51 protein-coding genes and 1 pseudogene are annotated in these 47577 nt (G+C 68.2%); 25 read left to right on the top strand and 27 right to left on the bottom strand.

The window, feature by feature from the left end; all coding sequences use genetic code 11:
* A pseudogene (locus CEX88_RS24840) lies at window positions 1–293 on the top strand (IniB N-terminal domain-containing protein); the annotation flags it as partial.
* Between the two features lie 63 nt (window positions 294–356).
* On the opposite strand, the gene CEX88_RS24835 reads toward CEX88_RS24840, so the two are convergent.
* The 3 genes from CEX88_RS24835 to CEX88_RS24825 form a co-directional block, all read right to left on the bottom strand.
* Window positions 357–1598: a glycosyltransferase family 4 protein gene (locus CEX88_RS24835; protein ID WP_094295520.1), complete on the bottom strand. Its 1242-nt coding sequence runs from the start codon at window positions 1596–1598 to the stop codon at window positions 357–359.
* 100 nt (window positions 1599–1698) lie between these two features.
* Entirely contained in the window at window positions 1699–3222 is a 1524-nt protein-coding gene (locus tag CEX88_RS24830; RefSeq protein ID WP_094295513.1) for a 1,4-alpha-glucan branching protein domain-containing protein, read from the bottom strand.
* Window positions 3219–3989, bottom strand: coding sequence for a class I SAM-dependent methyltransferase (locus CEX88_RS24825; protein WP_094295512.1), 771 nt, complete (start codon window positions 3987–3989; stop codon window positions 3219–3221). Before CEX88_RS24825 ends, CEX88_RS24830 begins: the two co-directional genes overlap by 4 nt.
* A gap of 194 nt (window positions 3990–4183) precedes the next feature.
* Between CEX88_RS24825 and CEX88_RS24820 the strand changes: the two genes are divergently transcribed.
* The 8 genes from CEX88_RS24820 (at window position 4184) to mnmA (ending at window position 11622) form a co-directional block, all read left to right on the top strand.
* A complete protein-coding gene (locus tag CEX88_RS24820; RefSeq protein WP_068198233.1) occupies window positions 4184–4975 on the top strand; it encodes an electron transfer flavoprotein subunit beta/FixA family protein in 792 nt (263 codons plus the stop codon).
* 45 nt (window positions 4976–5020) lie between these two features.
* Window positions 5021–5977 (top strand): electron transfer flavoprotein subunit alpha/FixB family protein, encoded by a 957-nt coding sequence (locus tag CEX88_RS24815; RefSeq protein ID WP_066845056.1) that lies wholly within the window; start codon window positions 5021–5023, stop codon window positions 5975–5977.
* A 159-nt stretch (window positions 5978–6136) separates the two neighbouring features.
* Window positions 6137–6880: an SDR family oxidoreductase gene (locus tag CEX88_RS24810; RefSeq protein WP_094295519.1), complete on the top strand. Its 744-nt coding sequence runs from the start codon at window positions 6137–6139 to the stop codon at window positions 6878–6880.
* On the top strand, window positions 6877–7548 hold the full coding sequence (locus tag CEX88_RS24805) for a nitroreductase (protein ID WP_094295511.1): 672 nt from the start codon (window positions 6877–6879) through the stop codon (window positions 7546–7548). The genes CEX88_RS24810 and CEX88_RS24805 overlap by 4 nt, the downstream gene beginning before the upstream one ends.
* Window positions 7549–7638: 90 nt before the next feature.
* Entirely contained in the window at window positions 7639–8487 is an 849-nt protein-coding gene (locus tag CEX88_RS24800) for a GNAT family N-acetyltransferase (RefSeq protein ID WP_094295518.1), read from the top strand.
* On the top strand, window positions 8484–9314 hold the full coding sequence (locus tag CEX88_RS24795) for a lysophospholipid acyltransferase family protein (protein WP_094295510.1): 831 nt from the start codon (window positions 8484–8486) through the stop codon (window positions 9312–9314). The genes CEX88_RS24800 and CEX88_RS24795 overlap by 4 nt, the downstream gene beginning before the upstream one ends.
* Window positions 9315–9358: 44 nt before the next feature.
* Entirely contained in the window at window positions 9359–10555 is a 1197-nt protein-coding gene (locus CEX88_RS24790; protein ID WP_094295509.1) for a cysteine desulfurase family protein, read from the top strand.
* Window positions 10555–11622: a tRNA 2-thiouridine(34) synthase MnmA gene (mnmA, locus tag CEX88_RS24785; RefSeq protein ID WP_094295508.1), complete on the top strand. Its 1068-nt coding sequence runs from the start codon at window positions 10555–10557 to the stop codon at window positions 11620–11622. Before CEX88_RS24790 ends, mnmA begins: the two co-directional genes overlap by 1 nt.
* On the opposite strand, the gene CEX88_RS24780 is transcribed toward mnmA, so the two are convergent.
* Window positions 11623–12267, bottom strand: a complete 645-nt coding sequence (locus tag CEX88_RS24780; protein WP_068198214.1) for a sensor domain-containing protein — start codon at window positions 12265–12267, stop codon at window positions 11623–11625.
* A 60-nt stretch (window positions 12268–12327) separates the two neighbouring features.
* Here CEX88_RS24780 and CEX88_RS24775 point away from each other — a divergent pair, with 60 nt between their 5' ends.
* The gene (locus CEX88_RS24775; RefSeq protein ID WP_068198212.1) at window positions 12328–13338 is read left to right on the top strand and encodes a uroporphyrinogen decarboxylase/cobalamine-independent methonine synthase family protein; all 1011 of its coding nucleotides are present in this window, start codon (window positions 12328–12330) and stop codon (window positions 13336–13338) included.
* Window positions 13339–13676: 338 nt separating this feature from the next.
* Window positions 13677–14591: a hypothetical protein gene (locus tag CEX88_RS24770; RefSeq protein WP_094295507.1), complete on the top strand. Its 915-nt coding sequence runs from the start codon at window positions 13677–13679 to the stop codon at window positions 14589–14591.
* Here CEX88_RS24770 and CEX88_RS24765 read toward each other — a convergent pair whose 3' ends face one another.
* The gene (locus CEX88_RS24765) at window positions 14592–16196 is read right to left on the bottom strand and encodes a 4-coumarate--CoA ligase family protein (protein WP_094295506.1); all 1605 of its coding nucleotides are present in this window, start codon (window positions 16194–16196) and stop codon (window positions 14592–14594) included.
* A gap of 38 nt (window positions 16197–16234) precedes the next feature.
* Window positions 16235–16639: an MmcQ/YjbR family DNA-binding protein gene (locus tag CEX88_RS24760; RefSeq protein WP_066845030.1), complete on the bottom strand. Its 405-nt coding sequence runs from the start codon at window positions 16637–16639 to the stop codon at window positions 16235–16237.
* Window positions 16640–16718: 79 nt separating this feature from the next.
* Between CEX88_RS24760 and ligA the strand changes: the two genes are divergently transcribed.
* Both ligA and CEX88_RS24750 read left to right on the top strand, forming a co-directional pair.
* Complete coding sequence (ligA, locus tag CEX88_RS24755; protein ID WP_094295517.1) at window positions 16719–18803, top strand: NAD-dependent DNA ligase LigA; 2085 nt, start codon at window positions 16719–16721, stop codon at window positions 18801–18803.
* Between the two features lie 79 nt (window positions 18804–18882).
* Complete coding sequence (locus CEX88_RS24750; protein ID WP_064416829.1) at window positions 18883–19137, top strand: hypothetical protein; 255 nt, start codon at window positions 18883–18885, stop codon at window positions 19135–19137.
* A gap of 4 nt (window positions 19138–19141) precedes the next feature.
* On the opposite strand, the gene CEX88_RS24745 is transcribed toward CEX88_RS24750, so the two are convergent.
* From CEX88_RS24745 to CEX88_RS24720, 6 genes are all read right to left on the bottom strand, one after another.
* Window positions 19142–20719 carry a polyamine aminopropyltransferase gene (locus tag CEX88_RS24745; RefSeq protein WP_094295505.1) on the bottom strand — a complete coding sequence of 526 codons (1578 nt, stop codon included), beginning with the start codon at window positions 20717–20719 and terminating at the stop codon, window positions 19142–19144.
* Window positions 20716–21171, bottom strand: coding sequence for a DUF350 domain-containing protein (locus CEX88_RS24740; RefSeq protein ID WP_094295504.1), 456 nt, complete (start codon window positions 21169–21171; stop codon window positions 20716–20718). The genes CEX88_RS24745 and CEX88_RS24740 overlap by 4 nt, the downstream gene beginning before the upstream one ends.
* Window positions 21172–21207: 36 nt before the next feature.
* Window positions 21208–21642, bottom strand: coding sequence for a DUF4247 domain-containing protein (locus CEX88_RS24735; RefSeq protein WP_094295516.1), 435 nt, complete (start codon window positions 21640–21642; stop codon window positions 21208–21210).
* Complete coding sequence (locus CEX88_RS24730) at window positions 21639–22142, bottom strand: DUF2617 family protein (protein WP_094295503.1); 504 nt, start codon at window positions 22140–22142, stop codon at window positions 21639–21641. The genes CEX88_RS24735 and CEX88_RS24730 overlap by 4 nt, the downstream gene beginning before the upstream one ends.
* Before the next feature lie 6 nt (window positions 22143–22148).
* Window positions 22149–22766, bottom strand: coding sequence for a DUF4178 domain-containing protein (locus tag CEX88_RS24725; protein ID WP_094295502.1), 618 nt, complete (start codon window positions 22764–22766; stop codon window positions 22149–22151).
* A gap of 79 nt (window positions 22767–22845) precedes the next feature.
* Entirely contained in the window at window positions 22846–23502 is a 657-nt protein-coding gene (locus CEX88_RS24720) for an ACT domain-containing protein (RefSeq protein WP_094295515.1), read from the bottom strand.
* Window positions 23503–23582: 80 nt separating this feature from the next.
* On the opposite strand from CEX88_RS24720, the gene gatC reads away from it, so the two are divergent.
* From gatC to gatB, 4 genes are all read left to right on the top strand, one after another.
* On the top strand, window positions 23583–23882 hold the full coding sequence (gatC, locus tag CEX88_RS24715; RefSeq protein WP_094295501.1) for an Asp-tRNA(Asn)/Glu-tRNA(Gln) amidotransferase subunit GatC: 300 nt from the start codon (window positions 23583–23585) through the stop codon (window positions 23880–23882).
* Window positions 23883–23896: 14 nt separating this feature from the next.
* Entirely contained in the window at window positions 23897–25360 is a 1464-nt protein-coding gene (gatA, locus tag CEX88_RS24710; protein WP_094295500.1) for an Asp-tRNA(Asn)/Glu-tRNA(Gln) amidotransferase subunit GatA, read from the top strand.
* Between the two features lie 78 nt (window positions 25361–25438).
* Window positions 25439–26470, top strand: a complete 1032-nt coding sequence (locus CEX88_RS24705) for an ATP-dependent 6-phosphofructokinase (protein WP_094295499.1) — start codon at window positions 25439–25441, stop codon at window positions 26468–26470.
* 23 nt (window positions 26471–26493) lie between these two features.
* Window positions 26494–27996 carry an Asp-tRNA(Asn)/Glu-tRNA(Gln) amidotransferase subunit GatB gene (gene gatB / locus CEX88_RS24700; protein ID WP_094295498.1) on the top strand — a complete coding sequence of 501 codons (1503 nt, stop codon included), beginning with the start codon at window positions 26494–26496 and terminating at the stop codon, window positions 27994–27996.
* A 75-nt stretch (window positions 27997–28071) separates the two neighbouring features.
* Here the strand turns inward: gatB and CEX88_RS24695 are convergent, their stop codons facing one another.
* Window positions 28072–28677, bottom strand: a complete 606-nt coding sequence (locus CEX88_RS24695; protein ID WP_066845011.1) for a TetR/AcrR family transcriptional regulator — start codon at window positions 28675–28677, stop codon at window positions 28072–28074.
* Window positions 28678–28776: 99 nt separating this feature from the next.
* Here CEX88_RS24695 and CEX88_RS24690 point away from each other — a divergent pair, with 99 nt between their 5' ends.
* Window positions 28777–29517 carry an SDR family NAD(P)-dependent oxidoreductase gene (locus CEX88_RS24690; protein WP_094295497.1) on the top strand — a complete coding sequence of 247 codons (741 nt, stop codon included), beginning with the start codon at window positions 28777–28779 and terminating at the stop codon, window positions 29515–29517.
* Between the two features lie 6 nt (window positions 29518–29523).
* Window positions 29524–29841 carry a DMT family transporter gene (locus CEX88_RS24685; RefSeq protein WP_066845005.1) on the top strand — a complete coding sequence of 106 codons (318 nt, stop codon included), beginning with the start codon at window positions 29524–29526 and terminating at the stop codon, window positions 29839–29841.
* Between the two features lie 21 nt (window positions 29842–29862).
* Here the strand turns inward: CEX88_RS24685 and CEX88_RS24680 are convergent, their stop codons facing one another.
* Window positions 29863–30984, bottom strand: a complete 1122-nt coding sequence (locus CEX88_RS24680; RefSeq protein WP_066845002.1) for a PQQ-dependent sugar dehydrogenase — start codon at window positions 30982–30984, stop codon at window positions 29863–29865.
* A 139-nt stretch (window positions 30985–31123) separates the two neighbouring features.
* Between CEX88_RS24680 and CEX88_RS24675 the strand changes: the two genes are divergently transcribed.
* Window positions 31124–31951, top strand: coding sequence for a DoxX family protein (locus CEX88_RS24675; RefSeq protein WP_094295514.1), 828 nt, complete (start codon window positions 31124–31126; stop codon window positions 31949–31951).
* On the opposite strand, the gene CEX88_RS24670 is transcribed toward CEX88_RS24675, so the two are convergent.
* Window positions 31948–32295, bottom strand: coding sequence for a PH domain-containing protein (locus CEX88_RS24670; RefSeq protein WP_066844999.1), 348 nt, complete (start codon window positions 32293–32295; stop codon window positions 31948–31950). The genes CEX88_RS24675 and CEX88_RS24670 overlap by 4 nt on opposite strands.
* A gap of 306 nt (window positions 32296–32601) precedes the next feature.
* Between CEX88_RS24670 and CEX88_RS24665 the strand changes: the two genes are divergently transcribed.
* The 3 genes from CEX88_RS24665 to ilvC are packed head-to-tail and all read left to right on the top strand — an operon-like array spanning window position 32602 to window position 36032.
* Complete coding sequence (locus CEX88_RS24665; protein ID WP_094295496.1) at window positions 32602–34470, top strand: acetolactate synthase large subunit; 1869 nt, start codon at window positions 32602–32604, stop codon at window positions 34468–34470.
* Window positions 34470–34979, top strand: coding sequence for an acetolactate synthase small subunit (gene ilvN / locus CEX88_RS24660; protein ID WP_066844993.1), 510 nt, complete (start codon window positions 34470–34472; stop codon window positions 34977–34979). The genes CEX88_RS24665 and ilvN overlap by 1 nt, the downstream gene beginning before the upstream one ends.
* A 51-nt stretch (window positions 34980–35030) precedes the next feature.
* A complete protein-coding gene (gene ilvC / locus CEX88_RS24655) occupies window positions 35031–36032 on the top strand; it encodes a ketol-acid reductoisomerase (RefSeq protein WP_197506030.1) in 1002 nt (333 codons plus the stop codon).
* A gap of 57 nt (window positions 36033–36089) precedes the next feature.
* On the opposite strand, the gene CEX88_RS24650 is transcribed toward ilvC, so the two are convergent.
* Complete coding sequence (locus CEX88_RS24650; RefSeq protein ID WP_094295495.1) at window positions 36090–36527, bottom strand: hypothetical protein; 438 nt, start codon at window positions 36525–36527, stop codon at window positions 36090–36092.
* Between the two features lie 133 nt (window positions 36528–36660).
* On the opposite strand from CEX88_RS24650, the gene CEX88_RS24645 reads away from it, so the two are divergent.
* Together CEX88_RS24645 and idi are read left to right on the top strand one after the other, a co-directional pair.
* Complete coding sequence (locus CEX88_RS24645) at window positions 36661–37497, top strand: MerR family transcriptional regulator (protein WP_066844984.1); 837 nt, start codon at window positions 36661–36663, stop codon at window positions 37495–37497.
* Between the two features lie 83 nt (window positions 37498–37580).
* Window positions 37581–38138 (top strand): isopentenyl-diphosphate Delta-isomerase, encoded by a 558-nt coding sequence (gene idi, locus CEX88_RS24640; RefSeq protein WP_094295494.1) that lies wholly within the window; start codon window positions 37581–37583, stop codon window positions 38136–38138.
* Here the strand turns inward: idi and CEX88_RS24635 are convergent.
* The 11 genes from CEX88_RS24635 to CEX88_RS24585 form a co-directional block, all read right to left on the bottom strand.
* Window positions 38099–38215: a DUF3140 domain-containing protein gene (locus CEX88_RS24635; protein WP_126315877.1), complete on the bottom strand. Its 117-nt coding sequence runs from the start codon at window positions 38213–38215 to the stop codon at window positions 38099–38101. The two genes, idi and CEX88_RS24635, sit on opposite strands and share 40 nt — an antisense overlap.
* 3 nt (window positions 38216–38218) lie before the next feature.
* Window positions 38219–38428 (bottom strand): hypervirulence associated TUDOR domain-containing protein, encoded by a 210-nt coding sequence (locus CEX88_RS24630; protein ID WP_094295493.1) that lies wholly within the window; start codon window positions 38426–38428, stop codon window positions 38219–38221.
* Between the two features lie 38 nt (window positions 38429–38466).
* Window positions 38467–39474 carry a Rieske (2Fe-2S) protein gene (locus tag CEX88_RS24625; protein ID WP_094295492.1) on the bottom strand — a complete coding sequence of 336 codons (1008 nt, stop codon included), beginning with the start codon at window positions 39472–39474 and terminating at the stop codon, window positions 38467–38469.
* Entirely contained in the window at window positions 39471–40982 is a 1512-nt protein-coding gene (locus CEX88_RS24620) for an FAD-dependent oxidoreductase (protein WP_094295491.1), read from the bottom strand. The genes CEX88_RS24625 and CEX88_RS24620 overlap by 4 nt, the downstream gene beginning before the upstream one ends.
* On the bottom strand, window positions 40979–41710 hold the full coding sequence (locus tag CEX88_RS24615; protein WP_094295490.1) for a class I SAM-dependent methyltransferase: 732 nt from the start codon (window positions 41708–41710) through the stop codon (window positions 40979–40981). The genes CEX88_RS24620 and CEX88_RS24615 overlap by 4 nt, the downstream gene beginning before the upstream one ends.
* Window positions 41707–42036 carry a lycopene cyclase domain-containing protein gene (locus CEX88_RS24610; RefSeq protein WP_066844967.1) on the bottom strand — a complete coding sequence of 110 codons (330 nt, stop codon included), beginning with the start codon at window positions 42034–42036 and terminating at the stop codon, window positions 41707–41709. The genes CEX88_RS24615 and CEX88_RS24610 overlap by 4 nt, the downstream gene beginning before the upstream one ends.
* Window positions 42033–42377: a lycopene cyclase domain-containing protein gene (locus CEX88_RS24605; protein ID WP_094295489.1), complete on the bottom strand. Its 345-nt coding sequence runs from the start codon at window positions 42375–42377 to the stop codon at window positions 42033–42035. Before CEX88_RS24605 ends, CEX88_RS24610 begins: the two co-directional genes overlap by 4 nt.
* A 2-nt stretch (window positions 42378–42379) precedes the next feature.
* Window positions 42380–43327 carry a phytoene/squalene synthase family protein gene (locus tag CEX88_RS24600; RefSeq protein WP_094295488.1) on the bottom strand — a complete coding sequence of 316 codons (948 nt, stop codon included), beginning with the start codon at window positions 43325–43327 and terminating at the stop codon, window positions 42380–42382.
* Window positions 43324–44832, bottom strand: coding sequence for a phytoene desaturase family protein (gene crtI / locus CEX88_RS24595; RefSeq protein ID WP_094295487.1), 1509 nt, complete (start codon window positions 44830–44832; stop codon window positions 43324–43326). Before crtI ends, CEX88_RS24600 begins: the two co-directional genes overlap by 4 nt.
* On the bottom strand, window positions 44832–45896 hold the full coding sequence (locus CEX88_RS24590; protein WP_094295486.1) for a polyprenyl synthetase family protein: 1065 nt from the start codon (window positions 45894–45896) through the stop codon (window positions 44832–44834). Before CEX88_RS24590 ends, crtI begins: the two co-directional genes overlap by 1 nt.
* Before the next feature lie 194 nt (window positions 45897–46090).
* On the bottom strand, window positions 46091–47521 hold the full coding sequence (locus tag CEX88_RS24585) for a phytoene desaturase family protein (protein ID WP_094295485.1): 1431 nt from the start codon (window positions 47519–47521) through the stop codon (window positions 46091–46093).
* Window positions 47522–47577: the final 56 nt, after the last annotated feature.

The following is a 47577-nucleotide window of genomic DNA, read 5'->3' as shown; positions in this document are numbered from 1 at the left end:
GCAACGACGGCGGCAACGCCACCGGTGGGGCCGGCGGCTCGGGTGGCGGGATCGTGATCAACGACAACGACACGACCACCACCAATGTCGATGGCAACCAGACCAATGTCGGCGATATCGACGGCAGCGTGACCGGCGGCATCTCGGGCGGGTCGAGCATTGAGGACAACTCGGTGGACAACTCGGTCGACAACTCGGTCGACAACTCCGGACAAGACAATTCGACTGACAACTCCGGTCAGGTCAACACCGATGTCGATGTGAGCACCACCGTCGACACCGGCCTGTTCTGAGCCCAACCACACAACGCCGCTGGCGGGGATCAATCCACGATCCCCGCCAGTCGGCACGTCTGATCAGCGGCCGGGCAGGGCGTGTTCGATGATGGGTCGGCGCCGATGTGGTTCGCGCTCACGGCGTTTGGCGGCCAGGTACACCTGCGCGGTTTCTTCTGCGATCGCGTGCCATTCGAACTGCGAGGTGAGCCGCTCGCGGGCGGCGATCGCGCGTTGCTGGGCGGCGTGCGGGTCGTCGAGAACCGAGCGGACAGCCGCCGCCAAGCGCGCGGTATCGCGTGGCGGAAAGGACATTCCGGTTTCACCGTCGATGACCGCCTCGCCCAACCCGCCGACGTTCGAGGTCACCAAGGGGATTCCGGTCGCCGCAGCTTCCAGTGCGACGATGCCGAACGGCTCGTAGTGGCTGGGCAATACGGCTGCGTCGGCGGTGTGCAGCAGGTTCACCAACGCGTCGTGGTCGAGGTGTCCGGCGAACGCGGTCGCCTTGAGCACCTTGTGCTTTCGCGCCTGATCGACGAGCCAATCGAGCTGGGTGCCCTCGCCGGCGATCGTCAGCGTGGTACCGGGGTGGGTGCGCCTGATTCGGGGTAGCGCGGCGATTGCGTCGTGGATGCCTTTCTCATACTCGAGCCGACCGAGATACAGCAATCGGGCAGGTCCGGTCCGGGGCTTGCGTTGAGCGAATGGCCAGCGACTGCAGTCGATCCCGTTGCGGATGACATACGACTCGGCCAGGCCCGGCCCGAAGAGCTCCGAGACCTCATCGCGCATCGAGGCCGAACAGGTGATCAGCGAATCGGATTCGCGCACCAACCACGATTCCACCGCGTGGACCTGTCTGCTGATGCGGCCCGACACCCACCCGGAATGTCTGCCGGCCTCGGTGGCGTGGATCGTGGATACCAGTGGTACATCGAAGAATTCGGCCAGGGCGATCGCGGGATGTGCGACCAGCCAGTCGTGTGCGTGTACGACGTCGGGGCGCCAAGGGCGGCCGCGTCGCGACTTCAGCGTCAAACCGGTTCTGACCATCGCGTGGCCCATCGCCAACGTCCAGGCCATCATGTCCTTGCCGAAATCGAACTCGTGCGGATCGTGCGCCGCCGCGACCACGCGCACGCCTTCGGCGATCTCGTCGGTGGTCGGATGCGTGGCGGGGTCGGTGTTCGACGGTCGCCGGCTCAGCACGACGACCTCGTGGCCCGCTTCGGCGAGCGCGGTGGCGAGATGATGGACGTGCCTGCCGAGTCCGCCGACCACGACCGGCGGGTACTCCCACGACACCTTGAGGATCTTCACGGTCGCTGACTCCTGTGCGAGTGACCGGAAAATGTACACGCGGAGCGGCGTGTCGGTGTGCAAACACGGTCGCTCGCGGAAGTGAAGGCTGGGGGTGGGGTCATCGCGGTAACCGCCGGGCGTCCAGCGCGCCGAACAGACCGTCGGCACGATTCCAGTCGGCGGCGAGGCGCTGTGCATGCTCATGGCGACCGGACGCCGCGGCGTCGGCGATCTCGCGGGTGGCGTGGGCGTGCAGATGCGCACGGTAGCGGGCATAGTCGGCCGCGGAGTCCTTGCTGACCATGAACGGCCAGTCGCTCGACACGGTCAGCAGCGTCTCGCGCAGGATCTGGTCGGCGACGAAGTTGCGTGCAGGCGGAGCGTCGGTCTCGCCGAGTGCCTTGTCGATGGTCGCCAGCGCGGTATCGACGACCTCGGTGTTCAACTGGACCAGGTCGGCGACCTGCTCACCGGCCCACACCTGCCAGTCCTTGCCGGAACCCCATGAGCTGGGCGGCAATTCGACAGGCGAGCCGACGAAACCGTCGGCCTTGGCGTCGCTCAGCGTGCCGACGCGCACACCGGCCTCGGGCAGCGCGCGCAGCACCCGCTCGAGCCACACGGGGCCCTCGTACCACCAGTGGCCGAACAACTCGGTGTCGAATGCGGCGATGACGTGTGCGGGGCGCCCGATGCGTTCGCTCTCGTCGCATAGTCGCTGCCGGACCACCGCGACGAAATCGGCGACATGGGCGTCGATCGCTCGGTCGGCGCGCTCCGGGTCGTACGGCGCCTTGGCCTCCGACGGCACATTGCGGCCCGTCACCCGGGCCGGCTTGAGTCCGGTCGTGTGGTCGTAGGTGTGGAAGTCGCGGTAGGCGGCGTGCCCGGGGTAGCCGGACTTCGGCGACCACACTCGATAGCTGACGTGCAGGTCCCGGCCGAATGCCACCACGTCGGAGGATCCGACCGGACGGCCGAGCGCGGTGTCGCCGTGCAGGGACGGGCCGTCGACCATGAAGTGGCCGACACCGGCTGAGGCGTAGTCGGTTTCCATGCCGGGCGCGTAGGCGCATTCCGGGGCCCAGATGCCGACGGGTGTGTGCGCGAACCGCAGGCGGGCATCGGCGAGCCCCTCGTGAAGCGCGAATTCCCGCAGCCTCGGGTTGAGCAGCGGCTGGAACGGATGCGCGAGCGGACCGCCGAGCAGTTCGATGGTTTCGGCGTCGATCACCTCGCGCAGCAACGGGCTGCCGCCGTGCGCCCACAGCGTGGCGAAGTCCTCGATGGCCTGCTCGGCCTCGGCGTGCTCGCGAACACCGAACTGGCGCAACGGATCACCGAGAGTAGTCGCCTCGAGCGCGCGCAGCTGCCAGTTCGCCAGCCAGTGGTGCATCCCCGTCAGGCAGTACGGGTCGTCGAGTTGTGCGGTGACCACCGGCGTCATGCCCAGCGTCAACTGGTGGCGGCGGCCTTCGGCCGCCAACGTGCGCAGCACCCGCATCAGCGGGAGGTAGCACGCCGACCACGACTGGTAGAGCCATTCCTCGCCGACGGGCCAGCGGCCGTGATGAGCCAGCCAGGGCAGGTGGGTGTGGAGAACGAGCGTGAAGAGGCCCGGAGCCGGGTCGGCGGATGTCACGGCCGCACCGCGATCGCGACCAGATCGAGGCTGTCGTCGATGTTCCGATCGCGCGCGTCGACCAGATCGAAGTCGTCGCTGCGCACGGAGGCCACGTCGGCGAGCAGATCCTCGGGCCACGGCGCATCGGCTATTGCCCGCGCGATCTGGGCGTCGATGATCGAGCCGCCGTGTCGGGCGTCGAGTTCGACGAGCCGCGGCCCGTGAAAGACCCCGTGCACGCCTTCGACCGCGAACCCTTCGGTGGTGAGCAGTTCGGTCAACTCGGCGGCGTTGAGTTCGCGGGTGTGGAACGGGTTGACCGGGGTGTCCCGACCGGGGGAGAACGTGATTCGGTTCGGCGTCGACATCAGCAGACGCCCGCCCGGCCGCAGCACACGCAGGCATTCGCGCACGAATTGCCCCTGATCCCAGAGGTGTTCGATGACCTGGAAGTTCACCACGACATCGACCGAGCCGTCTGCGAGCGGCAATTCGGCCAGGTTGCCGTGGCGCATGTCCACGCGCGGATACCGCGCACGCACGTGGGCGACCGCTGTCTCGTCGTAGTCCAGGCCGATCACGCACCGGGCGACGTCGGCGATCAGGTTGGCCCCATAGCCCTCGCCGCATCCTGCCTCGAGCACGTCGCGATCCGCACAGCGGTGGGCCATCTGCTCGTAGACGACCTCGTGGCGGCGGAACCAGTAGTTCTCCTCCGCGAGTCCCGGAACCGTGCGTTCCCCGGTGAGGGGGAGGTCGGGTCCATCAGTAACAAAAGCGCTCATTGGAAGGCAGGCTAACGTGAAACGGCCCACAGACGAATGGTTCACCCCCTACGTGCTGCTAGAACACGAACTTCGACCCGCTACAGTGTTCCTGCGAACCGCCACAAGTTACCCGCGAGTAACATGGTGGTTGTTGCTCAAAGCGTGTTATGCGGGCCGATCATCGGTCCCTTCGAGGAGGACGAACCAGACTCATGACGAACATCGTGGTCCTGATCAAACAGGTCCCTGACACCTGGTCGGAGCGCAAGCTCACCGACGGCGACTTCACTCTCGACCGCGAGGCGGCCGATGCGGTGCTCGACGAGATCAACGAGCGCGCCGTCGAGGAAGCGCTGCTCATCAAGGAGAGGGAAGGCGGCGACAGCACTGTGACGGTGCTGACGGCCGGCCCCGAGCGCGCGACCGAGGCGATCCGCAAGGCGCTGTCGATGGGTGCCGACAAGGCCGTGCACCTCGTCGACGAGGGCATGCACGGCTCGGACATGGTCCAGACCGGTTGGGCCCTGGCACGTGCGCTGGGGACCATCGAGGGCACCGAGCTGGTCATCGCCGGCAACGAGGCCACCGATGGCACCGGCGGCGCGGTACCCGCGATCATCGCCGAGTACCTGGGTCTGCCGCAGCTGACGCATCTGCGCAAGGTGACCGTCGAGGACGGCAAGGTCAGCGGCGAGCGGGAGACCGACGACGGCGTGTTCTTCGTCGAGGCTCCGCTGCCCGCCGTGGTCAGCGTCAACGAGAAGATCAACGAGCCTCGCTTCCCGTCCTTCAAGGGCATCATGGCCGCCAAGAAGAAGGAAGTCACCAAGCTCACGCTCGCCGAGATCGGTGTCGAGGGCGATGAGGTCGGTCTCGCCAACGCCGGGTCCAAGGTGTTGTCGTCGACGCCGAAGCCGCCGAAGACCGCCGGCGAGAAGGTCACCGACGAAGGCGACGGCGGAACCAAGATCGCCGAGTACCTGGTCGCCCAGAAAATCATCTAGGCCCCAGACCGAGACTGCGAAGAACAAGAGACGAGAGAAGAACTCATGGCTGAAGTACTCGTGCTCGTTGAGCACGCCGAAGGTGCACTGAAGAAGGTCACCTCGGAGTTGATCACCGCGGCTCGCAAGCTCGGCGAGCCCTCGGCCGTCGTCGTCGGCGCGCCGGGCACCGCAGAACCGCTCACCGACGGCCTGAAGGCCGCGGGCGCGGCCAAGATCTACGTCGCCGAGTCCGACGACGCGGAGAACTACCTGATCACCCCGCAGGTCGACGTGCTGGCATCGCTGGTCGAGTCGGCGTCGCCCGCCGGTGTTCTGCTGTCGGCCAACGCCGACGGCAAGGAGATCGCCGGCCGGTTGGCGGCCCGCACCGGTTCCGGTGTGCTCACCGACGTCGTCGACGTCCAGGAGGGTGGCAAGGCCGTGCACTCGATCTTCGGTGGTGCATTCACCGTCGAGGCCGAGTCCACCGGTGAGGTTCCGGTCATCACGCTGCGCGCAGGAGCCATCGACGCTGAACCCGCCGACGGTGCGGGCGAGGTCGTCAACGTCGAGGTGCCCGGCCAGGCCGAGAACGCGACGAAGATCACCAAGCGCGAACCCGCCGTCGCGGGTGACCGCCCGGAGCTCACCGAGGCGACGGTTGTCGTCTCGGGTGGCCGCGGTGTGGGCAGCGCGGAGAACTTCAACGTGGTCGAGGAGCTGGCGGACTCGCTCGGCGGCGCTGTCGGCGCGTCCCGTGCCGCCGTCGACTCCGGCTACTACCCGGGCCAGTTCCAGGTGGGCCAGACCGGTAAGACGGTGTCGCCGCAGCTGTACATCGCCCTGGGCATCTCCGGCGCGATTCAGCACCGCGCGGGCATGCAGACGTCCAAGACGATCATCGCGGTGAACAAGGACGAAGAGGCGCCGATCTTCGAGATCGCCGACCTCGGCATCGTCGGCGACCTGTTCAAGGTCACACCGCAGCTGACCGAGGCGGTCAAGGCTCGGAAGGGCTAAGTTTCCGCGCGACAGGCCCCCGGACACTGTCCGGGGGCCTTTTGCATGCCGTCCCGAGGGCGTACGAGGGTGAGCGCTCGGACTACGGACTTTCAAGGGCTCGATCGCCGCCACCGGAGTGCCAGTCTTTTCGTGACAGGCACGACGAAAGGTTCCGAGATGAAGATCACCGTGTTCGGCGCGACCGGACTCATCGGCTCGAAGGTGGTATCGATCCTCACCGCGGACGGCCACGAGGTGGTCGCCGCGGCGCGCTCCACCGGATTGGACGTTTTGACCGGCGCCGGGGTGGCCGAAGCGGTCGCCGGCGCGGATGTGGTGATCGACGTGACCAACTCGCCGTCGTTCGAGGACGACGCGGTCATGGACTTCTTCACGAGGTCGACGACGAATCTGGTGGGTGCCGCGACGGCCGCGCGGGTGGGCCACGTCGTGGCGCTGTCGATCGTCGGCGCCGACGGGCTTCCCGAAAGCGGTTATCTGCGTGCGAAGGTCGCGCAGGAACGCATCATCAAAGATTCCGGACTGCCATTCAGCATCGTGCGCGCCACGCAGTTCCACGAATTCGCCGAGGCGATCACCGAATCGCTGAGCGGCAACGGCGAAGTGCGGGCGCCCGATGCGCTGATCCAGCCGATCGCTGCCGATGAGGTCGCCGCCGAGGTGGCCCGGACAGCCGTAGCGACCCCGAGCAACGGTCACGTCGATATCGGCGGGCCCGACAAGATGCCGTTCGCCGAGCTCGCGGGTGCGGTGCTGGCCGCACGCGGTGACGAGCGGCCGGTCGTGGTCACCACCGAGGCGACGTACTTCGGCACTCCGCTCGACGAGCGGAGCCTGGTCACCGGCGACGGCGCCGTCATCGCCGCAACGCACTTCACGGATTGGCTGGCACGACGATGACCTCCGCGGCGCCCGAGAGCGACCTGGACCGGGCTGTTCGCGAGCGGCACTGCACACGGAAGTTCCTGCCCGACAAGCCCGTACCGCGCGTACTCCTCGACGAGGCATTGGAGCTGGCGATGCGTGCACCGTCGAACTCCAATATCCAACCCTGGCGGCTGTTCCTGGCCACCGGCGCGCGCCGCGACCAACTCGTCGAATCATTGCTGCACCGCGCGTCCGCCGGTTTTCCCGCGACCATGGGGATTCCGGAGAGCTTCGCACCGCTGCGGCAGGAGTTGGGCGCGTTGGTCTACGGCTCGATGGGTGTGCCCCGTCACGACGCCGAGGGGCGACGTCTCGCACAGCTGCGCAACTTCGAGTTCTTCGGCGCCCCAGTGGCGGGAGTGGTCTGCATGCACCGCGATCTCGGACACGCGGACAGCCTCGCGGTCGGGATGTTCCTGCAGACGCTGGTGCTTGCGCTGACCGAACGCGGTCTCGACACGTGCGTGCAGGTTTCGGTTGCGCACTTCCCCGAGGTGCTGCGCGAACAGCTGGACATCCCCGCCGAACTGCGGGTGTTGTGCGGACTCGCGATCGGGTACGCCGACCCGAACTTCCCGGCCAACCACGTGCGCACACCCCGCAACGCGGTAGCCGACAACGTCGTGCTGCTCGGCGACTGACGTCTCGCCGGGGCAATTCGTCACCTGGCGCTCATCGACACGTCACGCCTGCGATGCCGCCCGGAGATGCGGCTGGGCGAGCGTGCAGCCATGAGCACTGCTTCTGTACTCATCGCCCCCGAGGAGATCGACCGCGGCCGGACCGGGTCCGCAGGTCCCGCGCCGCGCTACACCCTGCTGCTGACGACGGATGCCACGCTCATCGAAGCGGCGCAGCGGCTGCGCCACGGCGTGTTCACCGCCGAGCCCGGATTCACGCTGACCGGTTCCGCCGACGGCCTGGACGCCGACCGCTTCGACGAGCACTGCGACCACCTGCTGGTACGCGAGGACGTCACCGGCGACCTTGTCGGATGCTATCGAATGCTGCCACCCGCGGGCGCCGTCGCCGCCGGAAGCCTCTACAGTGCAACCGAATTCGACGTGCGTGCGCTCGACCCGCTGCGGCCGGGCCTGGTCGAGATGGGCCGGGCTGTGGTGCGAGCGGATCACCGCAGCGGAGCCGTCGTGCTGCTGATGTGGGCCGGGATCCTGGCGTACCTCGACCGCTGCGGGTACGACTACGTCACCGGTTGCGTGTCGGTGCCCGTCCACGGCCCCGACGGTTACCCGCCGGGCGCACAGATCCGCGGGGTCCGCGACTTCGTCCGTCGCCGCCACGCCGCACCGGCGCTCTATACCGTGCACCCGTACCGGCCGGTGACCGTCGGCGGCAAGGGCCTCGACGACATCGAGCCACCGGAGAGGCTCGTCGTACCACCGTTGATGCGCGGCTACCTGCGGCTCGGCGCGCAGGTGTGCGGCGAACCCGCCTACGATCCCGATTTCGGCGTTGGCGATTTCCCGGCGTTGCTCGACAAGCGTCGGGCCGATACGCGCTACCTGCGCAGGCTGCGGTCCGTCGCAGCCGCCGCCCTGGCCGGCGGGATCGCGCCGTGAGCACCCTCGGCACCTGGGTGCCGAAGGCGTCGTGCGATGCGAGCTGCGTCGGCGCAGACGCCGCGCGGTCCGGGCCACGGGTGATCGTGACCTGCCGCGCCGCGGTACGGGTCACCTCCGCCCTGCTGGTCCTGCTGCTGGCGCCGATGCTGGCCGTCCCCGCCCCCGGCCGATCCCATCTGCAGCGCGGCTACTGCCGGTTGCTGCTGTACTGCCTTGGTGTGCGGACCAGGGTGTCCGGGGGCCCGATCCGCAACCTGAGCGGCGTTCTGGTGGTCAGCGGCCACATTTCCTGGGTGGACGTCTTCGTGGTCGGCTCGGTGCTGCCAGGCCGGTTCGTCGCCAAGTCCGAGCTCGTCAGCTGGCCGGGCCTCGGACTGCTGGCTCGGCTGCTCAAGGTGATCCCGATCGAGCGGTCGGACCTGCGGCGCCTGCCCGACGTGGTGGGCGCCGTCACCCGCAATCTGAGTGCGGGCCGTACCGTGATCGCGTTTCCGGAGGGCACCACCTACTGCGGACTGGCGTACGGCCGCTTCCGCCCCGCCATGTTCCAGGGCGCCATCGACGCCGGCAGGCCGGTCCAGCCGTTGCGTTTGGCGTATCACCACGCCGACGGCGCCACCTCCACCGTCGCCGCCTATGTGGGCGATGACACACTGCTCGACTCGATCCGGCGACTGGTCACGACGAGGCGCACGGTCGCGCGGGTGCACGTCGAGTCGCTGCAGCTACCCGGAACCGACCGCCGCGACCTGGCCAATCGCTGTGAGACGGCGGTGCGGGGTTACACCACCAAACACCCGTCCGGTCACGCGCTCGTGGCCTGAGCGGATCGGGGGAGTCCCGGCTCGACGGCTATTCTGGACGGGTTATGACCTCGGATCAGCCGGTCTACCTCGATCACGCCGCCACCACCCCGATGCACCCCGCTGCCATCGAGGCGATGACGGCCGCGATGGCGACGGTCGGCAACGCGTCGTCGTTGCACGGCACGGGCCGCACGGCCCGGCGGCGGATGGAGGAGTCGCGCGAGACGCTGGCCAATCTGCTGGGCGCCCGCCCGTCGGAGGTGATCTTCACCGCGGGCGGCACCGAGAGCGACAACCTTGCGGTCAAAGGCATCTTCTGGGCCCGCCGCGACGCCGATCCGCGCCGCAGGCGGATCGTGACCACGCCGGTCGAGCACCACGCCGTGCTGGATTCGGTCGAGTGGTGCGTCGAGCACGAGGGCGCCGAGGTGACCTGGCTGCCCGTCGAGAAGGACGGTTCGGTCACGCCTGCGGCGCTGCGACAGGTGCTGCAGGACCACGACGACGTGGCTGTGGTGTCGGTGATGTGGGCCAACAACGAGGTCGGGACGATCATGCCGATCGCCGAGCTCGCCGCTGTGGCAGCAGAATTCGACGTGCCGATGCACAGCGACGCCGTTCAGGCCGTCGGCCACATTCCGGTCGACTTCGCCGCGAGTGGGCTTTCGGCGATGAGCATCGCGGCGCACAAGTTCGGCGGCCCCACCGGGATCGGTGCGCTGCTGCTGCGCCGCGACACGGCCTGCGTCCCGCTGTTGCACGGCGGAGGCCAGGAGCGCGACGTCCGCTCCGGCACACCGTATGTGGCGGGAGCAGTCGCGATGGCCGCAGCGGCGAGAGCCGCGGTCGACGGGCTCGAGACCAACGGTGCGCGGGTGTCCGCGCTTCGTGACCGCTTGATCGAAGGCGTGTTGGCTGCCATCGACGACGTCGAGGTGAACGGCGCGACGGGTGCCGCTCGGCTGCCCGGCAACTGCCACTTCACCTTCCGCGGCTGCGAGGGCGACTCGCTGCTGATGTTGTTGGACGCCAAGGGTATCGAGTGTTCGACCGGTTCGGCCTGCACGGCAGGCGTCGCGCAGCCCTCACACGTGCTGATCGCGATGGGTGCCGACCCGGCGAGTGCGCGGGGTTCGCTGCGACTCTCGTTGGGGCACATCAGCAGTGAGGACGACGTCGATGCCGCGCTCGCGGTGCTGCCCGCCGCCGTCGAACGGGCCCGGCAGGCGGCGCTGGCAAGTTCGGGAGTGGTCGAGTAGTGCGGGTACTCGTGGCGATGAGCGGCGGCGTGGACTCCTCGGTCGCCGCCGCCAGGATGGTCGACGCCGGACATGACGTCGTCGGTGTTCACCTGGCACTGTCACCGTCTCCTGGCACACTGCGCACCGGATCGCGCGGCTGTTGTTCGAAAGAGGACGCCGGTGACGCGCGTCGGGTCGCCGATATCCTCGACATCCCGTTCTACGTCTGGGATTTCGCCGACCGGTTCAAAGAGGACGTCATCGACGACTTCGTGTCGTCATACGCCCGCGGGGAGACCCCGAACCCGTGTGTGCGCTGCAATGAACGGATCAAGTTCTCCGCGTTGGCCGCCCGCGCGCTGGCGTTGGGATTCGACGCCGTGGCCACCGGACACTATGCCCGGCTGTCGGACGGTCGACTGCGGCGCGCGGTCGACGCCGCCAAAGACCAGTCCTACGTGCTCGCGGTGCTGACCGCCGAGCAACTGCGGCACGCGGTGTTCCCGGTCGGCGACACCCCGAAGCCGCAGATCCGCGAGGAGGCTGCGCGTCGCGGGCTTGCGGTCGCCGAGAAACCCGACAGCCACGACATCTGCTTCATTCCCTCCGGTGACACTCGCGCGTTCCTCGGGGCCAAGATCGGTGTGCGACGCGGTTCGGTCGTCGACGCCGCAGGGACGGTGCTCGCCGAACACGACGGCGTGCACGGATTCACGGTGGGTCAGCGCAAGGGTCTGGGCATCGCCGGGCCGGGCCCGGACGGACGGCCGCGCTATGTCACAGGGATCGACCCGCAGACCGCGACCGTGCGGGTCGGTGGCGCCGACGACCTCGACGTGTGGACCTTGACCGGCGAGCGGCCGATCGTCACCTCCGGTGTCGCGCCTGCGGGCCCGATCGAATGCCAGGTGCAGGTCCGCGCGCACGGCGGTGTCGCAGACGGCGTGGCCGAACTGCGCGACGACCGGCTCGTCGTCGAGTTGCGCGCGCCCCTGCGCGGCGTGGCTCCCGGCCAGACGATGGTGCTGTACCGCCCCGACCCCTCCGGCGACGAAGTGCTGGGCAGCGCGACGATCACCCGGTAGTTATCCGGGGACGTTGGCCAGGATGTTGGACATGACGATCTCGGGCACCGAGTCGGGAAACCGGCACGCGGTCACCTCCACCAGAACGACCGCCTTCACGCGGTAGTCGCGACCGCAGGCGCCCGAGGGCCGGGTCTGCAGGGTGTCCGCGCCGACCCTCCACTCGCCGACGAACATCGGTCCCAAAGGCGTTGCGCTGCAACCGTCGACGAGAGCAACGAGCGAGTCGAACGCCCGCCGGGCCGTCGCGGCGTCGCGATAGGCCGCCGCGCCCTCGGAGATCAACCCGCCTTCGGGCGGGTGCTGGAACGTGGTCTTGCGGAACTCCTCGACCTCCGGTCCGAATGTCTGCGTCTCGGCGAAGATCCATTGGCACGGCAGGGGAGTGGTCTCGGCGAGCGGCTCGATGTCGACGGGGATCTTGCCGTCCATGGTCGGGATGATCGTGAGATCCTCACCGGCCCCGGTGATCGCGCGCATCTGTGACTGGTCGAGCATGATCGTCTCCACATCGACCGGCGACAGCGATCCGTCGTCGATGCCCGGCGTCGCCCGCATCGCGTGTCCGTCGATGACCTGAGTGCACCCCGAGGTGATCGCGACCGCCACGCACCACAGCACGAGCGACCGGAGCGCTGCGGGCATGGCCTGTCCTTCCCCAACCCTTTCGGGATGAGATTAGCCCCATCGAATACTGTCAAACGAGTGAGTGCTTTCGCCGCAGCCACCGGCATCGGGTCCTGGCCCGGAACGTCGGCGCGCGAGGCCGCCGAGGTCGTCGTCGGCGAACTGCCCACCTTGCCGCATCTGGTGGAACTGCCGGGCCGTGGCGTGGGTGCCGACATGATCGGCCGGGCCGGTGCGATTCTGGTGGACATCGGTATGGATACCGTGCCCCGCGGATATCGGATCGCGGCGGGCCGCACCGCAGTGCTCAGGCGGGCGAGGAGCCTGCTCGAGGAGGACCTCGACGCGCTCGAAGAAGCCTGGGAGAAAGCAGGTTTACGCGGCGCTGGGCGCACGGTCAAGGTTCAGGCGCCGGGACCGGTCACGTTGGCGGCGCAACTGGAGCTGCCCAACGGCCATCGCGCCCTGACCGATCGAGGCGCGGTGCGCGACCTCACCGCGTCGCTGGCCGAAGGGATCGCAGCGCACCGCGCGACTGTGGGCCGGAGGCTCGACGCGGCGGTCGTCGTTCAATTCGACGAACCGCTGTTGTTCTCCGCGCTCGAAGGCCGGCTGACCGGGGTCACCAGTTTGACGCCCGTGCACGCCGTCGACGAGGCGCAGGCCATCGGTTTGCTCGACGAATGCGTCGCCGCGGCGGACGTCCCAGTGGTCGTGCACAGCTGCGCCGCAGGTGTGCCGTGGAATGTGTTGCAGCGCAGTTCAATCGCCGCGGTTTCCGTCGACGTGTCCACACTGGCGGCCGACGACCTCGACGGCGTCGGAGAGTTCGTCGACTCGGGTCGCACGGTGGTGTTCGGCGTGGTGCCCTCGACAGCGCCGGAGACCCGTCCTTCGGTCGAGGAGATCGCCAAGGCCGCGGTGTCGCTGACCGACCGGCTCGGCTTTCCCCGATCCGTGCTCAGGGAGCGGACCGGCATCTCGCCGGCGTGCGGTCTGGCGGGCGCCACCACCGAATGGGCGCGCACCGCGATCGGATTGGCGCAGAAGGCGGCGGATGCTTTCGCCGAGGACCCCGACGCGATCTAGCCAGCGAAGCGGCCGAGGTGATCCGGTCAACCGGCTGGCAACGACCAAACCGTTGGCGTCAGCCGGCTTGGTGAGCAGCCGGCGCAGTGGCCGTGAACGCATCTGGCGGATGTGGCCCGCACTCCTCGCCGACGCCAGCGAGTCCCTGGAGACGGTTTCGCGAGCCGTGGATCGCACCGTCGAGCGACCCACGGGCGCACGCCGCGGACCACGGAAAACGCGCTTCGCTGAACTATTTGCGGCGTTCCTGCCGGACACCTCGTATTACGCGGCTACCCATGCGAGAATGCTCCGCAGGCGGCGTCGATCGCCTTTGCCGAGAAGGGAATGGTGTCCGGATGAACGCGCGCCTCGCCGCAGGTGCCGGCGTGGTGTCCGTATTTCTCCTGGTGAGCGGATCGGGTGCGGCGGTCGCATACGCCCACCCGGGTGATTCGCGCGGCTCGGACCGGGGCCACAGCGCCGACCGCGGCGGCGGCCACCACAGCCGCGGGTCCGGCAACGGCAAGCACGACAACGACCGTCGCGATGGTAAGCGCACGACCGGCAGCAAACGGGGCGGGGACACCAACGGGCCCGGCGCGGCCCCGAAGTCGCGGGTCGGATCCGGCCGAGACGGGCTCGCGCAGCCGTCGCCGGATAGCCGGCCGGGCGCTGTTATCGCCCCGGAATCGGCCGGCCGCACCGCCCCGGACTCGGCAGGCCGCGCCGCCGCGCCCGACGTATCGGCCAGCCGTGCGGCTGCGCCCGACTTATCCGCCAGCCGTGCGGCTGCGGCGCCCGACGTATCCGCCAGCCGGTCGGCCGTCGGCGCGACGCCACCGGCCGAAGCGCCGGTGAACACCGCGTCGTCGGCCGCCCCGGTCGCCTCTGGTGGATCCGGTGCTGCGGGTGCGCCGGCCCCCGCCTTCGAGCCGCCGCAGGTGGCGTTCGGCAACGGACGCGTGCCGCACAGCCGCGACCTTCAGCCCGAAACCGGTTGGCAGCCACCAGCACTGGCACCCTCAGCGCCGGTGCCCGCGCAACCGATCCCGACGACGCCGCTCTCACCGGCACCGCGCGCACCCGCTGTGTTGGACCCAGTGGACACTCCGCCCGCGGTGGTGCGCCAGTTCGTCGTCGCGCCCGGCGCCGGGACCAGCGACCCGCTGTGGGGGCTGGCCGGGTTGCTGCTCATCCCCGTGGCGGGCGCCGCGCTGGGCTATCGGCAGGCGCGAGCGGCGCAGGCCGCCGAACGGATCGGCCGGCCCTGATCAGCCGCGCAGGTCCTTGCGCAGGATCTTGCCGGACGCCGATTTCGGCACCGCGTCGATGAACGCCACTTGGCGGACCTTTTTGTAGGGAGCCACCTCGCCCGCGACGAACTCGATCACCTGTTGCTCGCTCAGCTCGGCTCCGGATCGCTTGACCACGAACGCCTTCGGTACCTCTTCGCCATCGGCGTCGACGACTCCGACCACGGCCGCGTCGGCGATGTCGGGATGAGTCAGCAGCACGGCCTCCAGCTCGGCGGGCGGCACCTGATAGCCCTTGTACTTGATCAGCTCCTTGAGCCGGTCGACGATGTAGACGCAGCCATCGGCGTCGACCTGTGCGAGGTCACCGGTGTGCAACCAGCCCTGGTCGTCGATGGTCTCCTTGGTGGCCTTCTCGTTGCCGAGGTAGCCCGCCATCACGTTGGGGCCCTTGAACAAGAGTTCGCCGGTTTCGCTGAGACCCTGTGTGGGCGGGTCGATCTCGTCACCGGTTTCGGGGTCGACGATCTTCGACGCGGCGTTCGACACCGTCCAGCCGACCGAGCTGAGCGGGGCCACCATGTTCATCTCGTGTTGGCCGCCGTCGAAGGGCGTGATGTGGCTGACCGGGCTGAGCTCGCTCATGCCGTAACCCTGGATCACGCGGCAGCCCAACCGCTCGGCGACAGCGTGGCCGAGGTCGGCGTCCAACGGGGCCGCACCCGACATCACCACATTCAGCGACGACAGGTCGTACTCGTCGACCAGCGGATGCTTGGCCAGCGCGACCGCGACGGGCGGGGCGATGAACGCGATGGTGCAGGCATGGTCCTGGATGTTGCCCAGGAAGTCGCCGAGATCGAAGCTCGGCATGATGACCAGCCGGGCCCTGGCGTGCAGTGCCGCGTTGAGCAGCACGGTCATCCCGTAGATATGGAAGAACGGCAGAACGGCCAACACGGTGTCGTCGGCGACCATGCCATGCAGCGGCCGGATCTGGGCGACATTGGCCACCAGGTTGCGGTGGGTGAGCATGACGCCCTTCGGGTTTCCGGTCGTTCCCGAACTGTAGGGCAGCACCGCCAAGTGCGATGAGGGCGCGAAGCTCACCTCAGGCGGTGGATGGCCCGGCCCCATGAGGTCGGCGGCGTTGGGATGCCCGTCGGAGGACAGGCCGGGTCCGTCGAGCACGATGAGCCCGTCGTCGGGAATGCCGACCGCCGCGGCCGCTTCCTGGGCTTGGGCCAGCAGCGGCGACACCGTCACGAGCATCTTGGCGTTGGAGTCGGTCAACTGCTTGGCGATGTCCTTGGCGGTGAACAACGCGTTGACGGTCGTGGCCGTCGCGCCCGCGCGCAGGATGCCGTGGAATGCGACCGCGAATCCCGAGCTGTTCGGTGAGAGCAGGCCGACCACATCGCCGACGCCGATCCCGCGTCCGGCGAGCGCACCGGCGAACGCGTCGACGCGCGCGATCGTTTCGCGGTAGGTGGTTTCGCGCCCCGATTTCGCGTCGACAAGCGCGACGCGGTCGAGGTCGTCGTCTGCGATATCACCGAACAAGTAGTCGTAGACGCTGGTGGACGGGATGTCGACCTCGGGGAAGGGGCTCGCAAAACTCATGGCGTCTCCGATCGAATCATGGCCTGCCTGCTACCTGTTCAGCCTTCGTCGAGCTGTTTGACGAGTTTCCTGGGCGCGGTCAATCGGAATGACGCGTCGATCAGCTCGCGTATCTCGTCCCAGTCGATCTTTTTGTCTGCCGACAGGTCGAGCCCGAGCCACCCCGACGGTGCGAGGTAGGCGGGCGAGAAGAATCGGGCGTCCTGCTGCAGCGCCTGGCGTTCACTGTCGTCGACCTTGACCAGGATCGATTGCGGGTACTGGATGTAGTCGCCCTTGGTCGCGGGTCTGACGCTGCCGCCGTACATGGCGAACATCTTGGCGACGAAGAACGCGGGCCGTCCGTGCGAGACCTTCTCGTAGGCCTCGGGGAACGCCAGCGCCATTGTCCGTACCCGCGCCAGCACCGGGTCGTCGTCGCGGAACATGATCGGGTGCGGCATGGGGCCAGGGTAACGGTGCGGTGCTGTCGGGCCGCTCGGTTAACCTGCGAAGGTGACCTCCAAGGGTGCGGAAGACGCGCTGGCCGCACAGGCCGACGACGCCCCCGACGCCGACGTGCGTCGTCGCTGGCAAGAGCTCGCCGACGAGGTGCGTGAGCACCAGTTCCGCTACTACGTGCGGGACTCGCCGATCATCACCGACGCCGAGTTCGACACGCTGCTGCGTGAACTGCAGGCCCTCGAGGAGGACCACCCCGAACTGCGGACCCCGGACTCGCCGACGCAGTTGGTCGGAGGGGCCGGCTTCTCCACCGACTTCGCCTCCGCCGAACACCTCGAGCGGATGTTGAGCCTGGACAACGTGTTCACGCCCGACGAGCTCTCGGCATGGGCGGGCCGGCTCAAGAGTGAGCTGGGCCCCAACGTGCTGCAGGAGGCGAACTTCCTGTGCGAACTGAAGATCGACGGGGTGGCGCTGGCCCTGGTGTACCGCGACGGCCGGTTGGAGCGTGCGGCCACCCGGGGTGACGGCCGCACCGGCGAGGATGTCACGCTGAACGCCCGCACCATCGGCGACGTGCCCGAAAAGCTCACGGAGAGCGACGAATTCCCGCCGCCAAAGGTCCTCGAAGTACGCGGCGAGGTGTTCTTCCGCGTAGCCGACTTCGAGGACCTCAATGCCGGTCTGGTGGCGGACGGTAAGCCACCGTTCGCCAATCCGCGCAACAGCGCCGCGGGCTCGCTCCGGCAGAAGAACCCCGCCGTCACCGCGCGTCGCAAGCTGCGGATGATCTGCCACGGTGTGGGCCGCGCCGAGGGTTTTCGGCCCAAGACCTTGCACGACGCCTATCGCGCGCTGGCGGCCTGGGGGCTGCCGGTCTCCGAGCACACCGCCCAGGTGACGGGAATCGACGCGGTCACCGAACGCATCGCGTATTGGGGCGAGCACCGCCACGACGTCGAACACGAAATCGACGGCGTGGTGGTCAAAGTCGACGACGTCGCGTTGCAGCGCAGGCTCGGCGCGACATCGCGGGCGCCGCGGTGGGCCATCGCCTACAAGTTCCCGCCCGAGGAGGCGCAGACCAAACTGCTCGACATCAGGGTCAACGTCGGGCGCACCGGCCGGGTCACGCCGTTCGCGTGGATGGAACCGGTCAAGGTGGCCGGCTCGACGGTCAGCCAGGCCACGCTGCACAACGCCTCGGAGGTCAAGCGCAAGGGCGTGCTCATCGGCGACACGGTGGTCATCCGCAAGGCGGGTGACGTGATCCCCGAGGTGCTCGGCCCGGTCGTCGATCTGCGCGACGGTTCCGAGCGCGAGTTCATGATGCCGACCCACTGCCCCGAGTGCGGAACGAAGCTCGCGCCGGCCAAGGAGGGTGACGCCGACATCCGCTGCCCCAACACCCGGTCCTGTCCGGCGCAGTTGCGCGAGCGCGTGTTTCACGTCGCCGGCCGCGGCGCGTTCGACATCGAGGGTCTGGGCTATGAGGCGGGCACCGCTCTGCTGCAGGCCGGTGTCATCACCGACGAGGGCGACCTGTTCACGCTGACCGAAGAGGACCTGCTGCGCACCGACCTGTTCACCACCAAGAACGGACAGCTCTCGGCGAACGGTAAACGCCTGCTGGCCAACCTGTACAAGGCGAAATCCCAACCGCTGTGGCGGGTGCTCGTCGCGTTGTCGATCCGGCACGTCGGGCCGACGGCGGCGCGCGCACTGGCCACCGAGTACGGCAGCCTCGACGCCGTCATGGCGGCTTCGGAGGAGGAGCTGTCGGTTGTCGAAGGCGTGGGCCCGACGATCGCGGCCGCGGTGACCGAGTGGTTCACCGTCGACTGGCACCGGGCGATCGTGGACAAATGGCGTGCCGCGGGCGTGCGGATGGCCGACGAACGCGACGCGAGCATCGAACGGACCTTGGAGGGGTTGTCGATCGTGGTCACCGGGTCGCTGGCCGGTTACTCACGTGACGAGGCCAAGGAGGCGATCGTCGCCCGCGGTGGCAAGGCGGCCGGCTCCGTGTCGAAGAAAACGGCGTACGTGGTCGCTGGTGATTCGCCGGGCTCGAAGTACGACAAGGCCGTCGAGCTGGGCGTGCCGATCCTCGACGAGGACGGGTTCGCCCGGTTGTTGCAGAACGGGCCCGACGGCGTCTGAGTCGCTGCTTGTGACTACGGCTGCGTTTGTCGGCCCCGCTCACCGGGCACTCGACTGGGCGAATCGACAAGGAGTTGTGATGGCGATCTGCGATACCTGTGGCAACGACTACGACAAGGCGTTCACCGTGACGTGGCCCGACGGCCGCAGCGCGACGTTCGACAGCGTCGAGTGCGCGGCGGTCCAACTGGCTCCGGAGTGTGCCCACTGCGGGTGCCGAATCCTCGGTCACGGCATCGAGACAGAAGAAGCGATCTTCTGTTGCGCGCACTGTGCCCGCAAGGACACCAACGCCGACGTCAACGACCGCTGGCCGGTGCCTGCGGGCGGCTGACGGGTCAGCGGTATCCGCGCCGCACGTCGTCGACGACGCGCGGGTGGTCGAGCGTCGAGGGCTCCAACGACTGGGGCCGGATGTCGCCGCCGAACACGGTGGCGGCATCCAGCGTCCGCTGGTCGAGGTAGCGCAGCGGCGGGGCGTCGGCCGGAATCGTCGACTTCGGCGCCGTCGGGCCCCGGCGCGCCAGGACGAATCCCCAGTCGCCGAATGTCGGCACGTGCACGTGATATGGGGTCACCGAGTAGCCGGCGGCACGGATCGTTGACACCGTGCGCCAGAACGCGGCCGGGGTGGAGAAGGGACTGCCCGCCTGCACGGCCAGCAGACCGTCCGGCGCCAGAACGCGGCCGATCAAGGCGTAGAACTCCACCGAGTACAACCGTCCCAACGCCGGGTTGTCCGGGTCGGGCAGGTCGGCGATCACCGCGCCGAAGCCGCCGGGCTCGACGTTTCCGGGGGCCGCACGCAGCCATGTCATCGCGTCGTCGATGACCACCTGCATCCGCGGATCGTCCAGGGCGCCGGCGTTCGCGTCGCGCAACGTAGTACGCCCGACCTCGACCACGGCGGGGTCCAACTCCACCTGCACGATTGTCTCGATGTCCTCGTCTCGCAACACTTCACGTGCCACCAGGCCGTCACCGCCACCGAGGATCAACACCGAGCGAGGGTCACCACCGAGTGCGGGGTAGACCAGGCTCTCGGTGTAGCGGTACTCGTCGCGAGTCGAAAACTGCAGTCCGCCATCGAGATACAGCCGAACGTCGTCACCGCGCCGGGTGACGACGATCTCCTGGTACGCCGACTGCTCGTGGGCGATGATCGGATCGGCGTAGAGGCGCTGGCGGGTCGAGGTCTGAATGCCGTCGGCGCGCACCAGAAGCGTGACAAGCAGCGCCAGCGCGGCCGCCAACACCGTCAGCGACACCGCCAGTTCGCGCGTAGTGACGATGCGTCGCAGCAGGAGCACCGCCACGACGGCCGCCGCGACGAGGTTGACGATCCCGGTGGCGGCGGCGCCCCGGATCATGCCCAGCTGCGGCAGTAGGAGAAACGGCCAGACCAACCCGCCGATCAGCGCGCCCAGGTAGTCGGCGGCGTTCAGATTGGCCAGCACCCGACCGGTATCGGCGGCGCCCGCGGTGCGTCCACGCTGCAGCAGGGTCATCAGCAACGGCACCTCGGCGCCGACCAGGCAGCCGATCACGGCGGTGCCGATCGCGAGCACCCACAGCGAGCCGCCAACGAAAGCGAACGCGACGTACAGTGCGGCCGCAGACAACCCGCCGACGATCGCCAGCGTCGTCTCGACGGCGATGAACGTGACCGCGGCACGGTGCAGCAACGGCTTCACCAGCAGCGCACCGACGCCCAACGCGGCGACATAGCCCGCGACGATCAGCGACATCGCCACGATGCCCCCGCCGTGCAGGCTGGTCGACAGGGTCAGCAGCGCCAGTTCGTAGATGATGCCGCACGCCGCGCACGCCGCCACGGCCGCGAACAACACCGCGCGCCACCGCCGGACCGATCCGGCCAGCCGCGGTGCGGGTGCGTCGTGTTCGGTCGCCGTCATGACAGCGCGGCGGCGTTCACCCCTCCCACGGCGAGCAGCGTCACGGCGGTCGCGATGGCGGCCGGGTGCAGCCGCTCCTCGGTGATCAGGTCGCGGAAACGCCCGGGCACCACCACCTCCAGCACGATCAGCGCCAGTCCTTGCAGCACAACGCCGACGAGGCCGTACACCGCCGCGTCGACGAGCCCCTGGCCCAGTTCGTTGGAACTGGCCACGATCGCCGAGATCACCACGATTGCCAGGGCTGCATACATTCCCGATGCGACCGCGACGGCGTTGGGCCGCCGCTCGACGAACACCAACCGACGCAGGTTCCCCGGGGTCAGCACGTCGGCCATGGCGAATCCGGCTGCCAGGACGCCGACACCCACCAGGAAGTACAGGATCGCTGCGACCACATTCTGGGCGAGGCTCTCGCCGCTGATGCTGCCGAATTCGACCGCCAGATTCATGGGGTTCTCCTTACCTGATTGGCTCTGGTGCGCGCGTCATTTCGTTCCGCCCGGGCCGCCGGAGCTACCGCCCGCGCCCCCCGCCGGTGCACCGGGGAAGAACCCGGGCCCGAGGAAGATGAAGGCGCCCCCGCTGTATCTGCTGCCGCGAACGTCCTCGACCCGGATCGTGCATGGTCGGTTGCCGTCCGGCCCGATGATCACGATGTCGTCGTCATAGCGCAGGTACTCGATGCCGCGATCGGTGGCCCGCGCCTCGGGAGCCCGATAGTCGGCAAGACGGTCGGCCACTTCGCTGGGCGACCCGCTGCACTCGTAGCTGCTGGCCTCCGAACCGTGCGAGTACGCGGCGTAGTTCTCGGCCACATATGTACGAATGTCGCGGTTCTGCAACGAGATACCGAGAACCAGGCATGCGATCCCCGCCACGGCCAGCCCGCCGGCCAGCCAGAACAACGTGGTTCTGCTCACGGTCGCCACCGACTGCGGGTGTAGACGACGGTGCCGCCCGCGGCTCGGTCGGGGTACAGATGCCATGTCCGCCAGCGCCATCCGGGCCCGTCCGGTTCGGCGGCCAGCGCGGTCAGTGCGGCGTCGTCACCCGGGAACGCACCACCGAGCCAGCCGCCCTCGCGCTCACAACTGACCCGCAGCATCTGCGCGAGCCTGCGAAATTCCGCCTCGCCACACGCTTCCGTCCGGGACTCGATCCGGTATCCGGGCGCTTCGGCGCGGCCCGGAAGCTCGGCATCCGTGCGCGCCGTGCACGAAACCTCTTCGGAGAAGGTGTGTTCGGAATGCTTGACGGTGACCACGTGCGACGCGCCGAGCACGCCGAGCACCAAGGTGCCGTCGGCGGGATGGGGCAGCGAGCACGCCGCCAGCGGCGACGGTACGCACGCATTCAAGGCCAGCCGAAGTCCCCTGCCGGACACGTCAGCCGGAGTCACTACCAGTCGGTGAAAGGGCACGGTTTCCTATTCGCTGGGCGGCGGCGCGGGGTAGACCGTCAGCTCGCCGGCCCGCACGGGCTTGCCGGTCGACACTTCCCACGGCATGTCGGGCGCCCAGCGTTCGAACCCGAGAAGCGATGTCTCGTCGGCGTTCGCGTAGTCGACGAACTCCATCTCCCCACCCGCGGGCAGTCCGGTGGTGCCTTCGGTGGTGAACGACGCGCTGCCGCGTTCGGTCTCGCGATAGGCGATTCCGTCGACGGCGAGTTCGCCGCCCGGCTGCAGTGCCGCATCCTTGCGTCGTGTCCACATCACCAACTCGAGTCGGCCCTCGTCCTCCTCGACGCTGAACCACAGCGGCTCCGAATCGGAATCACCTTCCAGCAGGTGCTCCCACCAGACGAACGGGCCTTGGCGCAACGTCACCGAGCCGCGGACCACGTAGTCGATGCCGCCGTGGGAGACGATTGCGCCGGGTCCGAGTTGGCGCGGGCCGAACTGCGGCATGGTGGCGGCGAACTTGAGCGGATCTTCCCGCGTGGTAGGGGTCTTCGGCGTCTTCGGCCGCTGAAGTGCCTTCACCAACACGACGATCGCCGCGATGAGCAGGATGGCGGCCAGCACGATTAGCAGCGTTTCCACGCGAAACCTTCCGGTCGACGTTGAGCGGTGCGGTTGATGGGATTGCGGCCAACCGTAACAGCTGCCCGGCCGCGTGGACTCAGCGCAGAATCGTGGCGACGATGCCCGCCAAATAACCCAATCTGGCGACCTCGGACGGCCGGAACTGCGGCCCGCCGGGGCGGCCCAGCACCACCGCGGTGCGCGGATCGCCGAGCGGGGCGGCGGCCAGGGTGGTCGCCATATCGCGCCAGACCTGGGGCACCCACGCGGCGTCGCCGTCGAGGGCCTCGGCCCGGTTGAGTGGCAGCCACGGGATTTCTGCCGCCTGCGTCTCGGGGGCGCCCGGGCTGCCGACGACACGTTGCGGCCCGCCGTCGGTCAGGTGCATCACGGTGGCCCAACCCACCCGCAACACCCGAGGCGCTTCGTCGGCCAGGACCTGCAACTTGTCCTTGCGGTGCGCCGCCGCGATGTGGTCGATGAGCTCGAGTTCGCGATGCGCCTCGAGCAGGCCGGTGTGCGGCCGGACCGAGTCGACGTAGACACCCTTGATCTGTTCGGCGGCGGTGATCAGCATGTCCGGCATGGCGCCGGCGGGCAGTTCGACCACGAGATCGTCGACGGCGTAGCCGGCCGAACGTTCCACCACGTCGAGCGACAGAATGTCGGCGCCCACCGACCCGAGCGCCACGGCAAGGGAGCCGAGGCTGCCGGGCCGGTCCTCTAGCTGGACACGCAGCAGGTACGTAGGCACGCGCAACACTTTTGCACAGCGGGAGGGTGTGGGCATTCCGGCCTCGGCGGCCGCAACGGCGATGACTAGGCTTGCTTGTCGTGTCGCAGATCTCCCGAGACGAGGTAGCCCATCTGGCGCGTCTGGCCCGCCTCGCCCTGACCGAAGACGAGCTGGACAACTACGCCGGGCAGTTGGACGCCATCCTCGGTCACGTCAGCCAAATCCAGTCCGTCGACGTCGAAGGGGTCAAACCGACCGGGAACCCGCTCACCGACGTCAACGTGTTCCGGCCGGACACGGTCGAGCCGTGCCTGACGCAGGAGGAGGCGCTGGACCAGGCGCCCAAGGCGGCCGAGGGCCGGTTTGCGGTGCCGCGGATCCTGGGGGAGGCGCAGTGAGCGATCTCACCCGAATGGACGCCGCGACGCTCGGAGAAAAGATCGCCGCAAAAGAGGTGTCGTCGACGGAGGTCACCCAGGCACACCTGGACCAGATCGCCGCGACCGACGACCGCTACCACGCGTTCCTGCACGTCGCGGAGGAGCGTGCGCTGGAGGCCGCCGCGCGCGTCGATGCGGCCGTCGCGGCCGGCGAGGATCTGCCCTCGCCGCTGGCAGGGGTGCCGGTGGCGCTCAAGGACGTCTTCACCACCACCGACATGCCCACGACCTGCGGATCGAAGATCCTCGAGGACTGGACGTCGCCCTATGACGCGACCGTCACCATGCTGCTGCGTGCTGCCGGCCTGCCGATCCTCGGCAAGACCAACATGGACGAGTTCGCGATGGGGTCGTCCACGGAGAACTCCGCGTACGGGCCGACGCGCAATCCGTGGGACGTCGAGCGCGTGCCCGGCGGCTCCGGAGGGGGAAGCGCCGCAGCGCTGGCGGCGTTCCAGGCGCCATTGGCAATCGGCACCGACACCGGTGGTTCGATCCGCCAGCCGGCCGCGCTGACTGCGACGGTCGGCGTCAAACCGACCTACGGAACCGTGTCGCGCTACGGGCTGGTCGCGTGCGCGTCCTCGCTCGACCAGGGCGGCCCGTGCGCGCGCACCGTCCTCGACACCGCACTGCTGCACCAGGTGATCGCCGGGCACGACGCGAAGGACTCCACGTCGGTCCACGCCGCGGTGCCCGACGTCGTCAGCGCCGCGCGGACCGGAGCGGCCGGCGACCTGGCGGGCGTGCGGATCGGTGTGGTCAAGCAGTTGCGTGGCGACGGCTACCAGCCCGGTGTGCTGGAGTCGTTCAACGCCGCCGTCGAACAGCTGACCGCGCTGGGCGCCGAGGTCAGCGAGGTGGACTGCCCGCACTTCGACTACTCGCTGCCGGCCTACTACCTGATCCTTCCATCGGAGGTCTCGAGCAACCTCGCGCGCTTCGACGCGATGCGCTTCGGGATGCGCGTCGGTGACGACGGCACGCACAGCGCCGAGGAAGTCATGGCGTTGACTCGTGCCGCCGGCTTCGGCCCGGAAGTCAAGCGCCGCATCATGATTGGCACCTACGCGCTGTCGGCGGGGTACTACGACGCGTATTACAACCAGGCGCAGAAGGTGCGCACGCTGATCGCGCGCGATCTCGACGAGGCATACGAGAAGGTCGACGTGCTGATCTCGCCGACGACGCCGACGACGGCATTCCCGTTGGGGGAGAAGGTCGACGACCCGCTGGCGATGTACCTGTTCGACCTGTGCACGCTGCCGTTGAACCTGGCGGGCCACTGCGGAATGTCGGTGCCTTCGGCGCTGTCACCCGACGACAGGCTGCCCGTCGGACTGCAGATCATGGCACCCGCGCTGGCCGACGACCGGTTGTACCGCGTCGGCGCGGCCTACGAGGCGGCACGCGGGCCGCTGTCGACGGCGGTTTAGGGGCCGCGAGCGCACGTTTGTTGGACGCAAACGCCGACAGAGGGCGCAAACATCCGCGCGCTCGGGGAGGATGTAGCCATGCGGATCGGAGTGCTGACCGGTGGCGGTGACTGTCCGGGACTGAACGCGGTCATTCGGGCCGTGGTGCGCACGTGCGACGTGCGCTACGGCTCGTCGGTCGTCGGATTCCAGGACGGCTGGCGCGGTCTGCTGGAGAACCGTCGCATCCAACTGGCCAACGACGACCGCAACGACCGGTTGCTGGCCAAGGGCGGCACGATGCTCGGCACCGCCCGCGTGCATCCGGAGAAACTGCGCGCCGGGCTCGACCAGATCAAGCAGACGCTCGACGACAACGGCATCGACGTTCTGATCCCGATCGGCGGCGAGGGCACGCTCACCGCCGCGCACTGGCTCTCCGAGGAGAACGTTCCCGTCGTCGGCGTGCCGAAGACCATCGACAACGACATCGACTGCACCGATGTCACGTTCGGACATGACACCGCGCTCGGGGTGGCCAGCGAGGCCATCGACCGCTTGCACAGCACTGCGGAGTCACACCAGCGCGTGATGCTCGTCGAGGTGATGGGCCGCCACGCGGGCTGGATCGCGTTGAATGCGGGGTTGGCGTCCGGTGCGCACATGACGCTGATCCCCGAACAGCCCTTCGACGTCGAAGAGGTTTGCCGACTGATCAAACAGCGCTTCGTGCGCGGTGATTCGCACTTCATCTGCGTGGTGGCAGAAGGCGCGAAGCCGGCCGAGGGGTCGATGCAACTGCGGCAGGGCGGACTCGACGAGTTCGGCCACGAGCGTTTCACCGGCGTCGCACAGCAGCTCGCCTTCGAGGTGGAGAAGCGAATCAACAAAGAGGTGCGGGTGACGGTTCTGGGCCACGTGCAGCGCGGCGGCACGCCGACGCCCTTTGACCGCGTGCTGGCCACCCGCTTCGGTGTCAACGCCGCCGATGCCGCACACGCGGGCGAGTACGGGATGATGGTGTCGCTTCGCGGCCAGGAGATCGGCCGCGTCTCGCTCGCCGACGCCACCCGCCAGCTGAAGCTCGTCCCGCAGAGCCGGTACGACGACGCCGCGGAGTTCTTCGGCTGAGCCCGCTTACTAAGATCGGCGTCATGACTGCTGCGACCGCCGACCTGCTGGACTACGACGACGTCGTCGCGCGCTACGAGCCCGTGCTCGGATTGGAAGTCCACGTCGAACTGTCCACCGCCACCAAGATGTTCTGCGGTTGCGCCAACAAGTTCGGCGCTGAACCCAACACTCAGGTGTGCCCCGTCTGCCTGGGACTGCCCGGGTCGCTGCCCGTGCTCAACGAGAAGGCCGTCGAGTCCGCGATCCGGATCGGGCTCGCGCTGAACTGCGAGATCGTGCCGTGGTGCCGGTTCGCCCGCAAGAACTATTTCTATCCGGACATGCCGAAGAACTACCAGATCAGCCAGTACGACGAGCCGATCGCGATCAACGGTTACCTCGACGTGCCGCTCGACGACGGGTCGAACTGGCGGGTCGAGATCGAGCGCGCCCACATGGAGGAAGACACCGGCAAGCTGACCCACCTCGGCAGCGAGACGGGCCGCATCGAAGGCGCCACGACCTCGCTGATCGACTACAACCGTTCCGGTGTGCCGCTGATCGAGATCGTCACAAAGCCGGTCGAAGGCGCCGGCGAGCGCGCCCCCGAGATCGCCCGTGCCTACGTGACGGCGCTGCGGGATCTGCTGCGCGGCCTCGGCGTCTCCGATGTTCGCATGGACCAGGGTTCGATGCGCTGTGACTCCAACGTCTCGCTCAAACCGATAGGGCAGAAGGAGTTCGGCACCCGCACCGAAACCAAGAACGTCAACTCGCTCAAGAGCGTCGAGGTCGCCGTCCGCTACGAGATGCGCCGGCAGGCAGCGGTTCTCGAGTCGGGCGGTCGAATCACCCAGGAGACCAGGCACTTTCACGAGGACGGTTACACCTCACCGGGACGCAGCAAGGAAACCGCCGAGGACTACCGGTATTTCCCCGAGCCCGACCTCGAGCCGGTGGCACCCGATGCGGAGTGGATCGAGCGGTTGCGGGCGACGATTCCCGAGCTTCCGTGGCTGTCCCGCAAGCGAATTCAGGACGATTGGGGAATTTCCGACGAGGTGATGCGCGACCTCGTCAACATCGGCGCGCTGGACCTGATCGCCGCCACCGTCGAACAGGGCGCATCCAGCGACGCGGCCCGCGCGTGGTGGGGAAACTTTCTGGTGCAGAAGGCCAACGAAGCCGGTGTGGAACTCGACGAGCTCCCGATCACGCCCGCGCAGGTGGCCGCGGTCGTCAAGCTCGTCGACGACGGCAAGCTGTCCAACAAGCTCGCCCGGCAGGTGGTCGAGGGCGTGTTGGCCGGCGAGGGCGAACCCGAGCAGGTGATGAAGGGTCGTGGGCTGGAGGTCGTGCGCGACGATTCGGCGTTGCAGGCCGCCGTCGACGAGGCGCTGGCGGCCAATCCCGGCATCGTCGAGAAGATTCGGGGCGGCAAGGTGCAGGCCGCGGGCGCGATCGTCGGCGCCGTCATGAAGGCCACCAAGGGACAGGCCGACGCGGCACGGGTGCGCGAGCTGGTCTTGGCGGCCTGCAGCTAGCACCGAAACTGCACACAGGGTCGTGCGCGAAGCTCGACCACGGCCCTGGCTGCATTCTGGAAGCATGGCGGCGTGTCAGGACCCGGTCAGGCCCTCCCAAGCTGCGATGGCCGCTTCGGCGATCGCCGATAACTTCTCTCGGTCCGCGCCGTCGCGGGCTTGTATCGCCATCCCATGGTTCACGGTGTTGTAGAACGCGGCGATGGTCGCGGCGTCGGCTCCGGCCGGGACGTCGCCGTCGGCGATCCCCCGGTCGACCCGGGTGCGGAAGGCGTCCTCGGTGGCGACGCGCCACTCGGCGAGGTGTTCGTGCACTGAACGAGTGCGTTCGGTGCAGGTGGTGGCGGCGAGCACGATCATGCAGCCGCGGGGTTTGTCCGGATCGCAGAACACCTCGGCGTGGTGGCGCAGCACCGCGGCGATGGCCTCACGTGCGGTGGGCCGATCGCGCAACTCGGCTGCCGCGGTGGCGCCCAGCGTCTGGTCGTAGCGAGCGACCGCCTCGCGGAACAGCTCCTCCTTGGACCCGAACGCCGCATACAGGCTCGGCGAATTGATGCCCATCGCCGCGGTCAGGTCGCTCATCGACGTGCCCTCGTAACCGTGCTGCCAGAACACCTCCATGGCGCGTTCCAGGGCTTCGGTGCGATCGAAGGTGCGTGGTCGGCCGCGTGACACCATGCCCCCGCACCCCCTTCTGTATCGAACGTCAAAGAAATCGTTGACAAGTATACGCAGGCCCGATAATTATGTATCGAACGATACATAAAGGAGGTCGAGATGTCGGAATTGGAAGGGAAGTCGGCGCTGGTCACGGGCGGCAGCAGGGGGATCGGGGCAGCCATCGCGGCCCGCCTCGCCGAACGCGGCGCGGACGTCGCCATCACCTACGCGCGGACTAAGGAGCGCGCCGACGAGGTCGTTGACGGGATCGCTGCGCGCGGCAGGCGCGGCCTGGCGATTCGTGCGGACAGCGCCTCCGCCGACGACGTGCCAGCGGCCGTGGAGCAGGCCAATGCGCAGTTCGGCAAGCTCGACATCCTGGTCAACAACGCGGGCGTCTTTCCCTATGGTCCGATCGAGGCGGTATCGGTCGAGGAGATCGACCGCACACTCGCCATCCACGCCCGTGCGGTGTACCTGGCCAGTCAGGCCGCCGTGCGGCACATGCCCGGCGGCGGCCGGATCATCAGCATAGGAAGCAATCTGGCCGAGCGGGTGCCCTCTGCAGGGGTCACGCTCTACTCGATGAGCAAGGCCGCGCTCATCGGGTTCACCAAAGGCCTTGCGCGCGACCTCGGGGCACGCGACATCACCGTCAACCTTGTGCAGCCCGGCTCGACCGACACCGACATGAACCCCGCCGACGCGGCCGGCGCCGACGAGCAGCGCGCGCTCAGCGCTCTCGGCCGCTACGCCGCCGCCGACGACATCGCCGATTCCGTTGCGTTCCTTGCGGGTCCGGGTGCATCGAACATCACCGGCGCGGTTCTCACCGTCGACGGTGGAACGAATGCGTGACCCGCGATGGCGTGGCTGATCCTGGTTGTCGCGGGGCTGCTCGAGATCGTCTGGGCGATCGCGCTCAAGCAGTCCGAGGGGTTCAGCAGGCTGGGCCCCAGCGTGCTCGGCGTCGGCGCCGCGTTGCTCAGCTTCGTCCTGCTGACCCTGGCACTTCGTCAGTTGCCCGCAGGCACCGGCTATGCGGTCTGGGTGGGCATCGGCGCCGTCGGTGTCGCGGTCGCGGGAGTGTTCCTGCTCGGTGAGCCGGCCAGCGCGGCGCGCGTGGCGTTTCTCGCCGTGATCGTCGTGGGCATCATCGGCCTGCGCATCGTCGAGAGCTGAAGGTCCTAACCGCGCAGTCGATCAGGTGTTGTCCGCCGGGTTGCGCGGGAAGCCGCCGCCCTGCGGGAACAGCGGGAAGACCACGTCGTCGAGTTTTTGGGCATCGCCCGCCGTCTTGTTGATCGTGCCACCCCAGATGTTGCCGTCGGGCGACATGGCCAATGCCCAGGCGTGGCCGTGCTGGTCCTGGCGCACCACCTCGGGATCGCCGGTCACCGCACCGGTTTCGGGAGCGAGCCGCACGGCGACGGTCTGCTTGGTGTTGACCAGATTGACCAGAACCGACCCGTCCAGCGCGGCGCAGCCCGCAACACCGGGCCGGTCGGGCCAGGTCCACACCGTGGACGTCTTCGAGTCCTTGGTGATGCGCTGCAACCTGTCACCGGATGCGGCGCGGTCGGTGATGTACAGCGACCCGTCCGAGTGGTCCAGGCACATGCCGCCCGCGGCGCCCAGACCCGACAGGGCGGTCGTCGTCGGGGCCTGATCGACCGTGGTGGGCTGCTCGATCCGCAACACCTTTCCGGCCAGCGACCCAGGGTTCGCGGCATCGGCGGCATTGCCCGCGTCGCCGGTCTGCACGAGCAGCGTCGTCGGGCTGGTGAAGATCAACGCGCCGGTGTTGCCGGTGGCGCCCTTCGGGATGCCGGTCAGGATCGGCTTGGGGATGTCGCCGTCGGCAATGCGGATGACGCGGTTGTCGGTGGGGGTGCTGACGTAGGCGTACATCAGCCGGTCCTGTTGATAGGTCGGTGACAGCACGATGTCCAACAGCCCGCCATCACCCGACCCGTCGACCGGCAGCGTCGTCTTGACCTTGGGTTCGGCCCGCACCGAGACCTCTTTGACCACGCCGGTCGTGCGCTCGGCGACCAGGGCCGACTGGCTGTCGGGCAGCATGATCAGGCCGCTGGTGCTTTCCAGACAACCCTGCATGACGCCGGGCGCCGGGCACTCCTTCGGAAACGGCGTCGGGGGCAGCGGCGGCGGTGGCGGCGGTGACGACGTCGGACCGGGCTCGAGCTGGGGCTCAGTGGTGAACGGTTGCGACTGCAGATCGTCGAATCGCGCACAGCCCGACCCGACGAGCAACGCCGCGCACGCCACGGCGAGCGCACCCCGCATCGGCCGGCGCAGTTTCATGCGAGCCAGGTTACGGATCATTCGGATGTGTTCGCCACGCGCACCCGCTGGGCCGCGCCCCGAACCGTCGGCGAATTAAGGCCCCGAAAGCACCGCGCCAATACCCGGCTACCGGGTGACAAGCACTTACGCTGGCATGGTGACCAGTCATTCCAATGACCCACGCGCCTGGCAGCGGCCCGACGACGCGGCCGGGCGGCCCGCGTCGGCGAGCCTGGTCGACCCCGAAGACGACCTCCCGTCGGCCAACTACGCCGGCGACTTCGAGACCACCGCGATCCCGCACTACGACTCGAACAGCGGCGCGCCGGTCTCCACCGGTTTCGGACTGCTCAACGATCCCGAGCCGCTGCCGTACGTGCAGCCCGGCGGCAGGCACGCACTCGACTACTCGGCCGATCCGGCGGAGATCGGCCCCGATCCGTTCCGCGCCGCACCGGAGCGCCGCGGCACGCTCGACCTCGGCCTTCTACTGTTGCGCCTCGCAGTCGGTGCCCTGTTCATCGGCCACGGCCTGCAGAAGGCGTTCGGGCTGTGGGGCGGGCCCGGGCTGGGCGGATGGGAAGCCCAGCTGTCCGATATGGGCTTCCGCTACGCCGACATCCTGGCCTACGTCGGCGCGTTCGGGCAGATCGCCGCGGGCGTGCTGCTCATCCTGGGTCTCTTCACCCCGGTGGCCGCCGCCGGCGCGCTGGCGTATCTGGTGACCGGCGTACTGGCCGAGGCGATGGTCGCCCACGAGGAGGCGCGCCTGTCGGACTTCCTCACCGACGGGCACGAGTACAACGTGTTTCTGACCTGCGCGGTGGCCGCGCTGGTGTTGACGGGCCCCGGCCGGTACGGATTCGACGCCGGACGCGGTTGGGCACGCCGGCCCTTCCTCGGATCGCTCGGCGCGCTGGTGCTCGGCGCGGGCGCCGGTGTGGCTCTCTGGGTGCTGCTCAACGGCGGCAACCCGTTCGCCTAATCCTTCGCGTACGGATTGGGCACACGCCCCTCGCTGGCCTCGGCCAACAGCGGCAACGTCGCGAACGTCACCGCGGGCAACCGCAGGTCTCTGCCGTCCTTCAAATGGGCGTAAGCCGATGATCCCTTGCCGAAGCGCAGGCCGTCGATGTCGCCCCAGCCGACGGTCTCGCTGCCCAACAGCGTGCGCGCGGTCACCTGATCGTGGTCGGCGACGGTGCGGTAGCGCGCGACGAACACCGACAACACGATCGGAATGATCAACAGGGCCGCCACCCAGGTGAGGCCCGCCAGAACCAGCGAAAGCATGCTGAACGCCAGAAAGGCGACGGCGAAATGCGCCATGGGAGAGATCCGGATGACGACGGGAGCGGGAGCGGCGTTCGAACTCACCCCGCCATCTTCGCACCGTGCCGCAATTTGACCTGTGACCAGTGCAGAGGCTACCGTCGACGGTTATGCAGGCCCAGGGGTTGCTCGTAGTAATCGGGAAGCGCGTTGATGCCGCGCTCGCCCTTACTCGGGCATAACTCCGGCATCAGCGCGCGACCCTCGTACAGCAACCCAGCTGACGGGGGTTTTTTCTTGCCCGACCACCGAATTTGAGACCCTAGAGACGGATCCGAAGAAGGATTTAGGAGAACGAACACCGTGAGCGCACCAACAACCCGACCGCTGGAGCAGGTGGCGGCAACCGTGCCCGACGACGGACATGCCACCCACCCGACGGCCAAATCTGCGCCCGCACCGGCCAAACGCGCTGAGCCGCAACAGATGACCGGCGCACAGGCAGTCATCCGGTCGCTGGAGGAACTCGACGTCGACACCATCTTCGGGATCCCCGGCGGGGCGGTGCTGCCGGTGTACGACCCGCTGTTCGACTCCAAGAAGCTGCGCCACGTCCTGGTCCGTCACGAGCAGGGCGCCGGGCATGCCGCCAGTGGTTACGCCCACGCGACCGGCAAGGTCGGCGTGATGATGGCCACGTCGGGGCCCGGTGCGACCAACCTGGTGACACCGTTGGCCGACGCGCACATGGACTCGATTCCGGTGGTGGCGATCACCGGTCAGGTGGGGCGCGGCCTGATCGGCACCGATGCGTTCCAGGAGGCCGACATCTCCGGCATCACGATGCCGATCACCAAGCACAACTTCCTCGTGCGCAGCGGCGACGAGATCCCGCAGGCGATCGCCGAGGCGTTCCACATCGCGGCCTCGGGCCGCCCCGGGCCGGTGCTGGTCGACATCCCCAAGGATGTTCTGCAGGGGCAGTGCACCTTCAGCTGGCCACCGCGCATCGACCTGCCGGGTTACAAGCCGAACACCAAACCGCACAACCGTCAGATTCGCGAGGCCGCCAAACTGATCGCCGCCGCACGCAAGCCGGTGCTCTACGTCGGCGGCGGGGTGATCCGCGGAGAGGCCACTGAGGAACTGCTGGAGCTGGCCGAGCTGACCGGAATTCCGGTCGTGACCACGCTGATGGCGCGCGGGGCGTTCCCCGACAGCCATCCGCAGAACATGGGCATGCCCGGAATGCACGGCACGGTGTCCGCGGTGGCCGCCCTGCAGCGCAGCGACCTGCTGATAGCGCTGGGCACCCGGTTCGACGACCGGGTGACCGGGCGGCTGGATTCCTTCGCGCCGGAGGCCAAGGTCATCCACGCCGACATCGACCCCGCCGAGATCGGCAAGAACCGCCACGCCGACGTGCCGATCGTCGGTGACGTCAAGGCCGTCATCGCCGATCTGGTCGTGGCCCTGCGCCGGGACGGCACCGCCGACGCGATCACGATCGACAACTGGACGGAGTACCTGGGAGGGGTGCAGGCGACCTACCCGCTGAGTTACGGGCCGCAGAGCGACGGCAGCCTCTCACCGGAGTACGTCATCGAGACGCTGGGCAAGATGGCCGGTCCCGACGCCGTGTACGTCGCAGGCGTCGGCCAGCACCAGATGTGGGCCGCGCAGTTCATTTCCTACGAGAAGCCGAAGACATGGCTGAACTCCGGCGGCCTCGGCACCATGGGCTACGCCGTCCCCGCGGCGATGGGGGCCAAGTTCGGCCGCCCGGAGGCCGAGGTGTGGGCCATCGACGGCGACGGCTGCTTCCAGATGACCAACCAGGAGCTGGCCACCTGTGCCGTTGAGGGTGCGCCGATCAAGGTGGCGCTGATCAACAACGGCAACCTCGGCATGGTGCGCCAGTGGCAGACGCTGTTCTACGAAGAGCGGTACAGCCAAACGGATCTGGCCACGCACTCGCGGCGCATCCCCGATTTCGTCAAGCTGGCCGAGGCGCTCGGATGTGTCGGATTGCGTTGCGAGCGAGCCGAAGACGTCGAGGACGTGATTCGGCAGGCCCGCGAGATCAACGACCGTCCCGTGGTGATCGACTTCATCGTCGGCGCAGACGCCCAGGTATGGCCCATGGTCGCGGCGGGCACGAGCAACGACGAGATCCAGGCCGCGCGCGGCATCCGCCCGCTGTTCGACGATCCGGAAGAAGGCCACGCCTGATGGGTACCAACGCTACGCAGACGTTGTCGGTTCTGGTCGAGGACAAACCGGGTGTCCTGGCGCGCGTCGCGTCGCTGTTCTCCCGGCGCGGCTTCAACATCCAGTCCCTGGCGGTCGGTGCGACCGAGCAGAAGAACATGTCGCGGATGACGATCGTGGTCAGCGTGGACGAAGCGCCGCTGGAGCAGATCACCAAACAGCTCAACAAGCTGGTGAATGTGATCAAGATCGTCGAGCAGGAGGAAGAGAACTCGGTTTCGCGTGAGCTCGCGCTGATCAAGGTGCGCACCGACGCCTCGACCCGCGGTCAGGTCATCGAGGCGGTGAACCTGTTTCGCGCCAAGGTCGTCGACGTGTCGACCGAGTCGCTGACGGTCGAGGCGACCGGTACACCCGAGAAGCTCGAGGCGCTGCTGCGGGTGTTGGAGCCCTTCGGAATCCGCGAGATCGTGCAGTCCGGTGTGGTGTCGCTGTCGCGCGGCCCGCGCAGCATCGGGACCACCAAGTAACCCAAATCGCCAAACCAAGTGAGTAGATAAGGAAATTCAGTGGCAGTAGAGATGTTCTATGACGACGACGCGGACCTGTCGATCATCCAGGGACGCAAGGTCGGCGTCATCGGCTACGGCAGCCAGGGTCACGCCCACTCGCTGAGCCTGCGCGACTCCGGCGTCGAGGTGAAGGTCGGCCTCAAAGAGGGCTCGAAGTCGCGTGAAAAGGTCGCCGAGCAGGGGCTCGAGGTCGACACGCCCGCCGAGGTCGCCAAGTGGGCCGACGTCATCATGTTGCTGGCGCCCGACACCGCACAGGCCGAGATCTTTTCGAACGACATCGAACCCAACCTCGAGGACGGCAATGCGCTGTTCTTCGGCCACGGCCTCAACATTCACTTCGACCTGATCAAGCCGCCGGCCAACGTCACGATCGGCATGGTCGCCCCGAAGGGTCCGGGACATCTGGTGCGCAGGCAGTTCGTCGACGGCAAGGGCGTGCCGTGTCTGATCGCGATCGATCAGGACCCCAAGGGCGAGGGCCAGGCGCTTGCGCTGTCGTACGCCAAGGGCATCGGCGGCACCCGCGCAGGCGTCATCAAGACCACGTTCAAGGACGAGACCGAGACCGACCTGTTCGGTGAGCAGGCCGTGTTGTGCGGCGGCACAGAGGAACTCGTCAAGACCGGGTTCGACGTGATGGTCGAGGCCGGTTATGCGCCGGAGCTGGCGTACTTCGAGGTGCTGCACGAGCTCAAGCTGATCGTCGACCTGATGTACGAGGGCGGCATCGCGCGGATGAACTACTCGGTGTCCGACACCGCGGAGTTCGGCGGCTACCTCTCCGGGCCGCGGGTGATCGACGCCGACACCAAGGAGCGGATGCGCACCATTCTCAAAGAGATTCAGGACGGCACCTTCGTCAAGAAGCTCGTCGCCAACGTCGAGGGCGGCAACAAGGAGCTCGAGGGCCTGCGCAAGAAGAACGCGGAGCATCCGATCGAGGTGACCGGCAAGAAGCTGCGCGACCTGATGAGCTGGGTGGACCGGCCCATCACCGAAACGGCTTAACTTCGGCGATTTCGGTGTAGTTGGTTGCGCTCAGCGGCACCGACGACACCGAAATCACTACTCGTCGGGGCGGTGCTCGTGCCCGGGGCGACCCTGGGTGCGGCGCCGCTCCTTCATTTCGGACTCGAACACGTGCCTGCGGCCCTGCTGCAGCGCGTCGCGCACTTGGCGTTCGTGGTCGCGGAACACCGACCAGTAGCTGTCGTCGAAGTCCTCGACGATCTGGAACGTCCAACGGCCGTACAGCACGTTGCGGCCGACGAGTTCGGACTCCAGACGTTCGGCGACACCGTCGTGGCCGGCGTCGCGCAACTTGTCACAAGCCTCGCCCAGCAGAAGGTCTGCGCGACCCATCAGCTGGTGGAACGAATACAGATGTCCGCGTGCGCGTTCCACCCACTCCAATGCCTCCGAGACCCCGCCGACCGCCTCGACGGTCGCGTCGTCGAGTCCCTCGGGGCGGCTGTGCTGTTCGTCCTTCTGCTGATCGGTCATGGGGCTACAAGTACCCGCTTCGAGCCGCAGCCATGTCCACATAACGAACTGATGCATCGCTTTCGCATTGATGGTTTGCCCGGCGCGCGATCGGTGAACCCTCGCTAGGCCGAAACCCCAGTGAGCAGGCCCCATGAATGACGCTGACACACCGCGGTACACCGTCCGCGTGGTGGCCGAGCGCGTCGGCGTGCCGACTGCGACCCTGCGCAGCTGGAGCCAGCGCTACGGGGTCGGGCCATCGCAGCACCGCCCCGGACGACACCGGCTCTACAGCGACAACGACATCGCCGTCGTGCAGCACATGCACCAGCTCATCGGGCAGGGCACCAGCGCCCGCAGCGCCGCCCGCCTCGCGTCCGGGTCCGTCGCGCCGCGACGCGGCGATGTCGAGGCGCTGCTGTCGGCCGCATTCGAACTGGACCTCGCCGCGTTGGGTCGACTCCTGGACACCCACCTGCGTCACTTCGGGGTTGTCGACACATGGGACCTGATGGTGCGGCCGGCGTTCGCGGCCATCGTCACCCAGCAGGACGAGGACGGCGGCTGCGTCGACGTCGAACACGCGCTGTCGTGGGCGGTGTCGCGCTCACTGCACGCAGCACCGCTCATGCGCATCGACGCCTCGACAGCGGTCATCCTGGCCTGCACCGCGCGCGAAGCGCATGTCCTGCCGCTCGAAGCGCTTCGCGCCGCCCTCTCCGAACGTCGGCGCGGTGCGCTGATGCTCGGCGCCGACGTTCCGGTCGCGGCCTTGACCGAGGCGATCGGCAGGGTGACGCCTTCCGCCCGGGTGGTGCTGTGGTCACACACCTCCGATACTGCCGACATGGATATGGTCGCAGCGGCCAGCGCGGAAACCGACGTCGCGCTCGGCGGCACCGGGTGGGACGCGGCCGCCGGCGTCGGCCCGGCCGCGCGCGTGCACAGCCTGCGTGAGGCCGTCGATTGGTGTGTGGGCGCCTCATGACCGGGTTGCATCGTCTATGCGTCGGTTAGCCCGGCGGATTTGGGTACACACATGAGGTGTCTGCAGTGAGCACGCCGACGACCATGGCCACGACCGGTGAGTGCGTCGTCCTTCTCGACGAAGAGGGGCGGCAGATCGGCAGCGCCGCCAAAACGAGTGTCCACCACGCGGCGACCCCGCTTCACCTCGGTTTTTCGTGCTATCTGTTCGATGCCGACGGTCGGGTGCTGTTGACCCGTCGCGCGCTGAACAAGACGACCTGGCCGGGGGTATGGTCCAACTCGTTCTGCGGGCACCCGGCACCGGGGGAGCAGGTCGAGGATGCGGTGCGCCGCCGCGCCCGCCAGGAGTTGGGCATATCGATCCAATCCCCGGTGTGTGTGCTGCCCGACTTCCGGTACCGCGCGGTCGCCGCCGACGGCACGGTCGAGAACGAGATCTGTCCGGTGTTCGTCGCCCGCTGTGACGGGCGGTTGCGGCCCGATCCGGGTGAGGTCATGGAGTGGATGTGGGTTTCCTGGGATCAGTTGCGCTCGGCGGTCGGGTTGCCCTGGTCGATCAGCCCGTGGGCCATGGAGCAGATACCTCTGCTCGACGAGCCTCACTTGAAGGGGTCGTGGCCCCAGTTCATCAACGAGTAGCGCCACGCCGAGTCCTCGATGTCGCCGTTCGGCCGCTGGGCCAGATGGCGGCGCGCATATCCGACGCCCTTGCGCATGCGCTACTTCTTCTTCAGCGATTCCGGCTTGTGCACCGCGTCGCGGCCGCTCTTGTCGCTGCGCACCCGGTACTGCGGGTTGTCGGAGTCGGCGCGCACCGTGCGACCCGCGGCCTCGGTGCCCGAGGTGATCTTCTCTTCGACCGTCCCGGTGACGGTGGTGCCGTGACTCTTCCACTGCACCTTGTCGCCCTTGCGGATGTCCTTGCTCATCTCGGCGGTATACCCGGGCGACCCGACGCAAAACGGGCTCAAGCCCGGGAGCGCTGCCGGTAAAGCCGTTCGGCGTAAGCCAGATCGTCACGCCACAAGCGGGTGGCCGCATATCGCATGAACGGGGTGATCATCGGAGCGCCGCGAAGCGCGTGTGCGAATCCCGGACGGTCGGAATGGGCGATGACCGCCTCGATGACGGCGGTGCGGGGCACGCCGTCGCGGTCGGGACCAAGCGGGGTCGCGTGCGTCTCGACCACGCTTCCCGCGCCTTCGCCGTCGATGATGCGCATGGTGATGGTGCGCGGCTCCGGTGTGGTGAACTCCGCGATCACCGGGACGCCGAGCCGCCCGATGTGAAAGGTGACTGCGACCAGAAAGCGGTCGGCGTCTTCAGGGAGATCGTCGTCGGCCGCCGGCGCCGACAGTACGTCCAGCCGCGTGAACGAATACGGGTGAAACCACGCCCCGTGCCACGGATCGAGCCGGTTGGCGATCACGTCGCTGGGCTCGCAGGTGCCGACCAACCGCGTCACCGCCGACAGCCGCGGCCCCTCGGGTCGCCTCGGCAATATCGGTGCCTCCGTGGGGCTTTCACCGCCGATTGCGTCCAGCCGCACCCATGCGAGCACACCGTCGTCGTGGGCGGGGTAGGGCCGCCAGCTCCAGGTTCGGCCGCCGTCGAAGCGCAGTCCGTGCCACGGGCAGATCAACGTCCCGCACTCGACGGTCCCGGTGGACAGGTCGGCGCCGAGGTGCGGGCAGGCTGCCGGGCCGACCGCGAGACTGCCGTCGGTGCCGCGCCATGCGACCAGTTCGACTCCGCCGACCGTAGCGCTGACCGGTCGCTTGCCGATGGTGTCGCTGGCCGCGAACGCATACCAGTTTCCGCTCGGCCTGCGCTGTGAGCGGCGCAGCGCGCTGTGGATCAGCGACGGTTTGGCATCGTCGTACGTCGGCTGCTGGCCGGACCACGTGGTGCGCGGAAGCAATTGGAACGGCGTGGTTTTCGCCAACCGTGCCTTGAGTTCGGCGAGCATGGTCATGCGTACTGCCTTTCGGCCAGTCGCCGCAGGGGGGCGAAGCGACCCTGGGTGGGTACCGTCTGGAGGTCGTGGCCGGTGAGGCCGAAGCGCTTGAGCAGCAGGTTGGCCGCCGACCATCCGGTGGTGGCGGCCCGCTCCATCAGCGCGACCGGCAGGTCGATGCGTATACCGTCACCGGCCAGTGCCAGGCCGGGCTGCGGCGTCGAGACGGTGGGGCGGCGTTCGAAGTCACCGGGGGCGAAACGCGGGCAGTCCTGACGGCACAGCACCCGTTCGCCGACGATCTTCGCATCGGCGGTTTCGGGATACAGTTCGGCCATCCGCACCGGTAACCGCTCGAGCACGTCGTCTTTTCCGTCGGTCACCGCGTACGCGTGCAGCTCCACCACCGAGCCGCCGGTTCGGCGCGACCACGTCGCCGCCTCCCGTTCGTACCTGTCCAGCACGCTCACATTGTCCAGCGGCGGTCGGCCGCCCGTCCCGAGAAATGCCGCACGGTCCGGATCGACGGGCCGGTCCAACCACAGTCGCTGCACGACGAACGGTGCGGCCGTGCCCATTGCGGCGATCCGGGACCGCCATTCGTCGTCGCCGAGCGATGCCGATTGACCGACGATGCGCTGCAGGCCGGAGACATCGGTGGCCAGTACCACCCCGTCGGCCTCGAGCGGGTCGCCGCCGTCGGAGTGCACCGCGAACCGGTCAGCGGTGCGTACCTCGGTCACCGACACACCGGTGTGGATGCGAACTCCCAGCGATTGCAGGTACGCGCGCAGCGGTTCCCACAGCGCCGTGTCGAAGTTCGCACCTGCGACGTCGAACACCAGGCCCTCGCTGGAGCCCAGAAAGTAGATGTGGAACATTGTTGCCAGTTCGGCGGCCGAGAGGTTGGTCGGCTCGGCGAAGAAGCTTCTCGAGAAGACTTCGAAGGCCAGGTGGCGAGCGGGTTCGGGGAAGTTGATGTCGCGAAGGAAGGTGTCGGCGTCGACATGGTCCAGACGGTCATAGATCTCGGGGACCGACACCGCGGCCAAGGGCGCTGCGGCGCGGGCGTTGAGCCGCACCAGGTCGCGAAGCCGGAAGGTGGGGCTGCGCAGCGCGAAAGCCAACGCATTCCACGGTGGCGTCTGCGGCAGGCCCCGGAAGGTGTCGCGTCTACCGTGCGCGTCGACCAGGGGGTAGTCGGAGACGGCGGTGAGCATGCCCAACGTTGGATCGATGCGGCGCAACAGGTTTCGAAGGTTGTAGTACTGGCGGAAGAAGGCGTGGAAGCCGCGGTTCATGGCGACCGGAGAGCCGTCGTCGAGCGAATCGGTCCACCCACCGACACGACCCCCGAGGTACGTCTCGCGTTCGAGGACATCGACGCTCACACCGCGTTCGGCGAGACCGGTGGCCGCGGCCAGGCCCGCGATGCCCCCGCCGACGACGACCACGTGCCGTTTGTCGAAAGGCACCCCCGCGTCGGGCGGCGGTGCGGGGTGGGTGATGCGTTGCGGGTCGGTCATCGGGGCGCCTCGGCGAGGAACGTGTGCACGATGTTGCGCTGCCAACCCGGCATCGTCTCGCTGTGTACGGCCGTGAAGCCATTGCGGCGCAGGCGATCCCGAAAGTCCGCGGCACCGTCGAAGCGGTTCACGCTGCGCCGCAGGTACCGGTACAGCGAGGCGTCACCGCTGCGGAGACGCCCGCTCGGAATGATGATGGTGGCGCACACGGCGTTCCACACCGCGGTCGCCAGCCGCGAGTCGCGCACGGAGTACTCGTGAACCGCCAGCGTCGCTCCCGGGCGCAGCAGCGTGCGGAACTCGCGCAGTTGCGCGTCGGGGTCGGGCAGGTTGCGGATGAGGTAGGCGGCGAAGATGCCGTCGAAGGGACCGCTGACGCCGGCGGCGGCGAGGTCCTCGATGCGGCTGTGGACGAACCGCACCGAGTCGGGCCACTGTTTGGCCCGCGCCTCGGCCAGCATGCCTTCAGAGCCGTCGACGCCGACGATCTCGGCGTGCGGCGCCACCGACAGCAGCGCCGCGGTGGACGCGCCGGTGCCGCAGCCGGCGTCCAGCAACCGCAGACCGCGACCGTCATCGGGCAACCGCATCCGCTGTGCCGAAATACGAAGGTGCTCATGGTATCCGGGATTGGAGTCGACCAGCGTGTCGTAGGCCGGTGCCCCCTCGTCGAACGCGGCGGGGACATCAGCGGGGTCACCGGCGTCACGGCCCGCATTGACTTTCACGGCGCGTTCCTCCTCTGTGTGCGCAGCCGCTGCCGTTCCCACAGCAGTAGCACCGCGGTGACCAGCGCCCAGCCGAAAAGGAAGTCCTCGACCGGGATGTCGAACGGGAACCGGATGCCGCTGGTGTGCCGTTCGTCGTAGATGACGATCGGCGCGCTGAGCTTGGTGAGCCAACCGTCGACCGGTATCTGGAAACCGAGCACGATCGCCATCGAGATCCAGTACGCGGGCTTGCGGAACAGCCCGGTGCGAAGCACGCCCAATTCCAGGGCGCACACGGTGATCACCCCGAGCACGGCGGGCACCGTGTAGCCGAGTCCGGTCATTTGGCCTGCTCCACACGATCCCGCGTCCGTTGCAACCACGTCAGGATCGTGGTGACGGCGTTGTAGGTCAACAATCCGCACAGCGGGATCACGATGAAGAACAGCAGTTCCTCGATCGGCATCACGCCGGGGATGTCGATCCCAGTGACGTAATTCGAGTTGTAGGTCCACACGTCGGCGAAGATGGCGATCACATCCCAGAGCACGAACACCGCGGCCACGGGCAGAATCGCGGCCGCGGCCCGGCGCGCCTGCCGGTAAACGCCGTCGCCGAAGATCTCCAACGGCGCGGTGATCACCAGGCACGCGGCCAGAACCAACAGGTAATGCCAGTTGTCCATCGTCACGCCTTGGGTTCCTGACGACGCGCCCTCCACGCCTTGACCAGTCCGGCGCACCCGACGCGGATGCGGCGACCGGTGCCCACGGTGGCGCGCTGGCTGAACACGGCGAAGTCGATTTGCTCGATACGGTCGAGGATTTCGGAGTACAGGGTCAGCGCCGCTGACACGCACGGGCGCGACCGCGGGCTCAGATGAGCGATGCCGCGCCGTGCGAAGTCGTACACGCGCCGGTTGATGGCGTGTTGTTCCACCAGCGCCCGGCGCACCTTTGCGTCGGTGCGACGGTTCTCGTGGCACCAGGTCAACACATCTCGGTCGACCCCGTGTGCGGCCAGTTCGTCGGCCGGCAGATAGACCCGGCCGCGCTCGAGATCCTCGTCGATGTCACGCAGGAAATTGGTGAGCTGGAACGCCTTTCCCAGTGCCGCCGCATACGGCGCGGCCTCCTCGCGTGGGCCGACGGTGCCGAGTACGGGCAGAAGCTGTAAACCGATCACCTCGGCCGAGCCGTACATGTAGCGATCGAGGGCGGCCCGGTCGGGATAGTCGGTGACGCTCAGATCCATGCGCATGGAGCCGAGGAAGTCGTCGAACAGCTCCCACGGGATGCCGTACCGCCGGGCGCAGTGCACCACCGCGGCCAGCGACGGATCCCCGTCGTCGCAGCTGCCCTGCGCGAGCCGGTTGAACAGCTGGGTGGCCAGGCGCTGCAGCTGATCGGCGCGCTCATTCATGCTGATGACGGGATCGAAGTCGTCGAGGATGTCGTCGGCGCGGCGGGCGAAGCCGTACAGCGCGTGCACGGCGGGACGCTGTTCGGGCGCCAGCAGCCGGGTGGCCAGAAAGAAGGTGCGGCCGTGTTCGGCGTTGATCGTGCGGCAGCGGCGATAGGCGTCGCGAAGTGTCGGGTCGTGTACGCCCGCGGCGTCGAGTTCGGAACCGATCATGCTTGCACCACCTGGCTACGGGCCCGCCGGGCTGGCAGGCCGGTGATTCGGTCGGCCGCCAGCCGCCCCGACAGCAGCGCGGTCGGAACGCCGACTCCCGGAACGGTCGACGACCCCGCCAACACCACGTTGGCGACGCCGCGAACGGTGTTGGCGGGACGGAAGGGGCCGGTCTGGCCGAACGTATGGGCCAACGCGAACGGAGTTCCGGCGGCCATTCCCTGACGTGCCCAGTCCGCGGGATCCACGACGTGCAGCACCTCGGGGTCGACCCCCACCTGCGGGAGCCGTGAGCTCACCACGTCCATCATCTGGCGCACGTAATCGTCGCGCGTCGATGCCCAATCGATGTGTCCCACTGCCAGATTGGGCGCGGGGGCGAGGACGTACAGCAGGTCCCGGCCTGCCGGCGCCAGCGACGGGTCCCCGGCGGTGGGGCGGGTCACCAACAGCGACGGATCCGACATCACGCGCCCGTCGTCGATGATGTCGGTGAACGTCTTGCGCCACTCGTCGCCGAAAACGATCGTGTGGTGTCCGACGTCCGGGCCCACGGTGCGGCAGCCGACGTGGGCCACCACCGCCGACGGGGCGGGCCGCAGCGGCAGCGCACGCCGCGGCGTGCGACCGAGCAGCCGGTACGTGTCGGGCAGTTCGGTGGTCAGCACCACCGCGTCGGCAGTGATCCGGTCACCGCCCTCGGTATGCACCGCGACCACCCGGTCGCCCGTGCGCTCCAACGCCGAAACCGCCGAATCGTAACGGAACTCGACGCCGGCATCGGTCGCGGCCGCGGCCAGCGCGTCGGGCAACGCGCGCACACCGCCGCGGGGGAAGTACACGCCGGAGATCGTGTCCATGTAGGCGATCACGGCGTACACCGCCAGCGCCCGGTGCGGCGGCACACCGGCGTACAACGCCTGAAAGGTGAACACCCGCTGCAGTCGCTCATCGCTGATGAAGCGGCGCACCATCCTGTCCCAGCGCCGGAAGCCGCCGATGGCGGTCAGCCGGGCGAGCTGCGGTGTCAGCAGCGACAGCGGTGAGTCGAAGTTCGCGGCGATGAACCCGTCGAACTCGACGCGGTACAGCTTGGCCAGCCAATCGCGAAGGCGCAGATAGCCGTCCGCCTGGTCGCGGCCTGCGAAGCCCTCGATCTCGGCGGCCATCGCGTCGGCTTCGGCGCGCACGTGCAGCGAGCTGCCGTCGGCGAACGACGCGCGGTAGGCGGGATCGACGTTGATCAGGTCCAGTCGGTCCGCGGTGTTCTCGCCGACGGCGGCGAACGCGTCGTCGATGATGTCGGGCATCGTCAGCACGGTCGGCCCGGTGTCGAGGCGGTAGCCGCCGATGTCGGCGCGACCGACGCGCCCACCCGGATGGCGTCCGCGTTCGAGGACCGTGACGGTGCGGCCGCGCCCGGCGAGCTGTAGCGCCGCCGACAGTCCCGACAGTCCTGCGCCGACCACGACGACGTGGTCGGTGCGGCCCGCGACGGTGCGCATCACGCGGCCCGTTCGGTGCAGGCGGCGGCCATGTCGGCCAGCGCGGTGCGGATCAACGGGTCCAGTTGCCTCGTGTCGATCAGCTCGAGTGCGCGGTTGAGCCGCGAATCGATCAGCTGTTCAACCCATTCCAGTGCGCCGGTCGCGACGATCAGCTCGCGCCACCGGCGGATGTCCTCGTGATCCAGATCAGAGGCACTCATCAGGTGGGTGAGCTCGCGGCGATGGTTCGCGTCGGCGAGGCCGTAGGCGGCCACCACGACGCTGGTCGCCTTGTGCTCGAAGAGGTCACTGCCTGCCGGCTTACCGGTGATCTCGGGAGACCCAAAGATGCCGAGGACGTCGTCGCGCAACTGGAAGGCCTCACCGACCGCTTCGCCGTACTGGCCGAGCAACATCAGCACACCCGGCGCGCATCCGGCCATGTCGGCGCCGATCTCGAGCGGTCTGCGCACGGTGTAGTTGCCGGACTTGCGCCGCATCACGTCGAGAACCCGTTCCCACTCGGGGAATTCGGCGGCGTCGTTGACCAGGTCGGCGAACTGGCCGACGGCGAGTTCGGTGCGCATCAAGTCGTATCTGTGCCAGCCGCGCGCCAGCGCAGCCTCGCCGACACCGCTTTCCCGCAGCATCTGTGCAGCCCACACCAGGCACAGATCACCGAGAAGGACGGCCGCGGCCTCGCCGAAACGTTCGGGTGAACCCGACATTGCCCGCTCGCGGTGCCACTGCGCGAACCTGACATGAGCAGAGGGTCGCCCGCGGCGCAGCGCGGAGCCGTCCATCACGTCGTCCTGCAGCAGGGCGAACGCATGCAGCAACTCGAAGCTCGCCGCCGCCCGCAGCGCACCGGGATCGTCGTCGGCGTTGGACAACCAGCCCAGGTAGACGAAAGTCGAGCGGACGCACTTTCCGCCGTCGACGAAATCCTGCAGGACGTCGGCGGCGAGATCGACTCCGGCCGACTTGAGGTCGTCGGCGCAGCGTGTCTTGACGAAATCGGCCAGTGACCGAAGCACCTCACTGCGTATGGCGTCGCGCCATACCGGAAATGCCGTGGTCATGAGCCCTCTGGGGGGAGCGGTGAGGTCTGACACCGACAGGAGCGGGGTCTGCGTGTTTCCGTTGATCCCGCTCAAGCAGCGTTCCCTTCACTCGATGCGATGACAGGTACCCGAATCGGTCGAACTCAACCGGGGTACCCCTTCTCGCCGCACCTACGCATCGAATTTGCATCGATACGTACCGGGTTCCGGGCTCAGGGAGACAGTGCAGGCATCGTCTTGATGCCGAACTCGCGCCGCAGCACCGTGCGCGCGGCGAAATAACCGGCCATGCCGTGCACCCCGCCCCCGGGCGGCGTGGCCGACGAGCACAGGTACGCCTTGGAGATGGGTGTGGTCCAGGGGTTGAGTCGAGGGGTCGGACCCGCGAGCGCGTGAACGAGGGTGTTGCCGCCGACGCCGATGTCGCCGCCGACCAGGTTGGCGTTGTGGTCGGCCAGGCGTGCGGCGGGAACGGATCGCACGGCCACCACGATGTCGCGGAAGCCGGGCGCGAAGCGCTCGAAGATGTCGGTGACCCGCTCGGCCTGGTCGACGGTCGATCCATTCGGGACATGCGCGTAGCTCCACAACGGCCGGCGGCCCTGGGCGTCGATGCGGCCGGGATCCTCCAGGTGTGGCTGCGCGGCGAGCACCATCGGCCACTGGGGGTGCCGCCCTGCGGCGATCTCGCGTTCGGCGTGAGCCATCTGCTCGCGGGTGCCACCCATGTGCAGCGTGGGCGCCTGTCGTAACCGCTCGTCGGTGAACGGCACATCCTCGGAGAGCACGAAGTCGACCTTGGCCACGCCGGGGCCGAATCGATATCGCTGCAAGGCTTTTGCATAGCGGCGGGGCAGCTTGTCGCCGTAGATGCGGGCCAGCGCGGTGGGTGCGGTGTCGAAGAGTGCGACACCCTCGGGTGGTTCGGTGACCTCCTGGCCGGCCGTGATCACACCACCGTGAGCACGGAGGTCCGAGATCAGCGCATCGACGATGGCCTGGCTTCCGCCGACGGGGATGGGCCAGCCGACGGTGTGTGCGAGCGTGGCCAACATGAGGCCCCCGCCCGCCGACACCAACGACGGAATTTGCGAAATCACATGTGCGGCAACGCCGCTGAACAATGCGCGCGCATCGTCACCCTTGAGTGCGCCCCACGCGGGCGTGCCCTGTTCGAGCAGCCGGCTCGCCACCTGGACCGCGGCGATCGGGTTGCTCGGGACTGAGCGTTTGTCGCCGAGCAGCAGATCGAGAACGGCGTCGTCGCGTTCGACCATGGGGCCGAAGAACCTGCGCCATGAGTGCCCGTGCTCGAGCTCCGCGACGGTCCGGTCGAGGTCGTGGTAACCGATCGCGGCGCGCGCCCCGGGAAGAGGATTGGCGTAGGAGACCTCGGGTACCCGCAGGCTCACGCCACGAGCGGGCAGGTCGAATTCGGCCAGGAACGGCGACGCCAGCGCGAGCGGGTGAACGGCCGAACAGATGTCGTGGGAGACGCCGGGAAACTCCGGGTCGGCAAGAGTGCGGGCGCCACCTCCGAGGGTCGGCTGCGCCTCGAACACCTGCACCGACAACCCGGCCCTGGCACAGACGACGGCTGCCGCCAAACCGTTGGGTCCGCTGCCGACGACGGTGACATCCACGCCTGCGGTTCTCCCACCCACCACGCCTGCGGTTCTCCCACCCACCACGCCTGCGG

The sequence above is a fragment of the Mycobacterium neumannii genome, assembly GCF_002245615.1.
Taxonomy (GTDB): domain Bacteria; phylum Actinomycetota; class Actinomycetes; order Mycobacteriales; family Mycobacteriaceae; genus Mycobacterium; species Mycobacterium neumannii_A.
This window is presented reverse-complemented; position numbering and strand designations above follow the sequence as displayed.

Bases quoted from the DNA above. Each gene is read 5' to 3' on its own strand.
- CEX88_RS24625 (WP_094295492.1), bottom strand. From the start codon at position 39,474: ATGACCATGCTCGCCGAACTCAAGGCACGGTTGGCGAAAACCACGCCG.
- CEX88_RS24820 (WP_068198233.1), top strand. From the start codon at position 4,184: ATGACGAACATCGTGGTCCTGATCAAACAGGTCCCTGACACCTGGTCG.
- CEX88_RS24695 (WP_066845011.1), bottom strand. From the start codon at position 28,677: ATGGTGTCACGCGGCCGACCACGCACCTTCGATCGCACCGAAGCCCTG.
- CEX88_RS24630 (WP_094295493.1), bottom strand. From the start codon at position 38,428: ATGAGCAAGGACATCCGCAAGGGCGACAAGGTGCAGTGGAAGAGTCAC.
- CEX88_RS24705 (WP_094295499.1), top strand. From the start codon at position 25,439: ATGCGGATCGGAGTGCTGACCGGTGGCGGTGACTGTCCGGGACTGAAC.
- CEX88_RS24610 (WP_066844967.1), bottom strand. From the start codon at position 42,036: ATGACCGGACTCGGCTACACGGTGCCCGCCGTGCTCGGGGTGATCACC.
- CEX88_RS24680 (WP_066845002.1), bottom strand. From the start codon at position 30,984: ATGAAACTGCGCCGGCCGATGCGGGGTGCGCTCGCCGTGGCGTGCGCG.
- CEX88_RS24760 (WP_066845030.1), bottom strand. From the start codon at position 16,639: ATGCCGCACCCGATCATGTTCCGCGACGACGACCCGGTGCTGGCGCGG.
- CEX88_RS24780 (WP_068198214.1), bottom strand. From the start codon at position 12,267: ATGCCCGCAGCGCTCCGGTCGCTCGTGCTGTGGTGCGTGGCGGTCGCG.
- gatB (WP_094295498.1), top strand. From the start codon at position 26,494: ATGACTGCTGCGACCGCCGACCTGCTGGACTACGACGACGTCGTCGCG.
- CEX88_RS24825 (WP_094295512.1), bottom strand. From the start codon at position 3,989: ATGAGCGCTTTTGTTACTGATGGACCCGACCTCCCCCTCACCGGGGAA.
- CEX88_RS24805 (WP_094295511.1), top strand. From the start codon at position 6,877: ATGACCTCCGCGGCGCCCGAGAGCGACCTGGACCGGGCTGTTCGCGAG.
- CEX88_RS24765 (WP_094295506.1), bottom strand. From the start codon at position 16,196: ATGAGTTTTGCGAGCCCCTTCCCCGAGGTCGACATCCCGTCCACCAGC.
- CEX88_RS24815 (WP_066845056.1), top strand. From the start codon at position 5,021: ATGGCTGAAGTACTCGTGCTCGTTGAGCACGCCGAAGGTGCACTGAAG.
- ilvC (WP_197506030.1), top strand. From the start codon at position 35,031: ATGTTCTATGACGACGACGCGGACCTGTCGATCATCCAGGGACGCAAG.
- CEX88_RS24600 (WP_094295488.1), bottom strand. From the start codon at position 43,327: ATGATCGGTTCCGAACTCGACGCCGCGGGCGTACACGACCCGACACTT.
- CEX88_RS24770 (WP_094295507.1), top strand. From the start codon at position 13,677: ATGAACGCGCGCCTCGCCGCAGGTGCCGGCGTGGTGTCCGTATTTCTC.
- CEX88_RS24620 (WP_094295491.1), bottom strand. From the start codon at position 40,982: ATGACCGACCCGCAACGCATCACCCACCCCGCACCGCCGCCCGACGCG.
- CEX88_RS24745 (WP_094295505.1), bottom strand. From the start codon at position 20,719: ATGACGGCGACCGAACACGACGCACCCGCACCGCGGCTGGCCGGATCG.
- CEX88_RS24605 (WP_094295489.1), bottom strand. From the start codon at position 42,377: ATGGACAACTGGCATTACCTGTTGGTTCTGGCCGCGTGCCTGGTGATC.
- CEX88_RS24650 (WP_094295495.1), bottom strand. From the start codon at position 36,527: ATGACCGATCAGCAGAAGGACGAACAGCACAGCCGCCCCGAGGGACTC.
- CEX88_RS24800 (WP_094295518.1), top strand. From the start codon at position 7,639: ATGAGCACTGCTTCTGTACTCATCGCCCCCGAGGAGATCGACCGCGGC.
- CEX88_RS24740 (WP_094295504.1), bottom strand. From the start codon at position 21,171: ATGAATCTGGCGGTCGAATTCGGCAGCATCAGCGGCGAGAGCCTCGCC.
- CEX88_RS24810 (WP_094295519.1), top strand. From the start codon at position 6,137: ATGAAGATCACCGTGTTCGGCGCGACCGGACTCATCGGCTCGAAGGTG.
- CEX88_RS24590 (WP_094295486.1), bottom strand. From the start codon at position 45,896: ATGACCACGGCATTTCCGGTATGGCGCGACGCCATACGCAGTGAGGTG.
- CEX88_RS24790 (WP_094295509.1), top strand. From the start codon at position 9,359: ATGACCTCGGATCAGCCGGTCTACCTCGATCACGCCGCCACCACCCCG.
- crtI (WP_094295487.1), bottom strand. From the start codon at position 44,832: ATGCGCACCGTCGCGGGCCGCACCGACCACGTCGTCGTGGTCGGCGCA.
- CEX88_RS24685 (WP_066845005.1), top strand. From the start codon at position 29,524: ATGGCGTGGCTGATCCTGGTTGTCGCGGGGCTGCTCGAGATCGTCTGG.
- idi (WP_094295494.1), top strand. From the start codon at position 37,581: ATGGCCACGACCGGTGAGTGCGTCGTCCTTCTCGACGAAGAGGGGCGG.
- CEX88_RS24635 (WP_126315877.1), bottom strand. From the start codon at position 38,215: ATGCGCAAGGGCGTCGGATATGCGCGCCGCCATCTGGCCCAGCGGCCG.
- ilvN (WP_066844993.1), top strand. From the start codon at position 34,470: ATGGGTACCAACGCTACGCAGACGTTGTCGGTTCTGGTCGAGGACAAA.
- CEX88_RS24690 (WP_094295497.1), top strand. From the start codon at position 28,777: ATGTCGGAATTGGAAGGGAAGTCGGCGCTGGTCACGGGCGGCAGCAGG.
- gatA (WP_094295500.1), top strand. From the start codon at position 23,897: ATGGACGCCGCGACGCTCGGAGAAAAGATCGCCGCAAAAGAGGTGTCG.
- CEX88_RS24645 (WP_066844984.1), top strand. From the start codon at position 36,661: ATGAATGACGCTGACACACCGCGGTACACCGTCCGCGTGGTGGCCGAG.
- CEX88_RS24670 (WP_066844999.1), bottom strand. From the start codon at position 32,295: ATGGCGCATTTCGCCGTCGCCTTTCTGGCGTTCAGCATGCTTTCGCTG.
- CEX88_RS24750 (WP_064416829.1), top strand. From the start codon at position 18,883: ATGGCGATCTGCGATACCTGTGGCAACGACTACGACAAGGCGTTCACC.